General features: G+C 67.5%; 43 protein-coding genes (1 of these 43 cut by a window edge). 16 read left to right on the top strand and 27 right to left on the bottom strand.

Going from position 1 to position 57,671, the window contains the following annotated elements; translation table 11 throughout:
* On the bottom strand, nt 1-143 hold the 5' portion of the coding sequence (locus R2733_23065; protein ID MEZ5379400.1) for a roadblock/LC7 domain-containing protein. 280 nt of this gene lie to the left of the window's left edge; 143 of the gene's 423 nt are visible here — the first part of the coding sequence; its start codon is at nt 141-143; its stop codon lies beyond the left edge, outside the window.
* Nucleotides 140-2,134, bottom strand: coding sequence for a HAMP domain-containing protein (locus R2733_23060; protein MEZ5379399.1), 1,995 nt, complete (start codon nt 2,132-2,134; stop codon nt 140-142). The genes R2733_23065 and R2733_23060 overlap by 4 nt, the downstream gene beginning before the upstream one ends.
* 80 nt (nt 2,135-2,214) lie before the next feature.
* Here R2733_23060 and R2733_23055 point away from each other — a divergent pair, with 80 nt between their 5' ends.
* On the top strand, nt 2,215-2,949 hold the full coding sequence (locus R2733_23055; GenBank protein ID MEZ5379398.1) for a hypothetical protein: 735 nt from the start codon (nt 2,215-2,217) through the stop codon (nt 2,947-2,949).
* A gap of 53 nt (nt 2,950-3,002) precedes the next feature.
* On the opposite strand, the gene R2733_23050 is transcribed toward R2733_23055, so the two are convergent.
* Both R2733_23050 and gltB read right to left on the bottom strand, forming a co-directional pair.
* On the bottom strand, nt 3,003-4,481 hold the full coding sequence (locus R2733_23050; GenBank protein MEZ5379397.1) for a glutamate synthase subunit beta: 1,479 nt from the start codon (nt 4,479-4,481) through the stop codon (nt 3,003-3,005).
* Nucleotides 4,474-9,069, bottom strand: a complete 4,596-nt coding sequence (gene gltB, locus R2733_23045; protein MEZ5379396.1) for a glutamate synthase large subunit — start codon at nt 9,067-9,069, stop codon at nt 4,474-4,476. Before gltB ends, R2733_23050 begins: the two co-directional genes overlap by 8 nt.
* A gap of 208 nt (nt 9,070-9,277) precedes the next feature.
* Here gltB and R2733_23040 point away from each other — a divergent pair, with 208 nt between their 5' ends.
* The 4 genes from R2733_23040 to R2733_23025 all read left to right on the top strand — a co-directional run bounded on the left by R2733_23040 (nt 9,278) and on the right by R2733_23025 (nt 14,548).
* Nucleotides 9,278-10,594, top strand: coding sequence for a M18 family aminopeptidase (locus tag R2733_23040; protein MEZ5379395.1), 1,317 nt, complete (start codon nt 9,278-9,280; stop codon nt 10,592-10,594).
* Between the two features lie 267 nt (nt 10,595-10,861).
* Nucleotides 10,862-12,973: a sodium-translocating pyrophosphatase gene (locus R2733_23035; protein MEZ5379394.1), complete on the top strand. Its 2,112-nt coding sequence runs from the start codon at nt 10,862-10,864 to the stop codon at nt 12,971-12,973.
* Between the two features lie 124 nt (nt 12,974-13,097).
* Nucleotides 13,098-13,580 carry an EVE domain-containing protein gene (locus tag R2733_23030; protein MEZ5379393.1) on the top strand — a complete coding sequence of 161 codons (483 nt, stop codon included), beginning with the start codon at nt 13,098-13,100 and terminating at the stop codon, nt 13,578-13,580.
* A 56-nt stretch (nt 13,581-13,636) separates the two neighbouring features.
* Nucleotides 13,637-14,548, top strand: a complete 912-nt coding sequence (locus R2733_23025; GenBank protein ID MEZ5379392.1) for a hypothetical protein — start codon at nt 13,637-13,639, stop codon at nt 14,546-14,548.
* Between the two features lie 43 nt (nt 14,549-14,591).
* Here the strand turns inward: R2733_23025 and R2733_23020 are convergent, their stop codons facing one another.
* The gene (locus tag R2733_23020) at nt 14,592-16,607 is read right to left on the bottom strand and encodes a DUF4214 domain-containing protein (protein MEZ5379391.1); all 2,016 of its coding nucleotides are present in this window, start codon (nt 16,605-16,607) and stop codon (nt 14,592-14,594) included.
* Between the two features lie 2 nt (nt 16,608-16,609).
* Nucleotides 16,610-17,896: a PLP-dependent lyase/thiolase gene (locus R2733_23015; GenBank protein MEZ5379390.1), complete on the bottom strand. Its 1,287-nt coding sequence runs from the start codon at nt 17,894-17,896 to the stop codon at nt 16,610-16,612.
* 125 nt (nt 17,897-18,021) lie between these two features.
* On the opposite strand from R2733_23015, the gene R2733_23010 reads away from it, so the two are divergent.
* Entirely contained in the window at nt 18,022-18,996 is a 975-nt protein-coding gene (locus tag R2733_23010; protein ID MEZ5379389.1) for a neutral zinc metallopeptidase, read from the top strand.
* 36 nt (nt 18,997-19,032) lie between these two features.
* Here the strand turns inward: R2733_23010 and R2733_23005 are convergent, their stop codons facing one another.
* The 4 genes from R2733_23005 to R2733_22990 are packed head-to-tail and all read right to left on the bottom strand — an operon-like array spanning nt 19,033 to nt 22,452.
* Entirely contained in the window at nt 19,033-19,674 is a 642-nt protein-coding gene (locus R2733_23005) for a hypothetical protein (GenBank protein ID MEZ5379388.1), read from the bottom strand.
* A complete protein-coding gene (locus tag R2733_23000; protein MEZ5379387.1) occupies nt 19,671-20,276 on the bottom strand; it encodes an acyltransferase in 606 nt (201 codons plus the stop codon). Before R2733_23000 ends, R2733_23005 begins: the two co-directional genes overlap by 4 nt.
* Nucleotides 20,273-21,181, bottom strand: a complete 909-nt coding sequence (locus R2733_22995) for a pseudouridine-5'-phosphate glycosidase (GenBank protein ID MEZ5379386.1) — start codon at nt 21,179-21,181, stop codon at nt 20,273-20,275. The genes R2733_23000 and R2733_22995 overlap by 4 nt, the downstream gene beginning before the upstream one ends.
* A complete protein-coding gene (locus R2733_22990) occupies nt 21,178-22,452 on the bottom strand; it encodes a hypothetical protein (protein MEZ5379385.1) in 1,275 nt (424 codons plus the stop codon). The genes R2733_22995 and R2733_22990 overlap by 4 nt, the downstream gene beginning before the upstream one ends.
* Before the next feature lie 61 nt (nt 22,453-22,513).
* Here R2733_22990 and R2733_22985 point away from each other — a divergent pair, with 61 nt between their 5' ends.
* Nucleotides 22,514-23,974 (top strand): amidase, encoded by a 1,461-nt coding sequence (locus tag R2733_22985; GenBank protein ID MEZ5379384.1) that lies wholly within the window; start codon nt 22,514-22,516, stop codon nt 23,972-23,974.
* Nucleotides 23,975-24,003: 29 nt separating this feature from the next.
* Entirely contained in the window at nt 24,004-24,798 is a 795-nt protein-coding gene (locus tag R2733_22980) for an HAD-IIB family hydrolase (protein ID MEZ5379383.1), read from the top strand.
* Here R2733_22980 and R2733_22975 read toward each other — a convergent pair.
* Both R2733_22975 and R2733_22970 read right to left on the bottom strand, forming a co-directional pair.
* Entirely contained in the window at nt 24,791-25,615 is an 825-nt protein-coding gene (locus R2733_22975; GenBank protein MEZ5379382.1) for a hypothetical protein, read from the bottom strand. The two genes, R2733_22980 and R2733_22975, sit on opposite strands and share 8 nt — an antisense overlap.
* 36 nt (nt 25,616-25,651) lie before the next feature.
* On the bottom strand, nt 25,652-26,080 hold the full coding sequence (locus R2733_22970) for a flavodoxin family protein (GenBank protein ID MEZ5379381.1): 429 nt from the start codon (nt 26,078-26,080) through the stop codon (nt 25,652-25,654).
* A 24-nt stretch (nt 26,081-26,104) separates the two neighbouring features.
* Between R2733_22970 and R2733_22965 the strand changes: the two genes are divergently transcribed.
* The 3 genes from R2733_22965 to R2733_22955 all read left to right on the top strand — a co-directional run bounded on the left by R2733_22965 (nt 26,105) and on the right by R2733_22955 (nt 29,653).
* The gene (locus R2733_22965; GenBank protein MEZ5379380.1) at nt 26,105-26,953 is read left to right on the top strand and encodes an RNA methyltransferase; all 849 of its coding nucleotides are present in this window, start codon (nt 26,105-26,107) and stop codon (nt 26,951-26,953) included.
* 132 nt (nt 26,954-27,085) lie between these two features.
* Nucleotides 27,086-27,580 carry a hypothetical protein gene (locus R2733_22960; GenBank protein MEZ5379379.1) on the top strand — a complete coding sequence of 165 codons (495 nt, stop codon included), beginning with the start codon at nt 27,086-27,088 and terminating at the stop codon, nt 27,578-27,580.
* 438 nt (nt 27,581-28,018) lie between these two features.
* Nucleotides 28,019-29,653, top strand: coding sequence for a long-chain fatty acid--CoA ligase (locus R2733_22955; protein ID MEZ5379378.1), 1,635 nt, complete (start codon nt 28,019-28,021; stop codon nt 29,651-29,653).
* 27 nt (nt 29,654-29,680) lie between these two features.
* Here the strand turns inward: R2733_22955 and R2733_22950 are convergent, their stop codons facing one another.
* Genes R2733_22950 through R2733_22940 form a run of 3 tightly spaced genes read right to left on the bottom strand, consistent with a single transcriptional unit; the run spans nt 29,681 to nt 34,483 of the window.
* On the bottom strand, nt 29,681-32,452 hold the full coding sequence (locus R2733_22950; GenBank protein MEZ5379377.1) for an FAD-binding and (Fe-S)-binding domain-containing protein: 2,772 nt from the start codon (nt 32,450-32,452) through the stop codon (nt 29,681-29,683).
* Nucleotides 32,453-32,465: 13 nt separating this feature from the next.
* Nucleotides 32,466-33,119 (bottom strand): GNAT family N-acetyltransferase, encoded by a 654-nt coding sequence (locus tag R2733_22945; GenBank protein ID MEZ5379376.1) that lies wholly within the window; start codon nt 33,117-33,119, stop codon nt 32,466-32,468.
* Complete coding sequence (locus tag R2733_22940; GenBank protein MEZ5379375.1) at nt 33,116-34,483, bottom strand: FAD-binding oxidoreductase; 1,368 nt, start codon at nt 34,481-34,483, stop codon at nt 33,116-33,118. The genes R2733_22945 and R2733_22940 overlap by 4 nt, the downstream gene beginning before the upstream one ends.
* A 42-nt stretch (nt 34,484-34,525) precedes the next feature.
* Between R2733_22940 and R2733_22935 the strand changes: the two genes are divergently transcribed.
* A complete protein-coding gene (locus R2733_22935; GenBank protein MEZ5379374.1) occupies nt 34,526-34,915 on the top strand; it encodes a hypothetical protein in 390 nt (129 codons plus the stop codon).
* Here the strand turns inward: R2733_22935 and R2733_22930 are convergent.
* The 6 genes from R2733_22930 to R2733_22905 all read right to left on the bottom strand — a co-directional run bounded on the left by R2733_22930 (nt 34,879) and on the right by R2733_22905 (nt 45,324).
* The gene (locus R2733_22930) at nt 34,879-37,203 is read right to left on the bottom strand and encodes a xanthine dehydrogenase family protein molybdopterin-binding subunit (GenBank protein MEZ5379373.1); all 2,325 of its coding nucleotides are present in this window, start codon (nt 37,201-37,203) and stop codon (nt 34,879-34,881) included. The genes R2733_22935 and R2733_22930 overlap by 37 nt on opposite strands.
* Nucleotides 37,200-41,024 (bottom strand): hydantoinase B/oxoprolinase family protein, encoded by a 3,825-nt coding sequence (locus R2733_22925; protein ID MEZ5379372.1) that lies wholly within the window; start codon nt 41,022-41,024, stop codon nt 37,200-37,202. The genes R2733_22930 and R2733_22925 overlap by 4 nt, the downstream gene beginning before the upstream one ends.
* On the bottom strand, nt 41,008-42,153 hold the full coding sequence (locus R2733_22920; protein MEZ5379371.1) for a SpoIIE family protein phosphatase: 1,146 nt from the start codon (nt 42,151-42,153) through the stop codon (nt 41,008-41,010). Before R2733_22920 ends, R2733_22925 begins: the two co-directional genes overlap by 17 nt.
* 37 nt (nt 42,154-42,190) lie before the next feature.
* Entirely contained in the window at nt 42,191-42,574 is a 384-nt protein-coding gene (locus R2733_22915) for a hypothetical protein (GenBank protein MEZ5379370.1), read from the bottom strand.
* Nucleotides 42,575-42,878: 304 nt separating this feature from the next.
* Nucleotides 42,879-44,618, bottom strand: coding sequence for a hypothetical protein (locus tag R2733_22910; protein ID MEZ5379369.1), 1,740 nt, complete (start codon nt 44,616-44,618; stop codon nt 42,879-42,881).
* A gap of 133 nt (nt 44,619-44,751) precedes the next feature.
* Nucleotides 44,752-45,324, bottom strand: a complete 573-nt coding sequence (locus R2733_22905; protein MEZ5379368.1) for a hypothetical protein — start codon at nt 45,322-45,324, stop codon at nt 44,752-44,754.
* Between the two features lie 118 nt (nt 45,325-45,442).
* Here R2733_22905 and R2733_22900 point away from each other — a divergent pair, with 118 nt between their 5' ends.
* Entirely contained in the window at nt 45,443-45,967 is a 525-nt protein-coding gene (locus R2733_22900) for a DinB family protein (GenBank protein ID MEZ5379367.1), read from the top strand.
* A 50-nt stretch (nt 45,968-46,017) separates the two neighbouring features.
* Nucleotides 46,018-46,884 (top strand): TauD/TfdA family dioxygenase, encoded by an 867-nt coding sequence (locus tag R2733_22895; GenBank protein MEZ5379366.1) that lies wholly within the window; start codon nt 46,018-46,020, stop codon nt 46,882-46,884.
* A gap of 4 nt (nt 46,885-46,888) precedes the next feature.
* Here the strand turns inward: R2733_22895 and R2733_22890 are convergent, their stop codons facing one another.
* Nucleotides 46,889-47,200, bottom strand: a complete 312-nt coding sequence (locus R2733_22890; GenBank protein MEZ5379365.1) for a hypothetical protein — start codon at nt 47,198-47,200, stop codon at nt 46,889-46,891.
* On the bottom strand, nt 47,197-50,472 hold the full coding sequence (locus R2733_22885; protein MEZ5379364.1) for a DEAD/DEAH box helicase: 3,276 nt from the start codon (nt 50,470-50,472) through the stop codon (nt 47,197-47,199). The genes R2733_22890 and R2733_22885 overlap by 4 nt, the downstream gene beginning before the upstream one ends.
* 388 nt (nt 50,473-50,860) lie before the next feature.
* On the opposite strand from R2733_22885, the gene R2733_22880 reads away from it, so the two are divergent.
* Nucleotides 50,861-51,808 carry a metal-dependent hydrolase gene (locus tag R2733_22880; GenBank protein MEZ5379363.1) on the top strand — a complete coding sequence of 316 codons (948 nt, stop codon included), beginning with the start codon at nt 50,861-50,863 and terminating at the stop codon, nt 51,806-51,808.
* On the opposite strand, the gene R2733_22875 is transcribed toward R2733_22880, so the two are convergent.
* Complete coding sequence (locus R2733_22875; protein ID MEZ5379362.1) at nt 51,726-52,529, bottom strand: enoyl-CoA hydratase/isomerase family protein; 804 nt, start codon at nt 52,527-52,529, stop codon at nt 51,726-51,728. The genes R2733_22880 and R2733_22875 overlap by 83 nt on opposite strands.
* Nucleotides 52,530-52,675: 146 nt before the next feature.
* Between R2733_22875 and R2733_22870 the strand changes: the two genes are divergently transcribed.
* Nucleotides 52,676-53,227 carry a DUF4916 domain-containing protein gene (locus R2733_22870; GenBank protein ID MEZ5379361.1) on the top strand — a complete coding sequence of 184 codons (552 nt, stop codon included), beginning with the start codon at nt 52,676-52,678 and terminating at the stop codon, nt 53,225-53,227.
* A gap of 30 nt (nt 53,228-53,257) precedes the next feature.
* On the opposite strand, the gene R2733_22865 is transcribed toward R2733_22870, so the two are convergent.
* From R2733_22865 to R2733_22855, 3 genes are read right to left on the bottom strand one after another with little or no spacing between them, the layout of a single operon-like run.
* Nucleotides 53,258-54,121, bottom strand: a complete 864-nt coding sequence (locus tag R2733_22865) for an SMP-30/gluconolactonase/LRE family protein (protein ID MEZ5379360.1) — start codon at nt 54,119-54,121, stop codon at nt 53,258-53,260.
* A gap of 43 nt (nt 54,122-54,164) precedes the next feature.
* Nucleotides 54,165-56,162, bottom strand: coding sequence for a DUF4214 domain-containing protein (locus R2733_22860; protein ID MEZ5379359.1), 1,998 nt, complete (start codon nt 56,160-56,162; stop codon nt 54,165-54,167).
* 2 nt (nt 56,163-56,164) lie between these two features.
* Nucleotides 56,165-57,463 (bottom strand): DUF1800 family protein, encoded by a 1,299-nt coding sequence (locus tag R2733_22855; protein ID MEZ5379358.1) that lies wholly within the window; start codon nt 57,461-57,463, stop codon nt 56,165-56,167.
* Nucleotides 57,464-57,671: the final 208 nt, after the last annotated feature.

Here is a 57,671-nt window from a genome sequence, read left to right as displayed (position 1 = left end):
GCATCGCGATCGAGTCCGCTCGAAGCGGCGATGGGCAGACCATCGGAGCTCACGACCACGGCGTCGGTGACGCCGGGGACCCGGTCAACGAAGTTGTTGACGAGCCAATTGACATTGCTGGCCTGGGTGCTGAGGACGGTCATTGGTGATCTCCATGTGACGGGAACGGCTGATCGTCGTAGGTCGACGAGCTGTCGAAGGGGGTGGGATTGGCGTCGCCGTCGCCGGCGGGGCGGGCCCGACCGTCGCGGTAGCGGGCCAGCATCTGGCGAATCTCCTCGGGGCTGCGAACACTCGCCGCCACCGGACGCCCCTCGCTCACGGGGGCCTGTGACTTGGTGCGGTCTCGCCGCACGAGACCCTTATCGGTCTGGCCGGCCGGATTGGCGTCGAACAGCGAATCGATCCCGGCATCGAAGGCATCGCCGCTCGGCATTGCCGACTCGAGGGTGCTGGGCGGTGCGCCCGCACCCGACAAGCTCTCTGCTGCCGGCTCGAAGACCGGACCGGACCACACGCCGGCGTCACCGCCGTTGACCGACACGCTGGCGTTGGACTCGGAGGAGTTGACGCCCGAGTTGTCGACCGGAATGAGGCCCATGAGCTTCGCCAGGGCTTCCGACTGGATCTCGGGGTGACCGGGCACCACCGGCGCCGGGGTGGCGTCGGCCGCCGGCGCGACCGGGGCTGGAGGAGCTTCGGCAGTGAACGCCGGCTCGTCATAGGACACAGGCGCGTCATACGACACCGGCTCGTCGTAGGAGACCGGAGCGTCGCAGCTCGCCGGGGTGTCGAACGGCGCAGGTGCGTCGAAGCCGACCGGGGCGTCGTAGGCCGGCGCAGCGGGGACGTCGGCGACCGGCGCGGTCGGTAGGTCGGCGACGCCGCGATCGGTGAGCGGGCTGGCGCCTCGCTCGGGGGCGACCGGCGGGGTCCAGGCGGGCTCGTCGCCGTCCGCGGGATCGGCCCAGCTGGCAGCCGTGGCAGCGGGGAGGCTCTCCCCGGCAACGGCGGCGGTGTCAGGCGCAGCGGGGGCCTGATGGCCCATGAGCACGGCGGGCACGAGAACGAGCGCCGTGACGCCACCGCTCTCGGTCGGCATGAGCTCCACTCGGACATCGAGACGCTTGGCCAGACGACCGATCACGATGAAGCCGAGCGAACGTGACAGACCGAGTCCGAGATCGGGCGGGTTGGCCAACACCGAGTTCGCCGACTCGAGCTGCTCGGCGTTCATTCCCATGCCGTGGTCGGTGATCGAAATGAGGTAGCAGCCATCGGGCTGTGTCATCCCGTTCACCGTGACCGGCTGATCGGGTGGCGAGAACTGGGTGGCGTTCTCCATGAGTTCAGAACAGACGTGGGCGAGGTCGACGGCGCCCTGCGAACCGATCTCGCCGGGGTCGATCGAGGTCAGCTGCACTCGCCTGTAGTCCTCGATCTCGCTCATGGCGACCCGGAGGATGTCGGCGGTGGCGACCGGCCCGCCACGTCGGCGAGGCGCCTCGGCGCCGGCCAGCACGATCAGCGACTCGGCATTGCGACGCATCCGGGTGGCGAGGTGGTCGAGACCGAAGAGTGCCTCGAGGGTGTCGGGATCCTGCTCACGGGATTCGAGCTGGTCGATCGACTCAATCTGGCGATCGAGCAGCGACTGGTTGCGGCGAGCCAGGTTGATCACGAGATCGTTGAGTCCCTTGCGGACGACCTGCTGCTGTTCACTCGCCACTTCGGCGACCGCGCTCTGCACTGCGTTGAGGGCGTGCACGAGGTCGCCGAGTTCGTCGTTGGTGCCGACGGCGATCGGCTCGAAGGTCGGGGTGGTCCCGTTCGGCGTGCGCAGGGCCTCGACGAGCAGCGGCAACCGATTCTCGGCGAGATCGGTAGCCGATGCCCGGATGTCCTCGAGCGGGTCGGTGATTGTCCGCGAGATCGCAACGACGCCAAGGCCGCTGACGAGCAAGCCGATCGTGGCGACACCGCTGAGCGTACGAACGTCGTTGGTCAATCCCGGAAGATCGCTCGCTCCCCTGAAGCCCAGCATGACGCCGTAGGCAGCGATCAGCGCCAACACCACAAGCGGTGGAACGACGATGGCGATCAGTTTGGTGCGCAGTGGCAAGTTGTTGAACATGATCCTTCTCGGGCCTCTCGGAATCCCTGTTCTGTGTCCATCGGCCGATCGAAGGCAACCTTGAGATACCGTTCCGTTTCGTGGCTGAATTCGACGACGACAACGAACTCGCAGGTGGTGCAGCGCTTGACGGCGACGCGCCGTCCAAGGGCGGCCTGAGCGACGCATTGCGCCCGCTCGCCTCGGCCGGGTTCACCGGGGTCGTCCGTGTCGCTCGTGATGGCGAGCCGATCGGCGAGGCGTGGCTGGCCGGTGGCCGCCTCTATCTCGCCACCACCGCCACCAGCGATGACCTGGCCGGCGTGGTGTTCGGCGCCGACGTCGGCTCACTCGCCGATGTGCAGGCACTCCTGGCCGACGACGCCGGCGACACTACCGCCACGCTGAGTGAGCAGTATCCCGCATCCATTCCGGCACTCGGGCGACTCCTGCACGAGCACAACCTCACCGCCTTGTTCGAGATGATGGTGGCCGGCCCGAACTCCTTCGACGACGACGCCCAGCAGATGCATCCGATCGGGCCTCGATTCGCCGAGTCGGTCGACGACCTGCTCGGGCAGGCGGAACGACGTCTCCTCATCTGGCGCGACATTGCCACCCGCATCCCGTCGACGAGCAACCGGTTCCGGCTGGCGCCCGAGCTTCCGCCCGGGGTCGACGAGCGCGTCTTCAACGCCGACGAGTGGCGCTACCTGGCCCTCATCGGTGGCGGACGATCGGTTGCCGAACTCATCGACGACACCGGCGAGCGGGCGTTTCGGATCATGACCTCGCTGTATCGCCTGTTGCTCGAAGGTGTCATCACCGACGCCTGAGCGTCGGCGACGACACGATCACCTTTGAGCGCTCCGCTTGCAGACCAGCGGGCTCAGACCATCGGGCGATCGGTGGGCTTGATCGGCGACGGCAGCAGCGTTTCCCCCATGAGGTGGGCGTCGACCGCTGCCGCACATGAGCGTCCCTCGGCGATCGCCCACACGATGAGGCTCTGACCACGGCCGGTGTCGCCACAGGCGAACACGTTGTCGACCGAGGTCGCCCACTGGCCCGAACGAGCCACGTTGCCCCGTTCGTCGAGTTCGACGCCGAGCTGGTCAAGCAGGGTGCCCTGCTCGGGTCCGACGAAGCCCATGGCGAGGAGGACGAGGTCGACCTCCATCTCGAACTCCGAGCCGGCGATCGGTACGAAGTTCGGGCGTCCGCCCTCCATAACCATCTCGACCTCGACACCGCGCAAACCCGTGAGCGTGCCGTTCTCGCCGATGAACTCGGTCGTGTTCACCGAGTAGACCCGCTCGCCGCCTTCCTCGTGGGCCGAAGTGACCTTGTAGACGAGGGGGAAGGTTGGCCACGGGGTGCGCTCCGACCGAGTGTCGGGCGGGCGCTCCATGATCTCGAACTGATGGATCGACGCGGCGCCCTGGCGGTGTGAGGTGCCGAGACAGTCGGCGCCGGTGTCGCCGCCGCCGATGATCACGACCTTCTTGCCCGCCGCGCTCAGTGGCGGCTCGTCCATGTCGCCGAGCTGGACCCGGTTGGCCAGCGGCAAGAACTCCATGGCCTGATAGATGCCGTCGAGTTCGCGGCCGGGAATCGGCAGATCGCGCCACGCAGTGGCGCCGCCGGCCAGCACGACGGCGTCGAACGACGACTGCAGCTCGGCAACGGGGATCGAGCGTTCGTCGTCGGCAGGCCCTCCGATGTAGGCGTTGGTCTTGAAGATGGTGCCTTCGGCTTCCATCTGCTCGAGCCGCCGATCGATGACCCACTTCTCCATCTTGAACTCGGGGATGCCATAGCGGAGCAGGCCGCCGATCCGGTCGGCCCGCTCGAAGACGGTGACCGAGTGGCCGGCCCGAGTGAGCTGCTGGGCCACGGCGAGACCGGCCGGTCCCGACCCGACGACGGCAACCGACTTGCCGGTGAGCTTCGAAGGGATGACCGGGGTGACCCAACCTTCACGGAAGGCCTTCTCGATGATCTCGACCTCGATCTGCTTGATCGTGATCGGCTCGGTGTTGACCCCGGCCACGCACGCCCCCTCGCACGGCGCCGGACAGAGCCGGCCCGTGAACTCGGGGAAGTTGTTGGTGGCATGGAGTCGATCGATGGCGTCGTGCCAACGGTCGCGGTACACCAGGTCGTTCCAGTCGGGAATGATGTTGCCCAGCGGGCACCCGCTGTTGCAGAACGGGATGCCGCAGTCCATACAACGCGAGGCCTGGATCTGGAGCTCCTCGGTCGGGAACGGCTCGTAGACCTCTTTCCAGTCCTTGAGTCGAACCGGGACGGGGCGACGGGTCGGGGTCACCCGACCGTGCTTGAGGAAACCGGTTGGGTCACCCACGGGAAGCCTCCATGACTGCGGTGATCGGATCGGTGCCATCGGCCTCGGCTTGGCGCCGGGCCATCAGGACACGCTTGAAATCGGACGGCATGACCTTGACGAAGCGTTCCACCTCGGTGGACCAGTTGGCGAGCAGCCGGTCGGCGACGCCGGACCCCGTCTCGACGAAATGCGCTCGGACGAGCGATTGGAGTTCGGCCCGGTCGTCGTCATCGAGTGGGTCGAGTTCGACCATCTCGAGATTGACTCTCGACTCGAAGGTGCCATCGCCGTCGTAGACATACGCGATACCGCCCGACATTCCGGCGCCGAAGTTGCGACCGGTGGAGCCGAGGATGACCGCACGGCCACCGGTCATGTATTCACACCCGTGGTCGCCAACACCCTCGACCACGGCAGTGGCGCCAGAGTTGCGGACACAGAAGCGCTCGCCGACTCGGCCACGGATGTAGGTCTCACCGCTGGTGGCGCCGTAGAGGATCACGTTGCCGGCAATGATGTTCTCCTCGGGCACGAGGGCCGAGACCCGTGGGGGGAAGATGGCGATTCGGCCGCCGGACAGGCCCTTGCCGACGTAGTCGTTGGCATCGCCCTCGAGCCGGAGCGTGATGCCCTTCGGCACGAACGCACCGAAGGAGTTGCCGGCCGAACCGGCGAAGTCGAGCTGGATGGTGTCGTCGGGCAGTCCCGCTCCCCCATGCCGCTTGGTGAGCTCGTGACCGAGCATGGTGCCCACGGTGCGGTTGACGTTGCGGATCGGGAACGACAGTCGCACCGGCGTGCGGTCGGACAGCGCCGGGGCACATTGCTCGATGAGCGTGTTGTCGAGGGCCACGTCGAGGCCGTGATCCTGCGTCGTGATGCAACGACGCGAGGCGTTCTCATCGATCTCGGGGACGTACAGGATGGGTGACAGATCGAGCCCCGACGCCTTCCAGTGATCGACCGCCGCCGAGACATCGAGGTGATCGGCTCGGCCGATGGCCTCGTCGAGCGAACGGAAGCCCAACTCGGCGAGGTACTCCCGCACCTCCTCGGCGATGTACTCGAAGAAGGTCTCGACGAATTCAGGCTTGCCGGAGAACCGGGCCCGAAGCTCGGGGTTCTGCGTGGCGACACCAACGGGGCAGGTGTCGAGGTGACACACCCGCATCATGACGCAGCCCGACACCACGAGTGGTGCGGTGGCGAAACCGAACTCCTCGGCGCCGAGCAGGGCGCCGATCACGACATCGCGGCCGGTCTTGATCTGGCCGTCGACCTGCACGACGATCCGGTCGCGCAAGTCGTTGAGCAGCAGGGTCTGCTGGGTCTCGGCCAGACCGAGCTCCCACGGACCTCCGGCGTGCTTGAGCGAGGTGAGCGGCGAGGCGCCGGTCCCACCGTCGTGGCCCGAGATGAGCACGACGTCGGACTTGGCCTTCGACACACCGGCGGCGACGGTGCCGACACCGACTTCACCGACGAGCTTGACGTGGATGCGAGCCGACGGGTTCGCATTCTTGAGATCGTGGATCAGCTGGGCCAAATCCTCGATCGAGTAGATGTCGTGGTGTGGCGGCGGGGAGATCAGGCCGACACCCGGCGTGGAGTGGCGGGTCTTTGCGATCCAGGGGTAGACCTTCTTGCCCGGGAGCTGGCCGCCCTCGCCGGGCTTTGCGCCCTGGGCCATCTTGATCTGGATGTCGTCGGCGTTGCTCAGGTATTCCGACGTGACGCCGAATCGACCCGAGGCGACCTGCTTGATGGCCGACCGCTTGGTGTCGCCGTTCTCATCGACGGCGTTGCGCTCGACGTCTTCGCCGCCCTCGCCGGTGTTCGACTTGCCGCCGAGGCGGTTCATCGCAATGGCGAGGGTCTCGTGGGCCTCGGCCGAGATCGAGCCGTAGCTCATGGCGCCCGTGGCGAAGCGCTTCACGATCTCCGACACCGGCTCGACCTCGTCGATCGGGATCGGGCCGTTCAGCGACTTGAACGAGAAGAGGCCGCGCAGGGTGGCCAGCTGGGTGGCCTGTGAGTCGACCGCCGAGGTGTACTGCTTGAAGATGTCGTAGCGCTTGGTTCGGGTGCTGTGCTGCAGTCGGAACACGGTTTCGGGGTTGAACAGGTGGTACTCGCCTTCGCGACGCCACTGGTATTCGCCACCGAGTTCGAGTTCGCGATGGGCGACGAGTTCCGGACGATCGGGGAAGGCCCGCTTGTGGCGGAGCTCGCACTCTCTGGCGATCTCGTCGAGACCGATGCCGCCGAGCTTGGACGTGGTTCCGGTGAAGTACTCGTCCATCACGTCTTGGCTGATGCCGACGGCTTCGAAGATCTGGGCCGAGGCGTACGAGCTGACGGTCGAGATGCCCATCTTCGACATCACCTTGATGACTCCCTTGGAGGCTGCCCGCACGTAGTTGTACGACCCGGTGAGGAAGTCGGCGTTCGAGCGATCCCAGGCGATGCGGTCTTCGATGGCTTCGAACACCACCGACGGGCACACCGCTCCGGCGCCGTAGCCCAGCAGGAGGGCGAAGTGATGGACCTCACGAGCATCGGCGGCGTCGACGATGATCCCGACCCGAAGGCGGGTCTTCTCGCGCAGGAGGTGCTGATGCACCGCCCCCGTCAGGAGAAGCGACGGAATGGGCGCCATGTCGGCGGTCGCGTTCCGGTTCGACAAGATGATGATGGTGGCCCCACCCTCGATGGCCTCGGACACCTCGTTGCGGATCTCGGTGAGCCGCTGCTCGAGTCCGGCACCACCGGCGTTGACCGGGTAGAGACCTTCGACGGTGTGACTGACGAACTGAGGGAAGTTGCCCTCGTCGTTGGCGTGCTCGATCTCGATCAGCTCTTCACGGGTGATGACCGGATACGGCAGGTTGATCTGGTTGCACGAACCGGGACCGGGGTCGAGCAGGTTGGCCTCGGGGCCGATCGCACGACTCGCGGAGGTGACGAGCTCTTCGCGAATGGCGTCGAGCGGTGGGTTGGTGACCTGCGCGAACAGCTGGGCAAAGTAGTCGAACAACAGGCGGGGCCGGCTCGACAGCACTGCGATCGGCGTGTCGGTACCCATCGACCCGATGGCCTCGGCGCCGCTGAGCACCATCGGCTCGACGAGAAGCTCCAGTTCCTCCTCGGTGTAGCCATTGGCGACCAACTGCGGCACGAGCGACTCGTGGACCGGATGCGGGATGTCGCGCCGGGGCAGGTCGCCCAGCTCGACGAGGCTCTGCAGCCACTCGCGGTAGGGCTTGGCCGCTGCGAGTTCGGCCTTGAGTTCGGAGTCGTCGACGATCCGCCCCTGAGCGGTGTCGACCAAGAACATGCGCCCCGGTTCGAGACGACCCTTCTTCGCCACCTTCGACGCCTCGACGTCGAGCACGCCGACCTCGGAGGCAAGCACGACGATGCCGTCGTCGGTGACCCAGTACCGGCTCGGTCGCAAGCCGTTGCGGTCGAGGACCGCACCGATGACGGTGCCGTCGGTGAACGCCACCGAGGCGGGGCCGTCCCACGGCTCCATCAGTGACGCGTGGAACTTGTAGAAGTCGACCAGCGATGGGTCCATCTCGGCGTTCTTCTGCCACGCCTCGGGGATCATCATGAGGACCGCGTGCGGCAGCGAGTAGCCGCCGAGATGCAGGAGTTCGAGCGCCTCGTCGAAGCTGGCGGTGTCGGACGCGTCGGGGGTAACGATCGGCAAGAGGCGGCTCATGCGGTCGCCCCAGATGGGCGACGCCAGCAGGGCCTCGCGGGCTCGCATCCGGTTGCGGTTGCCCCGGACCGTGTTGATCTCGCCGTTGTGGGCGACGAAGCGGTACGGGTGGGCCAGCGGCCACGACGGGAAGGTGTTGGTCGAGAACCGTGAGTGGACCAGTGCGATCGCGGTCTCGGCTCGCTCGTCGGTGAGGTCGGGGAAGAACGTGGTCAGCTGGGGCGTGGTGAGCATGCCCTTGTAGACGATGGTGCGCGAGCTGAGGCTCGGGAAGTAGACGTGAGCACCGATGGCGGCCGACACCTCGTGCTCGACCCGCTTGCGCACGAGGTAGGCCTCGCGATCGAGGTCGAGGCCAGACAGACCGTTCGGGGAGACCAAGAAGAGCTGGTGGAACGACGGCATCACGCTGGCCGCCTGCGTGCCGAGGTCGCTGGCATCGATCGGTACGTCGCGCCACGCGGCCACCGACAGGCCCTCTTCGCCGGCGATGGTTTCGATGAAGCCCTTGACCCGCTCCGCCTTGGCCGGATCGGCCGGGAGGAAGGCAATGCCGGTGGCGTATTGCCCGACCGGGGGCAGCCCGGGCACCAGGTCGCGATAGAGCCGATCGGGAACCTGGAGCAGGACGCCGGCACCGTCGCCGGTGTTCGGCTCGGCGTTGGTGGCGCCACGATGCTGCAGGCATCGCAGGGCATAGAGGCCACGTTCCAAGATGTCGTGGCTCGCTCGACCGTGCAGGTCGGCAACGAACGACACACCACACGCGTCGTGTTCGTTGGTGGGGTCGTAGAGACCCTGGGCGACAGGCAGGCCCTGTGATGTCAGCTGGGCTGGCGCTGCCGGAACGGCTGGTGCAGCAGGAAGCTCATGCTCCATTGATTTCTCCCGGTTCTGAGGTGCGTTCACAACGGCAGGGACGGCGCTGGCCCAGCCAGGAGGCTGCCTGACCTTACCGCAATCGGGTCTTTTTTCCGTAATCTTTCATCGCTGCCGCCGATCGACCCGGCCGCGGTCACCCCATTGGGAGATGACGTCGACCGGCGTTGCAACGATCGGCGGCCGCCAGACGGGTAACGTCGCGAGCATGACGACCCCCGACTCTTTCCGTCCTGCGCCAGGGAATGCCCTCGAGCGACTCATGAGCGGGATCGACGCGTCGCCGACCCCGTATCACGCCGTCGCCGAGATCGGGCAACGACTGGTGGCTGCCGGGTTCGTCGAGTCGCCGCTCGACGGTGAGCTGGCGTCGTCGCCGGGCGGCCACTTCGTGCGGCGAGGTGGTGCGCTCATCGCCTGGCGCCTTCCCGACGGCCCGATCGACGGGTTCACATTGGTCGGCGCCCACTCCGATTCGCCGAATCTGCGCATCAAACAGCACGCCACCTCCTCATCGGCCGGGTGGGCCCAGCTCGGGGTCGAGGTCTATGGCGGCGTGCTGTTGAACAGCTGGCTCGATCGAGACCTCGGGATTGCCGGCCGACTACGGATTCGGGGAGCGAACGGCGTCGAGACCCGCCTCGTCGAGGATCGGCGGCCCATCCTCCGCGTCCCCCAATTGGCCATCCACCTCGACCGTGAGATCCGCGAGAGCGGCCTCCTTCTCAATCCCCAGACCCACGTCAATCCGCTGTGGGCGCTCGGCACCGACGAACCCGGCGCCTTTGCTGACCATCTCGCCGGCCTCGCCGGTGTGGCTGCGGATGAGATCCTTGCGGCGGAGGTCATGGCCTTCGACACCCAACCCGGTGCGATCGTCGGCCGCGATGGCGACCTGTTCGCCACGGCCCGCATCGACAATCAGTTCTCGTGCTTCGCCGCCACCGAGGCACTGATCTCGCTCTCCGATACCAACGCTCGGGTGCCGGTCTTCGTGATGTTCGACCATGAGGAGATCGGTTCCACCACGGCCACCGGCGCCGGGAGCCGGATGGTGGCGTCGTTGCTCGAGCGGATCGCCGCCGGTGCCGGGGCCGACCGACCGACCTTCCTGCGGCTCCTCCAGCAGTCCATCGTCATCTCGGCCGACGGTGCGCATGCGACCCACCCCAACTACGCCGACAAGCACGACCCGAACCATCGGATCGAGGTCAATGCCGGGGTGGTCGTCAAGCGAAACGCAAACCAGCGCTATGCCACCGATGCCGACTCCGAGTGGTTCATCCGCTCCGTGTGTGCCGAGGCCGGGCTACCGCTCCAGACCTACCACCACCGCAACGACCTGCCGTGTGGTTCCACCATCGGCCCCACCACGGCCGCCGCCCTCGGCGTTCCGACCATCGACATCGGCGCCCCCCAACTCGCCATGCACAGCATCCGCGAGATGGCCGGCACGGCCGACGTCGGCCACCTCGTCGCCACGCTCACCGCCGCGTGGTCGTCGACGATCCCGCTCGACGACTGACCCGTCGGCGGCCCGTCCACCGTGGCGGGCCGACCACATGCCGCGCGATCCGAACACCTGCGGTGTTCGGGCTACTCCGGTCGGTGAGTTGTTCGAGGAATGTTTCGGGAATGTGCCAAACGACGCTTGGCATTGTTGCTGCCCGCTGCGCGCCCCACTACGTTTGCTCGGTCTGTCGGGTGCAGCGACCCTCGGTCGTGACGATCTGACAACACCCGTCCATGGCGAACGCCGCCGTGAACGACCAACTCTGTGGAGGAGAGTCGCGTGGAAAGTATCCCGTATCTCGCCTTGGCGTCTGCGATCGCAGCGCTCGGGCTCGCCGTGTTCTTCTTTGGCGATGTGAAGAAGGCCAGCCCCGGCAACGATCGCATGGTCTTCTTGATGACCGAGATCCAGAAGGGCGCCAGGGCGTTCCTCAAGCAGGAGTACACCTGGGTCGCCGGGTTCGCCGTCGTCATGGCGGTCATCATCGCCGTGGTCATCACGCCGCTCGGCGCCGTCTCCTACATCCTCGGCGCGATTCTGTCGGCCACCGCCGGCTACGCCGGCATGACCGTGGCCACGATGGCCAACGCCCGCACCACCGAGGCCGCGAAGGACGGCCCCGGCAAAGCACTCCCCATCGCCTTCCGCGGCGGTGCGGTCATGGGCTTCTCGGTCGCCGGCCTTGCACTCTTCGGCCTCATGGTCGTCTACATCGTGTTCGTGAAGCTGCTCGAGGTCGACGACGCCTTCGAGGTCGTCACCTCGTATGGCCTCGGCGCTTCGACCATCGCCCTGTTCTCCCGTGTCGGCGGCGGTATCTACACCAAAGCCGCCGACGTCGGCGCCGACCTCGTCGGCAAGGTCGAGGCCGGTATCCCCGAGGACGATCCCCGCAACCCTGCCACCATTGCCGACAACGTCGGTGACAACGTCGGCGACGTCGCCGGCATGGGTGCCGACCTCTTCGAGTCCTACGCCGGGTCGATCATCGCCCCGATCTCCCTCACCGCCTTCGCCGTCGGTGTGGTGGCCAAGACCTCGGGCGACAGCATCGCCCTCCCGCTGCTCATGTTCCCGGTCCTCGTGGCCTTCATCGGCATGATCGGTTCGATCATCGGCTCGTTCTTCGTCAAGGGCGGCAACTCGGTCGACTCGCACGCGCTCAGCCGTGCGCTCCACATGGGCACCAACGTGGCCATGGGCATCACCGTGATCGGTGTCGCCGCCGCTTCGTTCTGGCTCTTCGGCGACGACGTCTTCGACAGCCCACTCGGTCTGGCCATCTCCGTCATCGGCGGTCTCATCGTTGGTTGGGCGCTCGGCAAGTCCGCCGAGTACTACACCTCCGATCACTTCAACCCGGTCAAGAAGATCGCCCAGCAGTCCGAGACCGGTCCGGCCACCACCGTGCTCGGCGGCATCTCGACCGGCATGGTCTCGGTGACCTCCTCGGTGCTGCTCGTCGCCGTCGGTATCGCCGTCGCCTACTGGGGTGGCGAGATGACCCTCAAGACCCTGGCTGACTCCAATCCTGACATCCCCGTCGGCTTCGGCGGCATCTACGGCATCGCCCTCGCCGCCATCGGCATGCTCGCCACCACCGGTGTCGTCGTGTCGGTCGATGCCTACGGACCGATCGCCGACAACGCCGGCGGTATCGCCGAGATGGCCGAGCTCGACCCGTCGGTCCGTGAGGTCACCGACGCTCTGGATTCGCTCGGCAACACCACCGCCGCCGTCGCCAAGGGTTTCGCCGTCGGCTCGGCTGCCCTCACCGCACTTGCCCTGTTCAAGAGCTTCGAGTTCGCCATCGGTGCGGCCGGCGGCCAACTCGAACTGAACGTCGGCCAGGTCGAGGTCTTTGTCGGCCTCTTCCTCGGTGCCGGTCTCCCCTTCCTCTTTGCAGCGCTCACGATCGACGCCGTCGGCCGTGCCGCCCAGGAGATGATCGAGGAAGTCCGTCGTCAGTTCCGCGAGATCCCCGGTCTGCGGGAAGGCAAGGAAGGCGTGATCCCCGACTCGGCACGCTGCGTCGCCATCTCGACCGCCGCCTCCCTCAAGGAGATGATCATTCCCGGCGCCCTCGCCGTGGTCGTCCCCCTGATCATCGGCTTCGTCGACTACAACGCGCTCGGCGGCTTCCTCGCCGGCTCACTGGTCACTGGCTTCGCCCTCGCCATCTTCATGGCCAACGCCGGTGGTGCGTGGGACAACGCCAAGAAGTACATCGAGACCGGTCAGCACGGCGGCAAGGGTTCCGATCCCCACAAGGCGGCCGTCGTCGGTGACACCGTCGGCGACCCGTTCAAGGACACCTCCGGCCCGGCCATGAACATCCTCATCAAGGTCATGACCATCGTGAGCCTCGTCTTCGCCAGCGCCTTCGTCTAAGGCCTCTGTTGCCTTGGATCTGCTCCGCAGCTTCCGGCTTCGCCGATCTGGCTGAACCGCACAGCGGGCCCCGGTGACCACTCGGTCACCGGGGCCTGTTGCGTTTTTGGCTAGGGTCGCCGGCATGGCCAAGATTCGTCACTGGCTCGTGAAGAGCGAGCCCGATGCGTTCTCGATCGACGACCTCGCCGCTGCTGGCACCGAACCGTGGGACGGCATCCGCAATTATCAGGCTCGCAACATGATGCGAGACGACATGGCCGTCGGTGACCGGGTGCTCTTCTACCACTCGAACGCCAAACCGCCCGGCGTCGTCGGTCTCGCCGAGGTCGCCAGCGAGCCCTACCCGGATCCCACCGCGTTCGATCCCGACTCCAAGTACTACGACCCCACGTCCGACCCCGACGACCCACGCTGGATCCTGGTCGACATGCGCTATGTCGCCCATCTTCCCCGCCTCGTACCGCTCGACGAGCTCAAGCAGAAGAAGTCCTTGGTCGGCATGCCACTTCTCGCCAAGGGCCAGCGTCTGTCGGTCATGCCCGTCGAGAAGAAGCACTACGACGCCATCGTGGCACTGGCCTCGAAGCCCGCGCCCGGCAACTGAACCCGACCGGCCCCCGGTCTTGCACCACCCGGGTCGGTTCATGCCACACTGTCGCCGTGCCCGTACAGAACCTGACCTCCACCGACGCGTTCGTCGTCGTCGACATCCCCGATGTGCCCGCCGCAGGCGTCGTACGGTGCGCCCGCAAGATCCTCACCTCGAGTGCCACCGACCTCGCTCGCACGGCCACGTACACCTTTGCCACGTTCGGCCATCAGGTGTCGGGCGCGTCCGCCGGCATCAACGCCGAGGGTGACGACGTCGCCCCTGCCATCGCCAACTTCGTCGAGGAGCTCACGCCGGCAGCGTCCGAAGGTCGACTCCTGCTCGGTGCGGCCAAGGGCGTCACCGACGCCGACCTGGCGCCACTCGTTTCGGCTGCCACACAGGGCAAATCGTTGGTGGCCTCGGCTGCCATCCATGCCGCTGGTGTCGTGGCCGCGGCGTCCTGGGCTCTCGGTGGACTCGATGGCAAGCGGGTCGCCATCGAGGGGGCCGATGATGCGCCCGCCGAATTGGCCGCCGCGCTCACCGGGGCCGGCGCCGAGGTGGTGACCGTCGACGGCGTCGACAAGAAGCCGTGGATGATCTGGGGTGCCGATGTCGACGCGATTCTCGCCGGATCGAAGCTCGGCGCGCTCACCCACCAGGGAGCACCGATGGTGAAGTCCAAGGCGATCGTCCCGTGGGGCGCCATTCCGGTCACCACCAAGGCGTATGCGATGTTGCGCCGGGCCGGCGTCACCGTCGTTCCCGACTTCATCTCGAATGCCGGCAGCCTGCTCGCCGGCTTCGAAGAGGGCGACGACGCCGCGGTCGCATCGTCGATCGCCGATCAGATCTCGGCGGCGCTCGACGCCACGGCAGGCCACGCCGACGGCACCTTTGTTGCCGCCTGTCTGCAGGCCGAGGCACACCTGGCGACGTGGACCGACGTCAAGCTGTTCGGACGCCCGCTCGCCGCCTGAAGCCGGCGGCACGTCACCTCGACCCTGCGTCGGCCTGGCGCCCTCAGCGGGGGTGGTGGCGGGTGTCGTAGTCGGCGCTGCCCGCCAAGTGAGCGGCCAGCCCGGACGCTCCCGACGACGCCACGATGTTGCCGAACTCGCTCCGCTCCGATGCGGTGACGGGCCGTTCGAGCATGCCGAAGGTGATGGCCAGCAGGTTGGCCTGTATCCGGGTCTTGGCCACGTGCTCGGCCGACTCGGAGAACAGGATCAGCATCTGGCCGCGATCGAGGCCGCTACCCAGTTGCGCCAGCCAGTAGGCGCGCCCGGGTTCGTCGGGAGCCCGATCGAGGATCCGCTCGTAGGCGGCGTCGATGAACTCACCATCGGGAACGGTCTGGCCCCGCTCGAACTCCGACGCGATGGCGAACGACGATGCAACGATGTCAAGGCTGACGCCCCGTTCGACCTCATCGAACCAGTACTTGACGCCGAGTGGGTCGGGCTCACGCTCGAAGAACCCGAGGTAGAGCCGCACAACCTGGAGGCGACGCTCCAGCCGGGGGTCGGCGGCGATCGTTGCTGCCTCGAGGGGCAACGAGCTGGTCGAGCGAAGCCGAGCAGCGACGGCTGCGGTCTCGGTGGTTGTCGGCCGTACGCCGAGCACGTCGGCGTAGAGCTGGGCTGCCGCCTGCTCGGCCGTGGCAAACGGTGGGAGCTCGAGTGGGATGAGGCGATTGCTCGCGGGCACCACAGCCGGGCTCGCTCCGGCGGAGTTGATCGCTGCCACCGAAACGGCGTAGGGCGTGCCGTTGGCCAAACCGGCAACGGTCAGCGAGCTGCTCAGCGTGTCGATCGTGCGCGCCACGGTGGACCCTGCCGTCACGGTCACTCGATAGCCGGTGTTCGGGGGGCCCGAGCCCAGGGCGGTTCGCTCGAACGAGATATCGATCCGGCCGTTTCCTGCGGTGGCGGTCACACCGCTCGGTGCCGCCGGGGTCGACGACAGCTGCCATCCGAGTGTTTGCACCAGCGTCTGCAGCGCAGGATCGATGGCGGTGAACGTTTCACCCCGACGGAGGTACGGCGTCATCAGGCTGAAACCCGACGACATCGGATAGCGCACCTCGTCGAGATGCGACACCGAACTCCCGCCACTCCAATCGAGTGGGGCGTGGAGTTCCAGCGCCTGTCCGCCCGCTGAGCGGAACCAGAGCTGAGCGCTGCGCAGGCTGTTGCTGGTGGCCGATGACAACGCTGCAAGGTCGGAGTCGCATCCCGCGCTGGTCTCGTGCCGGCACTCGCCGAAGAAGTGGTCGTAAACATACGACGGGCTGTTCGCCTTGGGCCACTCGACCACGTCGTTCACCAGCCGCGCCGAGCTGACGACGCCCAGGCCGTGGCCGACCTCGTGCAGCACGACCGTGCTCAGGTCGACCTGGGTGTCGGAGGCGTCGTCGTCGCCGATGTTCCACAATGAGCCATCCCCGCCTGCGGTCGAGTTGAGGAAGAGCGCGATCTCGCTGCGCGCATCACCACAACCGGTGCCATTCACGTCGTGTCCGAGGAGTTGGTTGGCGAGCGCCATCGGATAGCCGAGATCGGGAAGGGGGAGCCGGGGATCGACCACGAACTCGGTCGGTCCGGCAACGCCGAGGGTGCCGTCGCCGGCCAGCGAGATCCAGCCCAGATCGATGGCGATGGTGGGGCCGCTCAGCCGGAGCGCCGCCGACCACGTGGTCAATGCCGCCCGGACGTCGTTCAGCACCGCCTGTGGCACCGAGCCGTCGTGGCAGATCGAGAAGCCGCCGGCCGGGGTGATCACCGACGCCGACTCGGCGAGCTGCAGTCCGGCCGTGCCTTCGAGGTGGTCGTCGCCGAGCGCCGCGATCTCGATGACGCCGTCGCCGTGGAAGTTCGAGTCGGCGTGGCCGCCGAGGTCGTCGACGATCAACACACCGGGCAGTCGTTCGCTCGCCGAGTGAGCGGGGCCGGCGCCGGCCGGCGAGGTGACCGCAGCGATCACGATGAGCACCATCGTGGTCGACATCACCCGAAGGGCGCCTCGGCTCGATCGCATCCTCAGCTGGCTCCTTCACGGCGACGGCCGGAGAGTACAACGACGGCGGGCCCATCGATTGCTTGGGTGCGCGGGTTCCGGCGTTCGGTGTCGGCCAACAGACCGGCCAACCCGGCAGCACCGGTGTGGTCGGGTGGGGCCATGGCCGCGTCGATCGACCCCAGCGCGTCGCCGGCCAGGCGCTCGGCCCGGATGAAGTCTTCCTCGGATGCGAGCACCGGCCATCCACCGGTTTGGAGCTGATGACGCAGCACCGTCTTCCAGTCATAGGTGACGTCGTCGAGGATGCCACCGGCGATGCTGGACGGCTGCCCCGGCCAGGGTGTCATGGCGTCGTCCGACGAGGCGATGAGGGCAGAGAATGCACCATCGTTGGCCGGGCCGGCCAACGATTCGGCGAGCGTACGGTCGGAGCGAGGCACCGGGTCGATGCCCAGCGTCTCGGCCAACACCGAGCGCAGCCGCTGCCAGGCGGCGACATAGGGGTGTGCCGTTGCCGGTTGGACCGGGTGGAGGCGCGGCAGCCGCCCGAGCACCTCGGCTCGTTGCAGCCCGTCGACGACGGCAGTGGCCAACGCTCCCCCACCGATCTGGATGTACAGGTCGGCCGGTTCGACACTGGCGTCAACGAGTTGATGCGCCAGCTCGAGGCCGAGCGTGCGCCCGCCATCGATCACCCCGGGGCAGATCGGCCCCTGCACCGTGAACGGGCGGGCGCCGGCGCCGAGCGCAAGGTCGAGTTCGCTCAAGCATGGATCGCCGAGCTGCCCGGGCCGGCGTTCGCACACCCGCACGTCGGCCCCGAGACGATGGAGCTCGGACAGCACCACGGGGTTGGCGTCGGTCGGGACGAAAACCAAGAGTTCCCGCTCGACGGCCCGGGCGATCACGGCGGCGCCCATGGCGGCGTTGCCACACGAGGCGATAGCCAGCGGCCGATCGCCACCGGAAGGCTCCTCGTGTTCGTCGATGGCGATCTGGAGGAGCAGTCCGAACAGGTGACGAGCCTTGTGCGATCCGCCCACGTTGTCGGTCTCGACCTTGGCCCAGATGGTTTCGGCGGGCACGACGCCGTCGAGCGGCAGCAGCGGTGTGGTGCGGAAGCCCGTCCCGTCGACCGGAACGAGCGTCCGGTCCAACTCGGTCACGAGTTCCACGTAGGCAGCGTCGTCGAGCCCGGCATCGATGGCCCGCCGATAGGTGTCGAGCGACGACCGGTAGACGACGAATGGCGAGCTCTCGTCGCCGATGGTCTCGCCGTCGGCCCTGGTCGTTGTAGAGTCTGTCACGTCGAATCCTCCGCCCAGAGGCTACCTGGACGGTCTCGACACCGAGAACGATCGAGAAGTCGGTCGAAACAACGATCGATGATGCAAAGCGCCACACCAGCGCTCGAGTAGAGGTGATCCGGGCGATGGTTCGTTACGACAAGTCGGCAGCAGACAAGGGCTCCAAGTACATCGACGATCGGCGATCACAGGGTGGTCGCCGTGGTGGTGGGGCGTCCGGTGCCGGACTCCCGATGGGCAAGGTCGGCGGCGGCCTCGGGGGCCTGCTGGTCCTCATCCTCGGTCTGATCTTCGGCGGCGACGCGCTCGGCGGCGGAGGCGGTGGAACGACCAACGCCGGCTTCGACATCAACGTGCCCGCCATCGACGGTGACTCCTCGGGCGTCGGCACCGCCGGTGCGACCGGCACCGACGTGCCCGATCCGCAGGCCGATACCAAGGAGTTCATGGGCTTCTTGATGTATGACATCCAGGAGACGTGGATGGAGTACTTCGCCGACAACGGCCTCCAGTACCAGGAGACCACCATGGTGATCTTCACCGGTTCGGTCAGCACCGGCTGCGGCAACGCCACCTCGGCGGTCGGCCCCTTCTACTGTCCGGCACCGGGCGACAACAAGGTCTACATCGATTTCGACTTCTACGACGAGCTTGCCCGCCGGTTCGGTGCCCCCGGCGACTTCGCGCAGGCCTACGTCATCGCCCATGAAATCGGCCACCACATCCAGTCCATCACCGGCTACAGCGACGCCGTACGCCAGGCCACCCAGCAAAACCCGAATCTGAAGAACGAGCTCTCGGTCCGCCAAGAACTCCAGGCCGACTGCTTCGCCGGTGTCTGGGCCCACTCGGCTGCCGAGCGCACGACCTCGGCCGGGCTGCCGATCATCGAGCGCGGCGACATCAACGAGGGACTGGCTGCTGCCGCCGCCGTTGGCGACGACCGGATCCAGGAGCAGGCCGGCATGTCGGTCGATCCACACGGCTGGACCCACGGCTCGGCCGAGGCCCGCCAGCAATGGTTCACTGTCGGCCTCGACACCGGCGACCCCGCCCAGTGCAACACCTACGAGGTCGATCGGAGCGAGGTCGGCCTCTGAGCGCTCGCTGCCTCGCCAACTCCTCGGTTGGCGACTTCAGCCGTTCGCCTGCGTGCTGCCACTGTCGGCGTCCTTGACCGACTGCTGACAGCTCGGGACCGTGCGGAATGCCGCGATCAGCGACCCATCGGCGTCGTGGGCGGAGAGTTCCGGCTTCACCACATCGATCACCTTTTCGAGGTGGATGGCGAGTTGGGCCGCCCGCACCTGGTGTCGTGGTTGCTCGTCGATCTCGGGTTCGTCGATCAGCAGTTGACGCATGACGTCGAGTTCCTCGTCGGCAGCCGGCACGCCGGCCTCGACGTCGGCGACCAGCGGGCCAAGGATCGGATCATCGGCGAGGCCGGCCAGTGCATCGAGCAGATCGGCGTTTCGCTCCTCCATGGCGTCGAACGTCGCTCGCCAGGCCGAGCGCCGGCCCTCGGCCTCGGCAACGTCGATCAGTCCGGTCGAGGTCTCGTTGTAGAGCCCGCCCACGTCCTTCACCCACGCCCACAGGATCGGGCACAACGTTTCGGCGGCCGCAACCTGGTCGGCCTCGGCGGCTGTGACCAGGTCGGCTCCGGCGGCCGTCACGGGCGCCGCTTGGCCCGATTCGCCGCCAGACGACGCGGTGCAGCCGGCCAGCGCCGCCGTGGCGAAGAGCAGCCGTTGCCAGCGGAAGGCCGACGCCGTCACTGCTGCTTCACCACCCGTGCCGGGGAACCGACCGCCACGCTGTGGTCGGGAAGATCTCGCGTCACGACCGATCCTGCTCCCACGGCCACGTGCTTGCCGATCGTCACGCCGGGCAGCACCACCACGTTGGCCCCGAGCCATGAACCCGCACCGATCAGCACCGGCTTCTCCCCCACCGACTGCCGGCCGATCGGCAGATGCGGATCGGCGACGCCGTGGTTCTGGTCGGTGACGTACACGTTCGGGCCGAAGAAGACGTCGTCTTCGATCGTGATGGAGTAGTGACCGACGATGCTCGAATGGCGGCCGATCAGGCAGCGATCGCCGATGCGCACGATGCCGTCGTGGAGCAGTTCCTGACCGGGCACCATGCCGGCGCTGAGCGACACGTACGGGCCGATGAGCGTGTCGGTCCCGATACGGATGGACTGCTCACCGAACAGCGCAGCGGGCGGAAAGCAGAGCCAGGAACCCTCGCCAAAGGCGGCGAAGCGTCGCCCCCGACGGCTGTGCGCCGTGATGGCGGCCCGCTTCGACAACCATTCATAGCTGCCGAGGAGGAGGTCGGCCCGCGTCGGCCGACCCCCATCGAGCGGGTTCACCAGTGGGCGGCGAGGGCGACGGCGATACTCGCTGCGACCTGCGCGTTGTTCTCGGCCAGGGCCAAGTTGGTCGGGATCGAGTCGCCGTCGGTGGCGTCGGCGAGGGCGCCGAGGATGGCGGGCGTTACGGCATTGCCGACGACGCCGGTAGCTGCTGCTGCGGCGAGCGCCTGATCGACGGCCGAGGTGAGACGGGCGAAGTCGATGGCCGCGTTCTCGGGCACCGGGGCGACCACCAGCACACCGCCTCCACCCATGGCCCAGTGTGCTCGGGCGATGTCGGCGACCTCGTCGGCCGACTCGACACGATGGGGCACTGCGAGGCCACTGCTGCGGGCGTGGAAGGCAGGGAAGTCGTCGCACTGCCAGCCGAGTACGGGCACGCTGTCGGTCTCGAGCCGTTCGAGTGTGGCCGCCAGGTCGAGGAAGACCTTTGCCCCGGCGGACACCGTGACGACTTGGTGTGAGGCCAGGGCGTCGAGATCGGCGCTGATGTCGCCGGTCTCTTCCCAGCCCCGGTGCACACCGCCGATCCCACCCGTGGCGAAGACCTCGATGCCGGCCTGGGCGGCAATGGCGAGCGAGGCCGACACCGTGGTGGCGCCATAGGGCCAACGTTGGGCCACCGCCACGCTGATGTCGCGAGCGGCCACCTTGCGAGCCGGGCCACAGATGATGTCGGGGTCGGCGTGACCGATCGAGATGCGACCATCCAGGATGGCGGTCAGTGCGGGCACCGCTCCCCCGTCGATCACGGCCCGACGACAGCGTTCGAGCGCTTCGCCGTTGGCCGGTGCCGGGAGTCCGAGGTGGGAGAAGATCGTCGACTCGAGTGCCACGATCGGCATCGCCGAATCGACGGCGTCGGCGACGTCGGGAGAGAGCTCGATCTCGACTGCGGTCATTGCAGGACCCATTCCACCCCGTCGGGGGTATCGCGTACTTCGATCCCTGCCTTCGCGAGTTCATCGCGCAGCAGGTCGGAAAGGTCATATCGCTTCTCGTCGCGAACTGCTCGCCTCAGCTCGAGGGTGGCGGCGACGACCGGCTCGATCACCTGACGCGGATCCTGGAGTCCCGCCACGGCGGCAGTGCCCAACCGGGAGATCATCGACCGGAGCGCAGCCCGCGCTCGATCCTTGTGGTCGTTCTGCGTGGTATCGGCCGACCAGGTCTCGATTGCCTGTTCCAGCGCCAGCACGGCTCCCACGGCACCCGAGGCGTCGCCGGCATCGATGGCCGCGTCGAAGCTCGCCTCCTGTTTGGCAATGTCGTCGAGCAGGCTCGACCCGCCCGCGCCCGTAGCGGGTTGCCGCTCGACAGCCGACGCCTGCTCGCGCTCGGGGTCGGATGTGGTGACCAACGACGGGCGCCGACCGTGATCGGGCGACCGGAGCGCGTCGATCGAGACGGTCAAGCCCGCCTCGATGCGGCTCGATTCACCCTGGGTCCGGAGTGTGAGGGCCCCTTTCCCGACCACCTCGGCAGTGTTCGCATCGAGGTCGAGGATGACAGCGGTGTGCTCATCGATCCCGAGGATGAACTGGTCGGGGTCGAGCTGGGATTCGAGCATGCGCAGTCGCGTCTCGCCGAGGTAGCAGAAGCGGGTGTCGTGGTTGCCGCCCTCGGTGTTGTCGTAGTGCGGGATGACCGCCACCGGCAGCCCGAGCGGGGTCAGCAGGTCGAGTCCGGGCTCCCAGACCGGTTCGGCCCCCACCTTGTAGATCTCGTACACCGGGACCGTGCCGACGCCGAGCGTCAACACCGCCGCCGATGAGAACACCAACGTGCCGCCCCGCTCCAGCTTGTCGGCGAGCAGCGATGGCAGCGAACTCTGGCGCCATTGGCGGAGCGCGTAGGTCGGGCTGCCGGGGCCGGCGAAGACCCAGTCGGCCTGGCGGACCTTGGCCAGGCCAGCTTCGACCACGACCGGATCGGCCCCCTCTATCCGGGTGAGCCCAGCCGCTTCGACGTCACGGCCGATGGATTCGCTGAAGAACTGAAGGGTCTTCTCGACCAAGATGTCGCGGTTCTCCTGGAACCCGAACGGGGTGTCGAGCATGACCGCCTTCGGCGACTCGACACCGATGGCGTCGAAGATCGCTCGGTGCGGTTTGATCATCGTGGGTGCGGTTTCGCCCGAACCCATCAGCACCAGTACACGCGGAGTTGTCACGAGTCATCCTTCTCGGCCCGGGGAACCTTCGCGAGCCGCTGACCTACGGTAACGTTCGACGGTGACCGAGTCAGCACCGGAGTGGATGACAGCCAGGCAGCTCGCCGACGCGCTGGCCAGCGGCCAGCTGTCGGCCGTGGAGGCGCTCGATGCGCATCTCGCCGCCGTCGACGATCGGAACCCGGCGATCAACGTCGTGGTCACCCTCGACGCAGAGCGGGCTCGAGCCGAGGCCCGCTCGATCGATGATCGCCGGACGGCCGGCGAGCCACTTGGTCCGCTGGCCGGTGTCCCGATCACTATCAAGGACTCCCTCATGACGGCGGGGATGCGCACCACTTCGGGCGCTCCCGAGCTGGCCGACTTCGTCCCCACCATCGACGCTGCGCCCGTCGCGCGCCTACGGGCCGCCGGTGCGGTGATCTTCGGCAAGACCAACCTCCCGATCTACGCAGGCGACACCCAGAGCTTCAACGACATCTTCGGCACCTCGAACAACCCGTGGGATCTCACCCGCACCGTCGGCGGCAGCTCGGGCGGATCCGCCGGCGCTCTCGCCGCCGGGCTCACCTCGCTCGAGGTGGGGAGCGACATCGCCGGCTCCATCCGCAATCCCGCCGGGATGTGCGGCGTGGTCGGACACAAGCCGAGCTACGGCATCGTTTCGGCGAAGGGTCAGATCCCTGGTCCTCCCGGCACACTCACGCAGGCCGATCTCGCCGTGGTTGGGCCGATGGCGCGCTCGGTGGAAGACGCCCAGTTGGCCCTGGATCTCCTCGCCGGCCCCGACGACTGGCACGATGCCGCCTGGTCGCTTCGCCTCCCGAATTCCCGAACGGCCGAACCGTCTGCGCTCCGAGTGGCGGTGATGGCCAGCGACCCGTATTGCCCGGTCGATCCCGAGATCGAAGCCGCTATCAACGCCGTCGCCAGCCAACTCGAGTCGCTCGGGGCGACGGTCAGCAACGATGCCCGCCCCGACCAGTTCGACTTCGCCAAGGCCGATCGCACGTTCTGGGCATTGCTCGGCGGCGCCCTGTCGGGAAGCTACCGGCTCGATGAACTCGACGACATGGCCCAGCGGGCCGCGTCGGGCGAGCAGGTACCGGGCGAACTCGGCATCGATCTCGCCTGGCTGCGGCACCGCGAGTGGCTCACCAACAACGAACGTCGTTTGCAGATGCGGGCCCGCTGGAAGACCTTCTTCGAGTCGTGGGACGTCGTGCTCGCCCCGATCGCGCCGACCGTTGCGTACCTCCACGATCAGTCGTTCCCGATGTCGGCCCGCACAGTCGATGTCGCCGGCGAGCAGCGCCCCTACCTCGACATCATGCGCTGGATGGGGCTCTTCGGGATGGCGTACCTTCCCGCCACGGCGCTTCCGATTGCCATGCATTCCTCAGGCTTGCCGATCGGGCTGCAGGTCGTTGGGCCGTTTCTCGAAGATCACACGGCGCTTGCGGTTGCCCGGATCATCGAGGAGATCGTCGGCGGCACACCACGTCCACCCGCCTACCGATGACCGACACGCCGACTGGGTGGGTGCCCCGGATGGTCGCAAGCGACCTCGACGGCACCCTCTTCAGTTCGGAACGACAGGTCGCCGACCGCACCGCCGACACGCTACGTCGGGTCGCAGCGACTGGCGTCATGGTCGTCGCCGCCACCGGTCGCAGCCACTGGACGGCCATCCCACGCCTGTCGCCGGTCGGCGCGTTCCGGTGGGCGGTCTGCTCCAACGGCAGCGCACTGTTCGACTTCGAACGCATGGCAGTGGTCGAGCGTCAGCTGCTCGACCACGAGGCGAGTGCCGCCATCGCCGAGCTTCCCCGCCTTCTTCCGGGCGTCGGGCTGGCGTGGGAACACGCTGCCGGCATCGATCGTGACGACGTCTTCGTCGCCCAACGCCGCCGCAACGGTGCGGTGTTCGAGGAACCAGCCGTGGCGTTCGACGCCGGCCTCGAGCTGAACAAGGTCCTGGTCGGCCACGACGATCTCGAGCACGACGAACTCCTGGATGCGGTGCGACCACACGTCCCGCCGGCACTCGAAATCAGCTCATCGGGTGCCAGCTTCATCGAGATCACTGCGCCCGGCGTCGACAAGGCGGCGATGCTGGCCCGTCTGGTGGCACGGCTCGGTATCGACGCGACCGACGTCGTCGCCTTCGGCGATCAGCACAACGACCTCGCCATGCTCCGCTGGGCCGGGCGGGGCTACGCCATGGCCAACGCGCATCCCACCGTGTTCGACGCCACGCCACTGCGGGCGCCGCACCACGACGACCACGGCGTGGCCCAGATCCTCGACCTGCTCTTCCCCATCGACGGAACGCTCGTCAGCTGATCCGAGCGACGAGGAAGCTACGCAAGAGTCGCTGGAAGCGCCGCTCGTAGTGGTCGTACGCCGTCCGCAGCTCGTGCGCCGGCCACGCTCTCGATCCATCGATCCCGGCATGCAGTTCCAGTGGCAACTGGGGATCGACGGTGAGGTGACGCACGACCGCCGCCGAGATCGTGAAGGCGCCAGGGAGGACCGTCGGATCATCGCCATCGAGCCGGTCGCTCGTCGCCTCGAGGGCGCTCAGCAGGCGCCGTCCGGCCGCCGCCAATTCGTCGAGCGGCCACAGGGCATGCGCAACCTCGGCGTTCGACGGCCGATCCAGCGAGCCACGGAGCACGATCACATCGTCGAGTTGCTCGGCCTGTTCGCGCACCGCCGCCCCGAGGTTGTCGGGGCGCAGCCACGCGTCGGGGCGCAGCTCGCCGAAGCGGAGGTCGCTGAGTGCGGAGCGGAAGGCCCGGCGGGCGGCGACCGACCGACGATCGGCGCTCACCAGCACGCTGACCCAGTCGCCGTTCCACTCGCCGGTCGGTTCGGCCCGACCCTCTCGCTGCAGTCGCTGGCGGCGCAACAGACGACCGCTCAGGGCGTAGACGCCGTCGTCGTTGGTCAGCTCGCCGTTGCTCACCATCCGTGACAGCGCGGTGCGCATCGTGCCGGTCGGCACGTCGAACAGCTCGGCGAGCGCCATGATCGCCGAGACCGGCAGCCTCGGGGGCTCACCGCCGAGGAGCACCGACAGCACGATCGAGCGAGCCGAGAACGGCCGCAGACCGAGCGATACCGGATCGACCGCGATGGGGTGGATGGACGAGCTCAACGCCGGCAGCTGCTCGTTGCTCGGCGTGGCAGTGGATCAGGCGTTGGCCGACAGGGCGCCGAGGAGGCGGTCGACGAACGAGGTGGCGTCGCGTTCGATCCGATCGCGACGGATGGCGTAGCCGCCGATCACGTCGCCACCGCGGCGTTCGACGATTGCCGAGAGCTTCTCGAGGGTCTTGCCGTCTTTGAGTGCGTAGGTGCAGTACACCGCTGCCTGCTTGCCGTCGATCACCGGCATCTTCTTCAGCCGTCCCTCACGGCCCGGGCGCTGTCCGGCGATGAAGATGCCGTCGACCCAGGAACCGACGATGACCAGATCGGCCCCCGACAGTGCCTCGAGATCGATGGCCGTGATCGGCGAGGCCACCGTGGGAATGCCGGCCTCGGTGAGCTGGTCGGCAATCGCACGACCGGCCTTGGCGGTGTTTCCGGTGAGACTCTCGAAGATCACGATGGCTTGCATGGGGCGAAAGCGTAGCCTCGCTGCGTGCCCCGTATCGAGATCATCGACCACGAAGATCCACGAATCTTTCAGTTCCAAGGACTGCGCGACCACACGCTGCGCCAGAAGCGCGAACTGCCCGGCGGCGAGATGGCCAGCTGGTTCATCGCCGAGGGCGATCTCGTGGTGGAGCGGGCACTTGCCGCCGGGTACGAACTCGACTCGATCCTGATCGACGGCAAGCGAACCAAACCGTTCGGCGACGCCGTCGGCGACGACGTGCCAATCTACGCCTGCGCCCCGAACGTGCTCCAGCACATCACCGGCTATCACCTCCACCGCGGCTGCGTGGCCTGCTTTCGTCGCAAGCCGCTGCTCAGCGTCGACGACGTGCTCCCCGACGCCCGGAACATCCTCGTGTGTGAGGGCATCATGAACCCCACCAACATGGGCGTGATCCTGCGCTGCGCCGCCGGCCTCGGGATCGACTCGTTCTTCCTCGACCCGACGTGCAGCGATCCGCTGTACCGACGTTCAGGCCGGGTCTCGATGGGCGAGGCCTATGCCCTCCCCTACGCCCGACTCGACGCCTTCCCCGATGGGCTCGATGTGCTGAGAGAGGCCGGTGTCCGCCTCGTCGCCCTCACACCCGGCGATCCCGGCGTCCCCGGCCGTGATGCGCTCGACATCGCCGAACTGGTCGTGGAACGAGACGAACGGGTCGCCCTCCTCCTCGGCAGCGAGGGCCCTGGCCTCACGGCCGGCACGCTCGAGACTGTCCATCAGCGAGTACGAATTCCGATGTCGGGGACGGTCGACTCCATCAACGTCGGTTCCGCTGCGGCCGTCGCCTTCTACGCACTGCAGCAGGCCCGTCGAGCCGGCGAGCGCTGAATCATCGAGCACTGAATCCTCAAGCACTGAATCCTCAAGCACTGAATCCTCAAGCACTGAATCATCAAGCACTGGGCCAGCTGCGCCGTCGTCGCTCGGCCACAACGCCCAGGCGTAGTCATCGACCTCGGTGTGCAGGCTCGGCCGTTCGACGACGGTCGTCGGGGCATCGAGCGCGTCGAGCAGTTCGGCAGCGCTCGGCCCCGCGGCGGGTTGGTCTCGCCGGCGCAGCGGCTCGCCTCGGCCCTGTGCTTTTGCCGTCGGTGTCTCGAGCGCCGAGGCACGGAGTCCGGCCACCGCGGCGTGGAGATCGTCGACCGCGTCGAGCCGCTTCGAAAATGGCAGACGGGTGACCGAGTTGCCGGTCGGCTCTGCCAACTCGACGACCAGTCCATACCGGTCAACCGAGGTGAGACGGCACCAGGTCGCCCGCCATCGCCCAACCAGCCCTTGCACCATCAGCAGCAGGTCGTCATCGAGTCGGCGGCCGATCTCGTCGACAAGGGCGCGTTGGCGGTCGCCGCCGAACTCGTCGAGGCCCGACAACGGGTCGGGCTCGGCGTTGGCGAGATCGGCCGGGATCAACCAGTGGCTCGAGCCGTCGTCATCGATCCACTGCACGCGTGACGGCACGAGCCGGAGCCAGGAGTAGTCGAGCGACTCCATCGGGCCGGCGAGATGAGGGTGGGTGGCGATGAGTGCCGGCTGCAGCGCCAGTTGCTGGAGCCCAGGAACCGCAGCCAGGTCGCCCTGGAGGACCAGCCGATCACCGATCGACATCCCGGCCCGGGCGTCCTGGCGGGCTCGAAGCGTGATGGAGGCGAGGTTCGACAGCACGGTCACCGGTGCACCGCTGCCGTCGTCGAGCACGGCGACGTGGGCCAGCAGGGGGCGACCGTCGTGATCGACGGCCGCCAACGTCGCTGTCGATGCCGTGGCCAGCGCCGTGCGCGCCTGCTCCGCCAGGGTCGGTGCCATCATGCTCTGGTTATCGGCACACGCGCCCGTGACTGAAGCGGCGGCAGTCCGCTTGTCTCCGGCGCCACGAGCAGGCACCATCTGCCGATGATCGAATCGACGATGCAGGACTTCCCGCTCACCATCACCCACCTCTTCCGTCACGGTCGACGGGTGCACGGTCGCTCGAAGGTCCTGACCTATGCCCCGGGCGGCGCCGACGGCGACTTCGCGGAGGCGACCTTTGCCGAGGTCGGCGATCGGGCCGATCAACTCGCGGCGGCCCTGCAGCGGCTCGGCGTCGAGCCGGGTGATCGGGTCGGCACGTTCATGTGGAACAACCAGACGCACCTCGAGGCCTACTTCGCCATCCCCTGCATGGGTGCGGTCCTGCACACCCTGAACATCCGCCTGTTCCCGGAGCAGCTGGCCTATGTCATCAACCATGCCGACGATCGTGTGATCATCCTCGACGCCAACCTGGCGCCGATGCTCGCTGCGGTACGCGACCAGATCCCCAACGTGCGCCATCTCATCGTGATCGGCGACGACCCGGGCGGTGACGCCACGATCGAGGAACTGCTCGGCGAGACGCTCGACTACGAGACCCTGCTGGCCAAGGAATCGCCGGGGTTCGTCTACCCCGAGATCGACGAACGAGCCGCTGCGGCCATGTGCTACACGAGCGGCACCACCGGCAACCCCAAGGGTGTCGCTTACTCGCACCGCTCCACCTATCTGCACACGATCGCCGGCAGCTCGGCCCAGGCCATGCCCCTCAACCAGTATGACCGGGCACTCATCATCGTCCCGATGTTCCATGCGAACGCCTGGGGCCTGCCCTATGTCTGCTGGTCGGTCGGCGCCGACATCGTGATGCCTCAGCAATACCTGCAGGCAGCACCGCTGGCCGAGATCATCGAGGCCACCCGACCAACCTTCTCGGGTGCCGTGCCCACGGTGCTCGCCGATGTGCTCCACAACCGCGCCGACGCCGACCTCAGCTCGCTGAAGTGGATGATCTGCGGCGGCTCGGCGGTGCCGCAGTCGCTCATGGCCGGCTACGACGCCACCTTCGGTGTGCCGGTGGTCCAGGCGTGGGGCATGACCGAGACCAGCCCGATGGCCGCTCAGGCCCGAGCGCCACGATGGGTCGACGACCCCGCTGACCAGATGGTGTATCGCCAGCGCACCGGCCGGGTCATGCAGGGCGTCGAGATCCGCATCTGCAACGACGCCGGCGAGGAACAGCCCTGGGACGGCGAGTCGACCGGCGAGATCGAGGTGCGGGGCCCGTGGATCACCGGCTCGTACTACCTCGACCCATCCGAGGAGAAGTTCCACGACGGGTGGCTCCGCACCGGCGACGTCGGCTCGATCGATCCGGACGGCTTCATCCAGATCTCGGATCGAGCGAAAGACGTCATCAAGTCGGGCGGCGAGTGGATCAGCTCGGTCGACCTCGAGAACACCCTGATGGGCCACCCCGCCGTTCGCGAAGCGGCCGTGATCGGTGTCCCCGACGACCGCTGGGACGAGCGGCCGCTCGCCTGCATCGTCTCCGGCGGCGACGTCAGTGTCGACGAACTGCGCGCGTACCTCATCGAGAATGTCGCCAAGTGGTGGGTCCCCGAGCGCTGGACCTTCATCGAGGAAGTCCCGAAGACCTCGGTCGGCAAGTTCGACAAGAAGGTCCTCCGAGCCCGTCACGCCGCCGGCGAGCTGCAGATCGAACAGCGTTGATCCCAGCAGCGGGCAAGCGCTGCGGACTCACGAACGGCCCGCGAGTCCTTCGGCGAGGATGGCCCCCGGGCTGACGATGGTGTGGTCATGGCGTTTGCCCTGGGACCGACACGACCAGCCGGTCGCCACCGCCCCTGAGCCGGCGGCCGCGCCGGTATCGAGGTGCGGACGCCACAGCTGATCGAACAAGGCATGCGACATGTCGGCGTTCTCGGCCTCGTGACCGAAGATGCCGGCCATGCCACAACAGCCGGTCGACACCCGTTGCACGTCGTGACCGACGGCGCCGAGGACGCGGGTCCAGCCATCGATCCATGCCGGCGCCAGGGCCTGCTCGGTGCAATGGCCGAATAGGTGGAGCGAACGGGGTTGGGCAGCGGGCGGCAGTCGGTCCATCCGATCGACCAGCAGATCGATCAGCGGGCGCACGGCGTGGCGGGGATAGGTCGTATCGACCTTGGCATAGTCGTGTCGGTGCATGAGGGCGATCGCCGGATCGAGCGAGACCGCCACCGCTCCAGCCTCCTCGATCTGATCGAGCAGTTCGCGCTGTGCGGACGCCGCCCTGGCGAAGCGTCGGCGCAGGCCCTTGACATGGTCGAACTTGGCGGTGGGTACCAGCCGTGACACGGCGACCGAGTAGCCAACCGCCTCGAGCAGGGCAACGGCCGCCACCGCCTCCTCACGGTCGAGCACCGAGGTGAAGACATCGGCCAGCACCACCACATCGACATCGACGTCGTCGGGATCGAAGGTGGGCAGGGTGGCTGCGGGGCGCGCCGGCACGTCGGGGAGATCGACCAGTCCGAGACGCCCTGCCGCCAATCGGGCGATCGGCGAGTTCCGGCCGGGTAGCCGCTGCACGAGCGGTACCAGCGACTCGAATCGGGACAGCACGTGGTCGCGCAGCGGTCGCCGCCGATCTGCGTAGTACGCCTCGAAGAACCGTGACTTCAGCTCGGGGATGTCGACGTGGACCGGGCAGTGCCCGGTGCACGCACCGCACGACAGGCAGCTCCGCAACGAACCGGCCAACGCCTCGGCCGTCGCCGAATCCTGGCGGTCGTGGAGCCACGCGCGGATGAGGTCGGTGCGCCCCTTTGGCGCCAGCACCGGATCGTCGGTGACCTTGTACGACGGACACATCACCTCGCTGTCGCCGAAGTGATGGCACAGCCCGTTGCCGTTGCAGTCGAAGGCATGGGAGTAGTCGGTCCGGATCGTCACCGGCACGGCCCGATCGAACGCCGCCCGGCGTGGCACGTCGGCCAGCCCGATCAGAGGGAGGTCGGAGCCGGTCGGCCGGTACATCTTGCCCGGGTTCATCCGGTCGAGCGGATCGAAGGCCGCCTTGACCGTCCGCATGATGTCGATCAGGTCGGCAGGCAGCACGTTGTCGACGACCGCGCTGCGGAGACCACGACCGTGCTCACCCCAGAGCAGGCCGCCGAACCGGTCGAGGAGTTCGAGCACCTCGCTGGTGATCGTGGCGACGAGTGCCTCGTGCTCGGCGCTGGTCGGGTCGAGCGCAGGGCGAACGTGCACACAACCGACGTCGGCGTGGCCGAACATGGCGTAGTCCAGCCCTCGGCGATCGAGCAGTGCCCGGAACTCCGCGATGAAGGCAGCAAGCTCGCTCACCGGGACGGCGCAGTCCTCGACGAACGCCGTCGGCCGGGGCGCGCCGTGGGGCACCTTCGCCAGCAGGCCGACGGCGTCGGCTCGCACCTTCCAGATAGCAGCGCGGTCGACGGCCTGGTCGACGAGGGCGTGACCACTCGACCGACCGGTCGTCGCCAACTGCGACAGGATCGCAGCCAGCAGGGGGTCGTCGTCGGGGACGTCGTACTCGCAGAGGAGGATGGCGTCGGTTCCGGCCGGCACATGGGGCGCCAGCCGGGGCCAGGCGGGCGACGCCGCACCCCGCTCGAGCGTGACACGATCCGACACCTCGATCGCCGACGGCGCCAAGGGAGGCGGCTCGGCCCCGTGACCGGACAGCTCGACCGCGTCTCTCAACGCCGCATCAATGGTCGGATACGCCGCCACGATGAGGGTGGTGTGCTTCGGGATTTCGGTCAGGCGGAGGGTGGCCCGAACCACGACGCCGAGCGTTCCCTCGGCCCCACAGATGACCGGGATGGGATCGACCAGCCCGTCGTGGTGGACCCGACTGATCCCGTACCCGCTGAAGCCGCGAGCCAGCTCGGGGAGCTCGAACGGACCGAGGTCGGCCAGGTCCAGCAGTGTCCGCCAGATCGTGCCGACGGCGTCGGTCCGGTCGGTCGCGGCCCGTGCGTCGTCGATCGGAAGGGCTCGAGCGGTCCACACGGTCCCATCGGCGAGCACCACATCGAGCGACTCGACGTGACGATGGGTGCGGCCGTAGAGCAGCGACCCCTTGCCCGCAGCGTCGGTCGCGATCATGCCCCCGACCGTCGCCCGGTTCCGGGTGGAGGTATGGGGCGCCCAGAACAGTCCGTCGGGTGCGAGCACCTCGTCGAGCTTGCCGGCGACCACGCCCGGCTCGACCACGGCCCGGCGCCCGGCCACGTCGATCTCGAGGATGTGATGCAGATGCTGGCGAGTGTCGATCACCAGGCCGTCGGTCAGGCACTGGCCGTTGGTCGACGTGCCACCACCACGTGGACACACCGCCAGCGGTTCGCGACGTGCGTTGTTCTCGATGACGAGGCGCACCACGTCATCGACCGTCGACGGGGTGGCCACCTCGGCGGGTCGCCACTGGTGGACCGAGTTGTCGGTCGCTCGTACGATCCGCGCCCCGAGGTCGGTCACTGGTCGCCGTGATTCATGTCGGTCGATGGTCCGGGTTCTCCCACACGAGGAAGGTAGCAATTCCCCCGCCCGCCGTTCCGTTCACATAGCCCGGCAGCAGTCCCCGCACCTCGAATCCCTGGCGCAGCTGGAAGTTGAGTGTCGGATCCGTCCGACGGCCCTCGACCACATCGATGATGTAGGTGGGGGCATCGACGGTGTCCATCACGGCCCGGTAGCCGGGGATCATGCCGCCGGCCAGGATGCCTCGGAGGTTCTCGGCCCGGACCAATCGGCGGCGGGCCTCGTAGAGCAGTCCACCGAGCCCTTGTCCCCGCTGGGCGGGATGCACGGTGATATCGAGCCCGTAGTACCAGTCGCCGCGTGGGTCGTGGGCCGACTCGTCGGCGACATCGTCGAGCACGTGCAACGGCCGTTCCAGATCGAAATCGAGGCGCCAACCGAGCGCCATCCCCCACAGTGTGTCGTCGGCATCGACCACGGCGAACGAGCCCTCGGGGAACACCCGGGCGTGGATGGCGACGTCGGACGCCAAGAGGCGGTGCTCCGGCTCGAGGTAGGGATAGCTGATGGCCTCGATCGCCACCGCCGCCTCACCGTCCTCGGCTCGCAGCGGGCGGACGTGGAACTGCTGTTCGACCGGTTTCGTCGTTGGCGTGGCGGTCATCGGCGCAGGTACTTCCAGACGAGTTCGGCCTGCTTGGCCGGGGTGCCGGTTGCTTCCTCGTGACGATCGGCCCGCTCGAACAGCTCCGCCCCGACCTTGATGGCAGCGAATCGGAATGGCTCGGGAGCCCATCGTCGTGACGGTTTGCGGACCCACGGGAGGGTGGTGAGATCGCGATCGTGGTCGGCCCCGCCGGCCCCGGCAATCAGATGGGCAAGGCAGCGACCGGCCAGGTTCGTGGCGGCGACGCCCTCGCCGACATAGCCGCCGGCCCGATAGACACCGTCGCCCAGATCGTTGACCGTGGGGGTCCAGTTGCGCGGCACGCCGAGCACGCCACCCCACTGGTGCGTGATTGCCGCATCCCGCACGACCGGGAACAGGTCGTGGAGCGTGTCGATGATCATCTGGTGGTAGCCCGGGTCACTCTCGGTCGCCGGGTCGATCACCGAGCCGTAGCGATAGGGCGCACTCCGACCGCCGAACGCCAGGCGACCGTCGGCCGTCCGCTGCCCGTAGATCACCCGATAGCGGGCATCGGCGAACGTCGGCCGGGTCTCGAGGCGGATCTCCTCCAGCACGTCGGCCGGAAGCGGCTCGGTGGCGACCATCAGCGAGTAGAGCGGGACCAGGCTGCGCTTGTGGCCTTCGAGGTCACGGCTGTAGGCCTCGGTGGCCATCACGACCGACGTCGCCGTGATGCGGCCCCGGGTCGTCTCGACCACACCCGATGACAGCGAGGTGGCCCGGGTGTCGTCGTGGATCACCACGCCCCGCCGCTCACAGGCCTCGGCCAGTCCCGTCACGAGTTTGCCCGGATGCAACGCCGCCGTCTGCGGCAGATGCATCGCCCCGAGCACCTTGGTGGCGTTGCACAGCGAGCGAGCCTCGTCGGCATCGAGCCAGCGGGCCTCGCTCTCCGGCGCCCGGGCGAGTGTGCCGCTCACCTGGGCTCGGAGTCGGGTGACCTGTGCCGGGTTGCGGGCCAGGTACAGCTCGCCGCCCAGCGCCCAGTCGCAGTCGATCCCCTCGACGATCGTCACCCGCTCGACCTCGTCGACGGTGTGATGCATGGCGTCGGCCATACGACGACCGCCGCCCGGCCCGGCCAGCGCATCCCAACGTTCGGCATCGGCGGCCACCTCGCTGATGCACCACCCACCATTTCGTCCCGACGCGCCGAAGCCCACATGGTGGGCATCGATCACCACGATCGAGGCATCGGGCACCCGCTCGGCCAGGTAGTACGCGGTCCAGAGTCCGGTGTAGCCGGCGCCCACGATGACCACGTCGACCGACGTCGGGCCCGGGAGCGGCGGTCGAACCGATGGAGGGGGCATCGAGTCGAACCACAGCGAGTTCATGGTGCACAGCATGCCGCAGATCGGGCCGATAACGTTGACATCGTGACGACGACGGAAACGGTGCCCACCAGGCAGGACGTGCCGAAGGCCGACGCCTTCATGAAGAAGTTCCTGCGGGTCGACCAGGCCCAGCCCGCTACCCAGGCCGAAGCCCAGAGCGCGTTCCAGAAGTCGATCCTGGTGTCGTCGGTGCGGTGCCTCCTCACCTACATCTTCTTCCCGTTCGTTGCCCCGGCCATCGGTCTTGCTGCGTCGGTCGGGCGGCCGCTCGGTATCGCCATCAGCCTCGTCGCCATGGTATCGATCACGATCAGCATGCGACGCTTCTGGCGCTCGAATCACCCGAAGCGTTGGCATTACACCGTGCTGGGCGGTGCGGTGTTCCTCTTCTTGGTCTATTCGCTGGTCTTCGACGCCGTCGGGTTGTTCTGAGCAACTGCCCGCCAGATCGTCTCCGGATCGAGCGGGAGATCGAGGTGCTCGATCTCCCACGCTGAGAGCGCATCGATCACTGCATTGTGCACGGCCGCCGTGGCCCCATTGCAGCCGTTCTCGCCGATCCCTCGCGTACCCAGCGCGTTTCGATCGGTCGGTGTGACCGTGCTGCCGGTCACGAGCTGACACACTCGATCGATCGACGCCACGTTGTACGTGGCGAGCGTGCCGGTGATCGGATTGCCGCCGACGTCGTAGCGAACCGCTTCGCCCAGCGCCTGTCCGATGCCGCCCACCGACCCGCCGTGCTGCTGGCCCTCGAAGAGCGTCGGCTCCAGCACCGTTCCCGAATCATCGACGCTCACGTGTTGGAGCAGCTCGATTCGGCCCGTCTCGGTGTCGACCTCGACCACCGACAGGTGCGCACCGAAGGGGTGGGTGGCCCCGGCCACCGACCCGTGTTTGGCGGCGGCGACACAGCCGTTCGACGACTCGGCTGCCAGCTCGGCCCACTCCACTCGCTTGGTGGGCACCCCGTTGACGGCAAGCCCCGGTCCCCGGCCGAAGCCAGCCGGCGCCACGACAAGATCGCTCAGCGCCACCTCGAGCCGCTCGGCGACAAGGGGTCGAGCATCATCGATGATCGCATCGCACGCACCGTCCAGGAGCGAGCCGAGGACCTGCGTGGTCCGTGACCCACCGGTCGAGAGGCCCTCGTTGATTGTGGCAGTGTCGGCATCGACGTAGCGCACATCGTCGGGATCGATCCCGAGTCGATCGGCCACCAGGTTGGCGAAGGTGTGTGCGTGCCCCTGGCCGTGGGCGGGTGACGCGCAGAAGATCTCGACCGCACCGTCGGCCAACAAGCGCAGTTCGGCGCCGTCGGCCGGCGCTCCCCGGCCACTGGTCTGTGCATAGCAGCTGACACCGATACCGATGCGCTTCGGCGACTGGGCTTCGGCAGCCTCGGCTTGGCGGACGCGCCAGCGTGGGAGGTCGGCCAGCTCGATCGCTCGCTCGAGCGCCGCACGAGGCGCCACCTCGTCGTAGTCGAGGCCACGGGGTTGTCGGGGTCCCGGTCCGGACGGCACCAAGTTCTCGAGGCGGAAGGCGATCGGGTCGAGGCCGAGGCGGCGAGCCAGCACGTCGATCGCACGTTCACGAGCGTGGTTCGCCTCGGGTTGACCGGCACCTCGATAGGCCCCCACCGGCGTGGTGTTCGTCAACCACACCGAGCCGCTGGTGCGGAGCTGTTCGAATCCGTAGAGCCCCGGCAGCTGCCGAAGCGCACTCACCAGCAGCGCTGCCTGCATGTGAGCCGTGGCACCGGCGTCGCCGAGCACCTCGGCATCGAGCCGGCGGAGTTGGCCGCCGGTCGAGGCAGAGAGCGTGATCGTGGTGCGCAACCCTCGCCCCTGGGGCTGACCGGTCAGCTGCTCGGAGCGGGTCTGGACCCAGCGGAGTGGACGACGCAGGAGCAACGCAGCGCGAGCAACGGCGGCGAACTCCACCGGCAGCGTGGCTCGGCCGCCGAACCCGCCGCCCACCGATGGCGAGCGCATGCGGATCGATGAGGCCGGAAGATCAAGCGCAGCAGCAAGCTCATCGCGCAGGTCCTGCACCCCTTGTGATGTGCACCAGATGTCGAGTCCGCCATCAGCGAGCGGAATGGCGACGATGGCGTCGCACTCGATGGTGAGCGACGACACCTTCGGGTTGTCGATCGTGACGGTGACGCTCACCTCGTCAGACGCCGCCTCCGTGTCGGCCAACCCACCGCTAGTCGGCAAAGGTCCGTTCTCAAGTCTGAGCACCAGGTTGGTGCCGGCGTCGGGATACAGCAGCGGTCCATCGGCAGCGCCGGACGGGTCGATGATCGGTTCGAGCAGCTCGATGTCGAGATCGACGCCTTCTGTGGCGTCGATCGCCAACGGCAGGGTCTCGGCGACCACCATGGCCACCGCCTCGCCCACGTGCCGAACTCGCCCGGCCGCCAACGGAAACCTCGACTGCTCCCGAGCGTGCTCGTAGGAGCCGAAGTGCACGAAAGGCCCGAGACCGAGGGTCTCGTGCGTGTAGACGGCGATCACTCCGACGCCGGCTTCGGCGGCTGTGGTGTCGATCGTTCGGACCTCGCCGTGGGCCACCGGCGATCGGGCGAACGCAACGTGCAACAGCTCGCCGTCGATGCCGAGGGCAACGGGGTCGAGGTCGGCGACATAGCGAGCTGCGCCCTGGAGGAACGCCCGGTCCTCCCGGCGACCGGCGAAGGGTCGATCGGTCATGCGTCGTCCTCTGCATAGCCGTAGATCGAGGCAGCGGCTTCGGGCGACACCACGCCATCGGCGACGTCGCGGGCCACGAGTCGCCGGTCTCGCAGGAGCGGATCGCCGTAGCCTCCGCCACCCGGCGACGAAGCCCGGAGCCGAACCGGTCCGAGCGTTGCCAAGCCGTACTTCGGCACGACGAGGTCGGCGCCATCGATGGCCATGACCCCTCCAGCGCCCGCGAGCCCACCGGCGATGCCGTAGCCCGTCGGTTCGCCGAGGCCTTCGCCTCGGAACGACCAGCGGGCAGGGGCCAGAACGTCGACGACGTAGTCGATGCCGGTGCCGCCGCGGAATGTGCCCGCGCCCCCACCGTCGCATCGGAAGGTCTGTTCGACCACTCGCACCGGATACTGCTGCTCGACGAACTCGGTCTCGGGCAGCGTGAGTCCACCGAGCGCGATGAGATGGCCAATTTGGTTGAACCCGTCGCGCTCGTCGGTGGCGCCGCCGCCCGCCGCTGCGCTCCAGTGGTACATCACGAATGGCTCGGAGGCACCCGGCGTCGCCGCGGTCACGCAGAAGATGTTCTTGCCCCAGCCGGCGAGCGCCCGAGTCGGATCGGCTTGTGAGAGGCAACGCCAGATGAGGTGCACGATCTCGTGGGCCGGGATCACCGTGTTCATCGTGAGCGGCGCCGGCGGTCGGGCGTTGACGACCGATCCCAGCGGAGCAATCAGATCGACGTTGCGGAAGGTCCCCTCGTTGCGGGGAAGGTCGGGTTCGAAGAACGAGATCAAGCCCATCGAGACGGCCGACCAGGTGTTGACGTACGAGCTGTTCTTGAAGCCCCGGATCTGGTCGTCGGTGCCGGTGAAGTCGACCGTGACCTGATCGCCGGCGATGGTCAGCGCCAGCTCGATGTCGACGTCGGCCGGGCCGAAACAATCGTCGTCCCAGTGCTCGCTCGCCCGCCAGGTTCCATCAGGCAGCGCGGCGATGGCGGCACGGAACCGGCGGTCGGCGTAGTCACACAGCTCGGCGAACGCTCGCCGGGCCGCCTCGGTGCCGAGGTCGTTCACCAGTTCGACCATGCGCTCGGCGCCGATCTCGGTCGACCCGAGCATCGCTCGGAGATCGCCGTCGAGGAGGTCGGGAGTGCGCGAATTCAGCTGGAGCAGGCGCCACAGATCGGAGCGGACCTTGCCCCGCTCGACCAGCTTCATCACGGGGATCCGGAGTCCCTCGTGCCAGATCTCGGTGGCCTCCGGGTTGTACGTTCCGGCGGCTCCCCCACCGATGTCAGACTGGTGCGCTCGGTTGCAGCAGAAGCCCACCAGCGAGTCGTCGACGAACACCGGGCGCCCGATCACCCAGTCGGGCAGGTGATTCCCGCCCGAGGTGTAGGGGTCGTTGAGCAGGAAGACGTCGTCGTGTCCGATGTCGCCGGCGAACTGCTCGAGGATGGCGCGCACGGCGAACCCACCGCCACCGGTGTGGATCGGGATGCCATCGGCGGTCGAGATCAGCGTGCCGTCGGCGTCGGTGACGAAACACGAGAAGTCATGGCTCTGGCTGAAGATGGGGCTGCGGGCGGTGCGGGTCATCACCCACCCCATGTGGCGGCTGAGGTGGTCGAGTCGGGCCTGGACGAGTGCCAGCGCGATCGGGTCGGTCTCGACATCGTGGGTCACCGTGTCGCCGGCGTGGCGGATCTCGATCGCCAGATCACCACCAGCGGTGACCTCGAGGTGATCGCCGGGCAGACCGAGCACGGTGGTGGTCGGCAGCTCGATGAGGAACGGACCGTCGAGTTCCTGGCCGACCTCGAGCGGTCCGTACACCGGCACCTCTCGCCGGCCCTGCGCCTTCGTCAGCCAGCAGTCCTGGTGGCGGAGCGGAGTGGGTTGGACGCTGGTCGAAGCGCCTTCGTTCGGTAGGGCCCCAGGCGATACGGACGAGGCGACCACGCTCACCGAGGTGACGTCGAGTCGGCCGTCGGGCTGGATGTGTCCGAAGAGTCGTTGATAGTAGGCCTCGAATCGCTGCCTGAGCTGACCGAGCGCGTGGGGTGATGCGAGGAGTTGACGGGCCTCGTCGGCCGCGCCGAGCTCGACCCTGACCGACCACAGCTGGCCGGGATAGCGCATGTCGAGCGCCCAACGTGTTGACCGGGCCTCGTTGGCGACCGGCTCCGGCCAATCGGACTCGACCAGCCGCCAGGCCTCGCCGTCGCGTTCGTCGAGCGAGGCGAGTAGGCCATCGGCCCCGATCGTCTCCAGCGGCGCCACAACCGAGCGAATGACGTCACGCCGCAACTCGGATCGGAGCATCCCGGCTGCGCAGAACACTCCGGCGGTCGAGGGAACGAGCCAGCGCGGAATCCCGAGCGCTCGTGCAACTGCCGCTCCGTGCACGGCACCGGCACCACCAGCGGCGACGAGCGTGAGCGACCCGGGATCGCGTCCTCGCTCGATCGTGATCGTCTCGACGGCAGCCTGCACGTGCTGTTCGAGGAGCGTGAGCATGCCGGCAGCCGCGGCCTCGACGGTGATGCGCAGCGGCGTCGCAATGTGCTCGTCGATCGCCCTGGTTGCCGCCTCGAGTGAGAGGTCGACCGCACCTCCGGCGTACGGGCCAGGGTGCAGGCGACCGAGCACGAGCTGGGCGTCGGTCGCCGTGGGCTGGGTGCCGCCGCGCTGGTAGCTGGCGGGGCCGGGAACGGCGCCCGCACCCTGCGGGCCCATCTGGAGCATGCCGGCGTCATCGAGCCAGGCGATCGTGCCGCCACCGGCCCCGATGGTCTGCACATCGACGGCGGGAATCCGCAGGTCGGAGCCACCGACACTGAGCTCGTCGACCACACCCACGGCGCCGCTGATCTGGACGGCGACGTCACACGAGGTCCCGCCGATCTCCATCGAGATGACGTCGTCGGGCTCGGTCCTGCCGCCGTCGTCGATCGCCCCGTCGTCGAGGCTGCGTAGTGCACCAACGACGGCTGCCGGGCCGGACAGGACCAGGTCGACCGGTCGGCGCTCCACCGCCGCCAACGGGACAGTGCCGCCATTGGACTGGAGCAGGAGCAGCGGAGTGCGGAGACCCCATGCCCGGAGTGCATCTTCGAGGCGTCGAAGGTAGGGCGAGACGATCGGGAGCAGCCCGGCGTTGACGACGGCGGTCGATGCCCGCTCGTATTCGCCGAGTACCGGCGCCAGATCGGACGACAACGAGACCCGGCCGGGCCACGCCTCGCCGAGCAGTTCACCTGCTGCTCGCTCGTGGCGGTCGCTAACATAGCTGTGGTGGAAGCAGACGGCCACCGCCTCGACCTTGCCCCGGAGTACGTCGACTGCCGCTGCGATGTCGTCGAGGTCGAGCGGCTCGATCTCGGTGCCGTCGTGGGCGAGCCGGCCGGTGATACCGAATCGGAGTGAGCGCGGCACGAGTACCTCAGGCCAAGGCGCCCGATGATCCCATTGGTCGACGCGGCGGCCCCGACGGATCTCGAGTGCGTCGCGGAATCCTCGGGTGGTGAGCAGGCCGACGGGCGCCAGCTTGTGTTCGAGCACGGCGTTGGTGGCAACGGTCGAACCGTGGACGAAGCGCTCACACCGTTCGATGAGGTGACGAGGGCTGACATCGAGTCGTCGAGCTGCCTCGGCGACCGCGTTGGTCACCCCGGTCGATGGATCGCTCGGCACCGACGGCACCTTGACCACGAGCACCACCGACGAACCGTCGTTGATCACCAGGTCGGTGAAGGTGCCGCCAACGTCGACCGCAATGCCGAGGGCATCAGGCAGCTGGTCAGCGGGGGCGTCAGCTCGGGTCGACACGCCCCTCAGTCTGGATCATTTCCGCCGGCGATGGAGGGTTGGTGGCACGATGACGGAGCGCAAGTACACAGACGTCGTCGGCCTGGTCGAAGCCGTCGAGGAGTCGGTGCGTCAGCGCTTCGACCAGTTCGTCGAGCGACTCGATGTCGCAAACCTCGCTCGCCGCCTCCGTGAGTCGCTCGAAGCCGTCGTCGACACCCTCGCCGCGGCGCTCGATCAGGCCGTCGGTATACATCACGAGGATGTCGCCATGACCGAGCGCCACGACCTCGCTCGGACTGTCGGGCAGATCGACCACACCGAGCAGCGGGCGGCGACCACCGGCCAACAGCTGAGCGGTGCCGTCGTTGCTGATCAGCAGTGGGGGCGGGTGACCGGCGCTGGAGAACGTGATCGTCGAGTCGGTCCGATCCAAGAGCGCGTAGTTGAGCGAGGCGCAACTGGCGCCGTCGATGGTGCGGGCCAGCGATTCGGTGCGATGCAGCACGCTGCTCGGGTCGGCGTCGACCAGGGCAAACGACCGCACGATGGCTCGCAACTGACCCATCGTGGCCGAAGCCTCGATGTCATGACCCACGATGTCGCCCACCACCAGCGCGAACCGGTCCTGGTCGACGTTGATCACGTCGTACCAGTCGCCACCGCTGAGGTCGTCGCTGTGGGCAGGAAGGTAGGCGACGCTCAGCTCGAGATCGTTCAGGTCGATTCGACCGAGCAGTGCGCTCTGGAGGCGGCGAGCCCGCGACCGCTGCTCGTTGTAGAGCCGTCGTTCCTCGGTGACATCGGTGAGCGACACGATCACGTGGTCAGGTCGAAGTCGATGAGCGGTGACGGCAAACCGAGTCACACCGTCGCTGCTGTCGACGTCTCGGCCCCGGCCCGTACTGATCATTCCCAGCGTGTCAGGCTCGGCCACCAGCTTCTCGAAGAGCTCCGGGGCGAGCCGCAGCAGCATGGGCAGCGGCTGGGCGACATCCTCGCCCGCTTCGACCTCGGGCATGAGCAGGCGTGAGGCCGCCGGGTTCATCATCGATACCTCCCCTGCGTTGCTCATGGCGATGACGCCGATGGGCAACTGGTAGAGGAATTGGAGCAGGTCCTGGTGTTCGGGGTGGAGACGGTCGGGCATCGCGGTGTTCGTTGTCGTGTGTTTGGTTGTTGGCAGATCAGTTCTTCGGCACGTCGGCGGCGCGGACGACGACCATGTAACGGAGGTTGGCGCCGGCCTTCGCCAGTAGCCGGAGGCGAACCGGTGTCGGACGCATACGCAGGGTGAACACGTAGTCCAGCTCCTCGTCGAGGTCGTCGCACTCGCGGAACCGCTCGGCCACGAGGTAGTTGTTGGTGCAGGGTGCCACCTCGACGAAGAGATGCGATCCGAGTACTCGTGACGGGTCGAGACCAGCCGTCTCGGACTCGTGCGTGTTGTAGACACGGACCATCTCGTCGGCGTCGAAGCCGATGACCCCAAACGGCAGCTCATCGATGGCCTCGGGCGACATCGACTCGAGCTGTTCGAGGAGGTCAGGATCGGTGGATGCGTGCTGCATCGGTGCAGTCTGGAGGATTCGGGTGACGACTTCCAACCTCCCCGAGGGGTCCATTTCGCCCACCTCGGGGCGCGAGCTGACGGCCTCGCGATGGGGTGGGCGCCACGCCTCGGCAAGACCCGCACGTCGTGGTCCTGGCCTGGCCGTGACGCCGTTCCTCGATCCCGAGCTGACATGGCCCCAGCCTGCTGCGTCGAGGGCGCGGCCGGCACGTGCTGAGGGCGGGCGCGTCGATGCCGACCTCGAACGTCGGTTCGGGTCGGTGTGTGGTGTGGTTGGCGTGCTGCTGTGGATGCGCCGGGGGTTACTCGAGTTGGATGCCGGTGGGGAGGAAGAACCCGACCGTCCCGTCGGGCAGCGGTTCGCAGTAGAACTTGGCTCTGGTTTTGAGGTCGTGGTGGTACCGGCACAGGCACTGGCCGTTGGTGAGGTCGGTGGGGCCGCCGTCGACGAAGGCTCGGAGGTGGTCGGCTTCGCAATAGATGGCGTCGCGGTGACAGCCGGGGAACGTGCAGCACCGGTCACGGAACTTGATCAGTTGTTTCTGGGTGGCGGAGAACAGGCGGCGGGACTGGCTGGCGTTGATGATCACGTTGGGTGCGGTGTAGACGACCCGGCGGATCCGGGCTTCGAACAGGTGTTGGAGCATGATCCGGAACGGGATCGGTGTGCCCCGCAAGGTCTCACAGCGTCGCATCGGATCGACCGCCGCCGCAGTCGACGGGCCGGCAGGAACCGGGTACGGCGGATCCGGCAGCCTGAGCCCGCCGGACGGGCTGGCGGCCGTGGCATTGGTGGCGGGCCCGGAGTCAGCGGCATGACCGGTGGTGGCGGCATCGCTTCCGGTAGCACGGTCGGCCCCGGCGGCACGGTCGGACTTGGCATCGTTGCCAGTGGCGGTGTGGTCGTTGCGGTCAGACGCTGACGTCGTGGATCCACCGCTGTGGGTGCCGGCGGTCGGGGCCGTGTCGTCGATCGGCTCGCCAGCAGCCGCCGATCCAGCAGCGCCTTCCTGCGGTGCGACGTCGCTGGATCCAGCGGTGCCTTCGCCAGCGGCAGCGCCGCCCCAAGCTGCAACGGTCCCGTCACCGGCGCCGGTGTCCGGTGCCCAGTCGCCGAGATCGGCATGCAGCATCTGGGCGATGAACTCCGACAGACTCAACACATCCAAACCGAAGATGATCGACGGCTCCGGACGTTGCGCCCCCTCCGGCGTCGATGACCCGTCGATCACCAACGACACCAGCGCATCGAGGCGACGTTGCCGGTCGCTCCGGCGCAGCATCGACTTGGTGATCACTTCACCCGGCGCTGCCTCCGCCACCGCTTTCGCCCAATCGGCGTCGAAGAACTCCGCTGCCCGCTTCGACACCAGCTGATCGAAGATCTCACCGTTCACCGGATCGAGCCGTCCGGCGAGATGGAAGTTGCCGTCCAGGTCTTTCGACGACTGGTAGAACCGGCGCTCCAGGTTCAACAAATACTTCTCGTACGCCCCATCGGGATCGGCGAGCGACAACCATTTCTGGCAGACCAAACCGAACTTCTGCGGCGGCAGGGAGCAGGCGGCGTCGCACAGCATCGCCTCGTCCCGATACAGCAGCTCCTCGAGCTTGGGATTGTTCCGCCACAACTCCCCGAGATGGTCGAGGTGGTAGCCGGTGATCTTGCCGTCCTCATGCGCCAGATAGAACCGGGCGAACGCCACCTCAGTCTCCGAACGACGAATCATGCGGTGGGCATGGGCTGGGGTGACCTTGGCCCGATGCGCCAGCCATGCCCCGGTCGACCTCGAACCGAGATGGCGGCCCACACCACGACGATGCGCGGCCAACGCCAACTGGCCGGTCTGGGTCTCGAGGTGTTCCGCCGCGTTGGCCATCACCAACAACAGGTCGGCCATCTCATCGGCCGACAGATCCTCGACATTGTTCATCGAGGAGAACGTGAGGAGCTGATTGGCGAGCTGGGCGACATACGGAGTGGACGGATCAGCAGTGATCCGCCCCCTCTTCCCTGCATCTTTCGCCGACCCGAATCCCATGAAAACAGTATGACGATGGGGTGTGACAGCCGATCTCGAGCCGAGCCGCAACGCAGGTCGGGACCGTTCGACGCCTCAGCTCCCGGCGGCCGGTCGATCACGCTGGCTCGGCGGCGATGAGCCCTGTGAGCGATCAGTAGCTCGACGCAAACGGGTCCTGGGCACCGGCCATGGCGGGAGGGGCGGTGGGCACGGCTGCGGCGGCAGCGGTGGCTTCCGCCATCATGGCCGTGGCGGCCGCTGCGAAGTCCGGGTGGGCCTTCGTAAAGGTGACCCATTGCTGGTCTTTCGACAGCTTCACCGGCACACCGGCGACGGTTCCGGCGATGACGAAGGCGAGACCAACGAAGATGCCCAGAAGACCGAGCGCACCGAGCATCTGCTTGCCGGCATCGGGCGACAGCAAGCCGAACATCGCAGCAAAGCTGGCCAGCATGACGACGAAGCCCACCAGCGTCAGGTTCCGACCGCGGCGACCACCACCGGCCAGGGGGACAACGCCGGTCACCCGCTTGCGCGTGATGAGGTGGAGGAGGAGGAAGCCGACGACACCCATGAGAAAGCCGGCAAACGCGACGGGGCTCATGTACTCGGCGTTGGTCTTGCGGGTATCGGTCGTGGGCTTGCCGGTCTTGGCGCAGATCTGGGGCAACCAGCCTCCAGCGAACCACGAGGCAGGGACAACGAGCTTGACGGTCTTGGACATGCGAAGGTCAACGACCCGTCAACTCGTCGCCTTTAGCACCATTTCCTGACCTGCAGCCCGAGGCACCGTCCGAGCAAACCGGCAGACGTGCGCAAACGGCTGGCCTAGGGTTTGCCACATGGAACTGCCCGAGGACGCACCGGCTCTGCCCGAGGAGCATCGCACTGCCGACGAGCGCGCCACGCTCGACGAGATGCTCGACTTCTACCGGATCGTGCTGGTTCGCAAGACGTGGGGACTGTCCACCGAGGACTTGCACTCCGCTCCCCTGCCCTCGACGCTCACCCTCGGTCGGCTCCTCAGCCACATGGCGTTCGTCGAGGACCACTGGTTCCACATGACGTTTGCCGGCCATCCGGCCCCCGATCCGTGGTCAGGCGCCGACTTCGGGATCGATCCCGACTGGGAGATGACCTGGGGCGAAGACCGGGCCCACGGCCAGCTCGCGGCGCTCTTCGCCGAGTCGGTGGAGCGAAGTCGGGCGGCGGCGCATGGCGCCGGTCTCGACGCCGTGGGTCGGGGACCACAGGGCGAGGGCGTCAACCTGCGATGGATCCTGGTGCACATGATCGAGGAGTACGCCCGCCACGTGGGACACGCCGACCTGCTCCGGGAAGCCATCGACGCCCAGGTCGGCGACTGACGGCATCGAGGGACTTGTCCGGCCGCAGGCGCGAACGTAGCGTCGTAGCCATGGCCATCGAGATCATTCCGTCCGGGCAGGCGTGCGGCGCCACGATTCGAGGCGTCGACCTGTCACAGCCGCTCGATCAAGCCACGGTCGCCGCGATCCGAGCCGCCTGGCTGGAGCACCATGTGGTGGCGTTCCCCGACCAGTCGATCGACGACGACGACCTCGAGCGCTTCACCCTCCACTTCGGCCCGTTCGGCGACGACCCCTACATCGGGCCGATCGAGGGTCGGGAGCACATCATCGCAGTCGAGCGTCGAGCCGATGAGACGGCTCCCCTGTTCGCCGAGAACTGGCACAGCGACTGGAGCTTCCAGGTGCATCCGCCGCAGGGCACCTGCTTGATGGCGGTCACGATCCCGCCCACCGGCGGCGACACGCTCTATGCCAATCAGCATCTCGCACTCGAGCGGATGCCCGTCGAGCTGCGGCAGCGTCTCGAAGGAAAGATCGCCGTGCACTCCGCCCGTGGCGGCTACGCACCGAGCGGCACCTACGGCGAGGCCGACCAGAAGGCGGGTCGGTCGATGGCGATCCGCCCTTCGGGCGCGGCGATGGCCACCCACACCCATCCGATCATCCGCGAGCACCCAGAAACCGGCTGCCTCGGCATCTTCAGCTGCCTCGGCTACATCATCGGGATCGAGGGCATGGACGACGCCGAGGCTCGGTCGTTGCTCGGCGAGCTCTATGCCTACCAGACCTCGGAGCCGTTCCAGTACCGGCACGTGTGGGAGCCGAACATGCTGGTGATGTGGGACAACCGTTCGGTGTTGCACCGGGCGACAGCCGGCTACGACGGCTACGACCGGCTCCTCCACCGCACCACGATCGGTGCCGGTGCACCGGTGCTGGTGCCGTCGGCCTGAGGGTCTACAGGTCGTCGGGATCGATCAGATCGGCGGCCGCGGCGAGCGCGCTCGACAGGCTGACGGCTCGCTCGTAGACGGCGGCGAAGTAGTGCTCGGCGATGGTCTCTTGGCCGGGTAGCGGGGGGCGCCCGATCGAACGGATGACGGCTGCCGGTTCCTTGGTGATCCGCACGGTCTCGGCCGGAGCCGGTAGGTCGTCGGGTGCACCCCAGAACTGGGTGATCTGCTTGGCCTGATTCTGGCGGTTCTTCCTGCGACGCTTCTTGCGGCTCGACTTGGAGCCACCCTCGGCGACTCGCTGCTGATCGCTCATACGGTCACCGCCTCTCGCTGGTCATCGTGACTCTCGACATCGGGCGTTGGGCCCGAAGCCGCGGCGTCCTCGCCCCCGGAGCCCTCGTGGACGGTGTCGTACTCGTCGACGGTCAACAACAGCGACTCGTCGATGCCCAGCGCCGCTTGGAGCTGGGCGGCATCGAGGTCGTCGATCGAGGACGACTTCGGCAGCACCATGTCGGCAATCTGCCGCTTGCCGGCCACGACTTCTTCGACTCGCTCGTCGACCGTGCCCGGGCACACCAGTCGGTGGGCGATGACGGTGTTTAGCTGGCCGATGCGCCACACGCGGTCGCGAGCCTGATCTTCGACCGCCGGGTTCCACCACCGGTCGTAGAGCACGACGTGGTTGGCGGCGGTCAGGTTGAGGCCGGTGCCGCCGGCCTTGAGCGACAGCACCATGGCGCCGGCGCCCTTGCCCTTCTGGAACTCGCTCACGAGGGTGTCACGGGCGCCGCGGGCCAGACCGCCGTGGTAGCAGGCGATCGGGAGACCGGTGCGGTTGGTCAGGTACTCGGCCAGCTTCACGCCCCACGACGCGAAGTGGGTGAAGATCAGCACCCGCTCGCCCGACGCGAACACGTTGTCGACGATCTCGTTGAGTCGGGCCAGCTTGCCCGACCGACCCTCGAGCGGACCGCCGTCGTCGCGGTAGGCCGACGGGTGGTTGCAGATCTGCTTGAGCGCCGTGATGGCAGCGAGGACGGCGCCCTTCTTCCGGTCGGTACCTTCCTCGGCCTGATCCTTGATGAGCGTGTCCAGAACGGCCTGATACAGACCGATCTGCTCGGGAGTCATCGAACAGTGATCGAGTTCGTCGATGCGGTCCGGAAGCTCGGCGGCGATGGCCGGCTCGGCCTTCGTCCGACGGAACACGAGGATCCCGTTCAACGCTCGCAACGCACCCTCGGCGCCATCGGTACTGGCACCGGTCGGTGACAGCTGCGAGATGAACTGGGCCCGGTTTCCGACCAATCCAGGATTGGTGTAGTCCATGATCGACCACAGGTCGCCGAGCCCGTTCTCGATTGGGGTGCCGGTGAGGGCGATCCGGCTGCGAGCCGGGATGGTGCGCAGCACCTGTGCCGTTTCGCTGGTGGCGTTCTTGATCGCCTGGGCCTCGTCGAGCACGGTCTTGCCCCACTCGATCTTCGCCAGGTCGTCGGCATCGCGGACGGCCGTGCCGTAGGTGGTGATCACGACATCGGCCCGCTCGCCGAGCTTGGCGATCTCGCGGCCCTCGGCTCGGTTCGGGCCGTGATGGACGATCACCCGCAGGTCGGGCACGAACTTGCGGGTTTCCGAGGCCCAGTTGCCGACCACGGCCGGCGGAGCGATGACGAGTGCCGGGCCGCTGCCGACCGAGCGGCGCAGGTGAGCCAGCATGGTTGGCGTCTTGCCGAGCCCCATGTCGAGGGCAAGACAGCCACCGAGGCCGGCGGTGTCGAGGAAGCCCAGCCAGGCCAACGCCTCGGCCTGATAGTGGCGAAGCTCACCCTTGAAGCCCTCGGGCTGGGTGGGGAGGTCGTCGGGCACCGAGGCCGCGCTGCGCAGCAGATCGGCGGCCCAGCCCTCGCCGGCGACGGTGATGCCGCCGAGCAACGGCGAGCCTTCCAGGCCGAGCGCATGGCGGAGCATGTCGGCGCCGGTGAGCTTGGTGGCGTCGGCCCGCTCGGCCAGGGCACGAGCGGCATCGGCGAGATCGACCTTGTCGAGTTCGATCCACCGGCCGTTGGACTGCACGAGCGGGCGAGCCTGGGCGGCAAGGCGCTGAATCTCGGCGGCGGTGAGTTCGACATCGTCGAAGACCACCGACCACCGGACGTTCGCCAGCTGGCGGGCGCCGACCACCGATTCCTGGGCCTCTTCGGAAGTGAGGCGCAGCGCCGGGGTGCTCCGCTTGCGCGACAGCTGCGGCGCCCGGACCTCGAAGCCGGCAGCGGTGAGGGTGTCACCGATCGAACTCATGAGTTGCCAGGCTTCGTCCTGGCTGAGCACGACCTCGCCGCGGCGACGGCCACCCGGGCGCAACAGCACCGGATAGAGCGTCTCGAGCCGAGCGAGCTGGTCCTTGACCTCTTTGCGCTTGGTGTTCGAGGAGTTGACCATGGCCGACTCGACCGGTTCGAGCGACGAACCGGTTCCCGGCGCCATGACCCGTAGGTGCCAGGCACCAGCGCTGTCGGGCTCCTCGAGCACGAGCACGAGCTTGACGTTGGCCGCACCGGAGATGGCACGCGACCATTGGTCGAGGCGTCGGCCGAGCTCGGCACCGGCGCGGCTCGGCGCATCGAACGGCTCGCCATTGATGTGGCCGAGGAACGCTTCGGCGACCTCGGGCTTGGTGCGCGGCTCAGGTGGCGCCGCCGGGACCTCGAGCCGGCGAGCGCCGGCGGAGACGATCACGTCGACAATGTCGGCCAGCACCGCCTGGCTGAACGCCCGGGCGTCCTGCCGATTGCGGAAGACCGTGACGGCGAGCGGCAGGGCGTTCGAGAGGGCGACGATGTCGTCGGGTTCCATGAGCGCTGGGGCCCAGTGGACGGCGAAGCTCGAGCGGTCGTCGTTGTTGGACTTGCCCTCGCCCTCGGCCCGACCGATCTTCTTGAGCTTGGGAATCATTCGGCCCTGGGCGACGAGCTGGACCGCCAACGAGCCGATCATGCCCAGCCAGGTGGCCGAGGTCCCGATGTCGGGATCGTCGTGCGACATCCGCAACGACACGAGCCAACCGAGCACCGCCTCGAGTGGGGCGCTCACGGCATCGGCCTTGCCCCCATCGGGCAGTTTGGCGCCGGTGTGCGGCTCCCACACGGTGGCCGAGGCGCCAGAGGCGACCAGGCGTGCGATCACGCCATCGGTGTCATCGCTCGGGGCGAGGTAGCCACCGGTCCAGGCCACGATGCGGCCCGGGATCCACGACAGGTGGAGTTGTGTGCTCCCCGGGTCGAGATCGAGCGCCAACGGGGCGGCAGGAGCACCAGCGGCCGATGCCGACGCTGGCGGGGCGTTGAGCGGCTTGGCCGGTCCGACCAGCTCGGTCAGCTGCTCATCGATCGCATCGATCTCGGATTGGAGGTCGGCCAGCACCATCGCACGCTCCGGCCCGTGAATGGCGTCGCGAGCGTCGTCGTAGGCCACCTCGGCGTCGTCGAGCATGCGGAGGAGGACGCGCACCCATGCGTCGTGGTGACGCTCCAACATCGAACGTCCCTCGGCGTCGACACGGCCATCGAGATGGCGCTGCACGAGGTGCTCGAAGTCGCCCAGCTGCGACGGCGAGAGAGGAGAAGATGGCGAGGAGATGGAAGGCTCCGTTCTCAGACGGTTGACATCGACCGGCCCAGTCGGGTGTCTCGCAACTCGAAAGTCACGAAGCGCCCGCCGCTGACCGCTCGTCGTTGGTGTGACACCGCGCAGGGCCTCGCGAAAGGCGGCGCTCCTGCAGACAGAACACCTGGTCTGGAGGAGGCGAATCGCACCACTCTGAGAGCCATGCGATCGACGGTTGTGGAGAGTGTAGCCCCCATCGGCACCAATGCATGGAATCCAAGCAATTCGCCCGATTCGGAGCACTATGCCGCCTGACCTCGTCCGAAGCGCTCCCGATCGAGCGCTTCGTGCCGACGGGAGGCTCATGAGCGCCACCTTCGACACGCCGCTGGCGGACCACCCACTCCGGGCCCGCCAGGTCTCGTTCGATTCGACGGCCTCGTTCGAGGTCGATTGGCAGCGCAGATTGCCGGAATTCGCCATGGCGGCCAATGCCGTCTCGATGATGATGCCCCACGTCGAACCGTACGTGGTTCGGTCCGTCCGGGGCGTCATCGACGAGTTGGACGCCCCGCTCGCCGAACAGGCGCGGGCCTACGCGGCGCAGGAGAGCTCACACCACGGGCAACACCGGCGCTTCAACCAGCACCTGATCCACCGTTACCCCTTCCTGCGCAAGGTCGATCACTGGCTGTCGAGGACCTTCCGCTTCATCGAGGCCAAGGGCCGCGGCAACTTTGCGCTCGCGTATGCCGCCGGTGCCGAGACGATCGCCTACGCCATCGCTCGCTGGGTCGCCGACCATCGCCGCACCCTGCTCGACGGGGCCGACGGTCCGGCGGCCGACCTCTTCGTCTGGCATCTCGCCGAGGAGGTCGAGCACAAGACCGTGGCGTTCGACGTCTTCACCGCCCGAGGGGGCAGCCGCGGGTCCTTCCTGATCGGCATGCTCGCATCACTGTCGACGCTTGCCTTCTACACGGTGCTGGGAACGCTGGTCATGATGATCAGCTCCCGGCGGATCCTGTCGCCCATGGCGTGGCTTCGCCTCACCTGGTGGTGCTTGACCTTCGTCTTCGAACTGCTGCCCACCATGGCCGGCGCGTTGCTGCGGGGGCACCACCCGAGCAGTCTGTCGGACCCGGAGTTCTATCGGGTGTGGCTGCTCGACTTCGACCTGCGCGCCAGCGCTGGTCGGCGCGAGGAAGCAGCCGCTCGGGACTCGAGCGCTACTGGGCCGTCGGGAACTTCGGGGCTCGCTTCTCGCGCAGCGCCGCAACCCCCTCGGCCGCATCGGGCCCCAAGAAACTGAGCATCTCGAACCCGAGGCTGGCGTCGAACGCCGGGGCGGCCTGGGTCAGCCACAGGTTCAGGTTGCGCTTGGTCCACCGCACGGCGTCCTGCGGTCCGGTCGCGATCTTCGTCGCGACGGTCATGGCTTCGTCCATCAGCCGCTCTCGAGGCACCGACTTGGACACCAGGCCGATCTCGTCGGCCTGCTTGCCGCTCAGGAAGTCGGCGGTGAGCAAGTAGTACTTGGCCTTCGCCATCCCGGCCGAGAGGGGCCACAAGATGTTGGCGTGGTCGCCCGCGCCGACACCCAGACGGAGATGACCGTCGGTGAACCGAGCGTCTTCCGCGATGATCGAGATGTCGGCCATGAGCGCAACGGCCAAACCGGCGCCGACCGCCACGCCGTTGATGGCCGAGATGATGATCTTCGAGCAGGACATCATCTTGTAGACGATGTCACCGGCCTCCTGCATGACGCCCCGGATGACCTCGTAGTTGCCGGCCATCCCCGAGATCCACTCCAGGTCGCCGCCGGCGCTGAACGCGTCGCCTGCTCCGGTGACGACGACCACTCGGGTGTCGGGATCGGCATCGATGTCGTCCCACACCCGGCTCAGCCCCAGGTGGAGCGGGCCGTCGGTGGCGTTGAGCTTGTCCGGTCGGTTGAGGGTCATCAACAGCACGCCGTTGTCGCGACGTTCGAAGGCCAATCCCGGGTAGTTCTCGAAGTAGTCGGTCATGGGCTGAAGACTCACGCAGATCTGACGCCAACCGCAAGTCTGTCGCCGGGTTGGACGACTGGTTGCGTTTCGAGCGGGATGCACCGCGTCGGGTCGTCCACGCGGTTGACTGTTGGCGCTGCGTACGACGGCCGAAATGGGATCACGTGAGCGATCAGAGCACGAACGAAGTGACCGAGACCGAGCACGGGTGGATGTCCGACGAAGAACTCGGCATCATCCGTGGCCGCATGCCGGTGGTCTACGTCGATGCTGTTCCCGTCCGCATCGACGACGCCGGTCGCATCACCCACGTCGGGCTCCTCCTGCGGGTGATGCCCGACGGCACCATCAGCCGTGCCATCGTCGGCGGTCGGGTGCTCTTCGGCGAGCTCGTCCGCGATGCGCTCGTCCGCCACATCGAGAAGGACCTCGGCACCCTGGCTCTGCCGAAGGTGCCGCTCTCCCCCGCCCCGTTCACCGTGGCCGAGTACTTCCCCGACCCCACCAAGACCGGCTTCCACGACCCTCGCCAGCACGCGGTCAGCCTCGCCTACATCGTGCCCATCGAGGGCATCTGCGAAGCGTCCGACGCCTCGCTCGACATCACCTGGATCACGCCCGAGGAAGTGCTCGCTCCTGCGGTTCGAGCCGAGATCACCAGCGGCCACGATCGCCTGATCCGCATGGCACTGGCGCACGCCGGGTGCATCGTCTGAGCGCGGCTCCATCCGCCAGCGTTTGCACGCTCAGATCGTCGCCTTGGCGACCTGACACCCCGGCACCTCGACTCGGGTCCGGAAGATGGTGCCGGCACGGCTCGGGTCATCGGTGTTGTTACCGGTGACGATGTACAGATCTCGCCGGTCGGCGCCACCGAAACTGACGCTGGTCACCATCGACGACGGCACGCCGATGCGAGTGACCTGGCGACCCTCGGGGTCGAACGCTCGGGCCGCGCCCGACCCGGACACGTCGGCGACCCACACGTTTCCCGCCTCGTCGACCGCGAGACCGTCGGGCATCAGCGCACCGCCATCGCAGTCGTCACGATCGAGGAAGAGGCGACGGTTCGAGACGTCACCGTCGTGGAGGTCGTGGGCCCAGACGCCGCGAGTGGTGTCGGCGTGATAGAGCACGCTGCCGTCGGGTGACAGGCCGATGCCGTTGGTCAGCGCAACACCGCCGTACAGTTCGGTCGCCCCACCTTCGGCATCGATTCGCCAGCACTCGCCCTCGGTACGCGGACCTTCGGTTGAGAACGGGTCAGATCGCATCGTCCCGCAGTAGATCCGACCGCTCGCGTCGGTGAAGAGGTCATTGAGCCCCGGCGCCTCGGGAGCGAAGAGCACGCGGGTCTCACCATTGCGTACGTGAGCGATATTGCGACCGGAGATGACCACCCCGCCGTCGGCATGGAGGGCGATGCCTCCGACGCCGCGACGCTTCGGGACGATCAGGTCGATCGTGCCATCGGGCCGACGCCGGTGCACGCCACCGTGATGGACATCGGAGAAATACAAGTTGTCGTCGTCGTCGACGCGTGGCCCCTCCACCAAGCCATAGCCCCATGCAAGGGTCTCGATCGTGCGGTCATCTCCGTGGCCAGCCATCGGCCGACACTAACGCTCCGATACGCCTACCGCTTGGAGACCGCTATCGCTTGGAGACCGTGGTCTTGAACTCGCTCGAGTTCGAGAACGACAGCATGATCATTCCTCGCGACTGCCCCCGACCCAACTGCTGGGTCCAGAAGTTGCGACCGGCCTCGTCGGCCTCGCGCTTCATCACGTTCCGGTAGATCTGGTCGACGAACTGCGAGTCGCTCAGGGCCCCGTAGCGCTGCACGAACTCATTGGACGATGCAAAGGACTCGGAGATCTGGAGCAGCGGGGTCGAGGTGCCGAGCCAGTACTCGAGGCCCGCCCGATCGCCCTCACGATCGAGGTAGGCCCGATAGAGCCGACCGATCGGTCCGGTCTTCTCGGCCTCGACGATCTCGGGCGTGGTGAGTGTGACGAACTCGGTCGACTCCGAGAAGCCCTGCATGACCTTGCCCCGATCCTCACCCTGATCGAGCAGTCCGATCCAGTAGGCCCGCCCGGCGGCGTCGGGGGTCCGGCGCAACACGTTTGCGTAGATCAGATCGATGAAGCCGGCGTTGGACAGTGCGCCGTAGGTGGCGGCGAACTCGGCCGAGCGGGCGAACTCGGCGGAGACCGACTCGAGGCGCAGCCCGTTGCGCCGCTGGGCGAGCCAGAAGTCCATGCCCTCTTCGTCGGGCATACGGCGGAAGTACGCCGAGTAGAGCCGGGCCAGCTGGAACCTGCTGCCACCGGGCTGACCCGAGATCGATCCGCTCGACCCACCGGCGGTCCCCGACGGTGCTCGGAGGAATCCCATGTCGGCGTAGTCGGCCCCGATGACTTCGGCCGAGTCCGCACCGAGCCAGCGCACGACCACGTTGCCGTAGACCTGGCGGAAGTCGACCGTTGTCTCGAAGTTGTCCCACCGGCGATGCCCGCCGAGCGTTGGGAGCTGGCCGTAGAACCCGCCGTTCACGCCACCGCCGATGGCGAGCAGCGTGTTCGACGTTCCGTGATCGGTACCGCCGGACTCGTTGGCCCAGGGTCGACGACCGAACTCACTCGACGTCAGCACGAGCGTTCGACCCAGAAAGCCGGGATCGAGGGTCTCGAAGAAGGCCTGGAGGCCGCGGTTCAGCTCGGTCATCCGATCGCCGTGCATGCTCGCCTGGTTGGCATGCGAATCGAAATCGCCGTAGCTGACCATCAGCACCCTGGTGCCGAGATTGGCGTTGATCAAGCGCGCACACAGGGTGAGTTGGGCGGCGAGTTCTTCGCTCGGCAGATCCGGTTGGTAGTAGCCGGCCACGCTTGTCGCCAGACCGATCGAGCTGCTCGCGCTCCGGGCCAGGCTGTCGGCGAGCGCGCCCAGTCCGGTGCTGCCACCGGCGATCTGGTGGATCGTCGCCTGCTGTCGCTGGTACACGGGGTCGGGATCGACGGTGAGCAGGCCCCCGGCCGACGACGGCAGGGCGGTCGCCGTCGACCGGTTGCCCGACAGGGTCAGCGGGACCGACGAACCCATCGCAATCGAGTGGAACGCGTCAGGGCTGCCGAGCCCGTCGACATAGCGACCGAGCCAGCCAGTCGACACATTCGAGGTCGACGTGCTCGCCGTCATCCAGCGGGCCATCGACATGAAGTGGCTCAGATCAGGCTGGGGATGACCCACCCCGTCGATCACCGCCACTCGTCCCTGGTCCCACATGCCCTTCACGAACGGCAGGTTCGGATGCAGACCTCGTTGATCGTTGATCCGCAACACCCGGTCGGCACCGATCGCCAGCCGACCTCGGATCTGGCGATAGTTCCCGTCGGCGTAGGGCGGCACCATGCTCATGCCGTCGTTGCCGCCGTTCATCATGATCAGGACGAGCACGCCGTCGGAAGCACCCAGTGGTGTCGCAGCCGCCGCCTGGTCGGCGAGCCATGCCGGCAGCATGGTCACGGCCCCCGTGACGGCGGCTGCCTGGAGGAATCGGCGCCGGTCGAGGCTGCCACGATCTTCGGGAGCAGGTGTCGAGAGCGCAGCGACGACGTCGGCAGTGGTGGGGTCGAATCGGTTCATGATCACGCCATCTGGAAGTCGGGAGTGAGGACAGGGAGGAAGAGCAAGCCGGTGCGCTCACCCCAGCCCTTGGCCGATCGTTCGGCACTGACGAATTGGGTCAACGAGTCGAGCGTGCGGGCCGAGGGCTGATAGACCCCGAACTGGGCGAGCGCCTGCTCGGCGGCCTGCCGCGGAGCGAGCAATTCGACGTCCTGAAGGACGTTGGTCTTGTTGAGCTTCCACCGAAGGTTGTTCGCGAACTGATGCTTCGACCACGCAGCAGCACTCGAGATCCAGTACTGGTTCGATCGCCAACCGGCGACGTTCGGCGGTTCGAACACCGCCTGGCCCATGTCGAACCCGTACCACTCGGGGTGGGCGACATTCGCCGGGGTCGCCGTGTGCGCCATGGCGGCCACGACGAACTCGAACGGCGAGCGCACCAACCCTTGCTTGGCGGTGGTGCTGTAGAAGTCGGGATGCGTGAAGATCGCTCGCAGCGCAGCGTCGGTCCGCATCCCGCCGGAGCGCATCGCACCGGCCACGGTGTCGACGACGGACGCCGGTGGGTTGGGGTAGGCGAAGAACGACCACAACTTGCGAGCCAGGAACAGCGAGACCTCGGTCTGCTTCGCCCCGTTGATCAAGTGGGTGATGATCTCGGGACCGTTCCACACCTTGTTCACGCCCATGAAGGTCGTGGCGGCGTTGTGGTGCTTGGATGCGTCGAAGACGTAGAACTCGTCGGTGGAATCGAGGATGTGGCCGCTCCACGCCAGTGCGGAGGCTCGGACGTCCTCTTCGGTGTAGCCATTGTTGGCGCCGAGCAGGAACAGCTCCATCAGCTCACGGGCGAAGTTCTCGTTCGGCGCGGCAGCAACATTGTCGGCGTTGTCCAGGTAGCGCAGCATGGCCGGCTGGACCGCCATCGCCTGATAGAGATCGTGGATCGATCCCATGCCGGCGGTTCGGTACAGCGTGTTCTGGTCCATCAGCTGCTGATGGTGGAAGACCTTGTTCAGCGACGTCGGCAACAGCCCGTGCCAGAACAGGGTCAACTTCTCGATGATCGGTGTGGGCGAGGTCGCCGCACGATCAGCCCAGAACCAGACCATCTCGGAGTACTTCGGCCACGAGTCCCGGCTCTTGTCGAGGTTCGGGAGCCCCGCGGTCGGCGATGGTGCGCCGGACACGTTCAGCACCTGATCGGCTGCCGCTTCCCTCGTCATTCCGACCATCGACGAGATGGTGCCGTAGTGGGCCGCAAACCCGGAGCGGCGGAGGAGGTGGGCGGCGTCATTGAACGTGAGGACGGCCATGGCCTCCTATCGGCCGAAGCGCGTCAAAATCTGAAGCGTCATCGCACGATTGGCCCGTCCCCGGCAAGGTTGACCCTTGCTGACCTGGGGATTCAGATCGAATCGGGTCATGACCGGATCAACCCTCTATGGTCGAAGCGGCGGTCGGCGGCAACGTCGACCAGCCGGGCGCCGGGGATCCACCCCGGGCCGTGAAGGGAGCCGTGCA

This window comes from Acidimicrobiales bacterium, assembly GCA_041394265.1.
Classification (GTDB): domain Bacteria; phylum Actinomycetota; class Acidimicrobiia; order Acidimicrobiales; family SZUA-35; genus JBBQUN01.
This window is presented reverse-complemented; position numbering and strand designations above follow the sequence as displayed.

Excerpts from the sequence above, each read along its gene's own strand:
- R2733_22915 (MEZ5379370.1), bottom strand. The coding sequence starts at position 42,574 with ATGCAGCACGCATCCACCGATCCTGACCTCCTCGAACAGCTCGAGTCG.
- R2733_23060 (MEZ5379399.1), bottom strand. The coding sequence starts at position 2,134 with ATGTTCAACAACTTGCCACTGCGCACCAAACTGATCGCCATCGTCGTT.
- R2733_22945 (MEZ5379376.1), bottom strand. The coding sequence starts at position 33,119 with ATGACCGCCACGCCAACGACGAAACCGGTCGAACAGCAGTTCCACGTC.
- R2733_22900 (MEZ5379367.1), top strand. The coding sequence starts at position 45,443 with ATGGAACTGCCCGAGGACGCACCGGCTCTGCCCGAGGAGCATCGCACT.
- R2733_22940 (MEZ5379375.1), bottom strand. The coding sequence starts at position 34,483 with ATGAACTCGCTGTGGTTCGACTCGATGCCCCCTCCATCGGTTCGACCG.
- R2733_22955 (MEZ5379378.1), top strand. The coding sequence starts at position 28,019 with ATGATCGAATCGACGATGCAGGACTTCCCGCTCACCATCACCCACCTC.
- R2733_22895 (MEZ5379366.1), top strand. The coding sequence starts at position 46,018 with ATGGCCATCGAGATCATTCCGTCCGGGCAGGCGTGCGGCGCCACGATT.
- R2733_23010 (MEZ5379389.1), top strand. The coding sequence starts at position 18,022 with ATGGTTCGTTACGACAAGTCGGCAGCAGACAAGGGCTCCAAGTACATC.
- R2733_22980 (MEZ5379383.1), top strand. The coding sequence starts at position 24,004 with ATGGTCGCAAGCGACCTCGACGGCACCCTCTTCAGTTCGGAACGACAG.
- R2733_22880 (MEZ5379363.1), top strand. The coding sequence starts at position 50,861 with ATGAGCGCCACCTTCGACACGCCGCTGGCGGACCACCCACTCCGGGCC.
- R2733_22860 (MEZ5379359.1), bottom strand. The coding sequence starts at position 56,162 with ATGAACCGATTCGACCCCACCACTGCCGACGTCGTCGCTGCGCTCTCG.
- R2733_22905 (MEZ5379368.1), bottom strand. The coding sequence starts at position 45,324 with ATGTCCAAGACCGTCAAGCTCGTTGTCCCTGCCTCGTGGTTCGCTGGA.
- R2733_22930 (MEZ5379373.1), bottom strand. The coding sequence starts at position 37,203 with ATGACCGATCGACCCTTCGCCGGTCGCCGGGAGGACCGGGCGTTCCTC.
- R2733_22920 (MEZ5379371.1), bottom strand. The coding sequence starts at position 42,153 with ATGCCCGACCGTCTCCACCCCGAACACCAGGACCTGCTCCAATTCCTC.
- R2733_22970 (MEZ5379381.1), bottom strand. The coding sequence starts at position 26,080 with ATGCAAGCCATCGTGATCTTCGAGAGTCTCACCGGAAACACCGCCAAG.
- R2733_22855 (MEZ5379358.1), bottom strand. The coding sequence starts at position 57,463 with ATGGCCGTCCTCACGTTCAATGACGCCGCCCACCTCCTCCGCCGCTCC.
- R2733_22910 (MEZ5379369.1), bottom strand. The coding sequence starts at position 44,618 with ATGGGATTCGGGTCGGCGAAAGATGCAGGGAAGAGGGGGCGGATCACT.
- R2733_22890 (MEZ5379365.1), bottom strand. The coding sequence starts at position 47,200 with ATGAGCGATCAGCAGCGAGTCGCCGAGGGTGGCTCCAAGTCGAGCCGC.
- R2733_22995 (MEZ5379386.1), bottom strand. The coding sequence starts at position 21,181 with ATGACCGCAGTCGAGATCGAGCTCTCTCCCGACGTCGCCGACGCCGTC.
- gltB (MEZ5379396.1), bottom strand. The coding sequence starts at position 9,069 with ATGGAGCATGAGCTTCCTGCTGCACCAGCCGTTCCGGCAGCGCCAGCC.
- R2733_23040 (MEZ5379395.1), top strand. The coding sequence starts at position 9,278 with ATGACGACCCCCGACTCTTTCCGTCCTGCGCCAGGGAATGCCCTCGAG.
- R2733_23020 (MEZ5379391.1), bottom strand. The coding sequence starts at position 16,607 with ATGCGATCGAGCCGAGGCGCCCTTCGGGTGATGTCGACCACGATGGTG.
- R2733_22865 (MEZ5379360.1), bottom strand. The coding sequence starts at position 54,121 with ATGGCTGGCCACGGAGATGACCGCACGATCGAGACCCTTGCATGGGGC.
- R2733_22875 (MEZ5379362.1), bottom strand. The coding sequence starts at position 52,529 with ATGACCGACTACTTCGAGAACTACCCGGGATTGGCCTTCGAACGTCGC.
- R2733_23030 (MEZ5379393.1), top strand. The coding sequence starts at position 13,098 with ATGGCCAAGATTCGTCACTGGCTCGTGAAGAGCGAGCCCGATGCGTTC.